At 71.5% G+C, this 42,200-nt stretch carries 32 protein-coding genes, 1 tRNA gene and 1 pseudogene; 22 read left to right on the top strand and 12 right to left on the bottom strand.

Annotation, left to right across the window (positions count from 1 at the left end):
* Positions 1–91: 91 nt before the first annotated feature.
* The 7 genes and pseudogenes from BG452_RS38370 to BG452_RS38340 all read left to right on the top strand — a co-directional run.
* Positions 92–1,528: pseudogene (locus tag BG452_RS38370) on the top strand (ATP-dependent helicase C-terminal domain-containing protein); the annotation flags it as partial.
* A 193-nt stretch (positions 1,529–1,721) separates the two neighbouring features.
* On the top strand, positions 1,722–2,363 hold the full coding sequence (locus tag BG452_RS38365; RefSeq protein WP_188308958.1) for a dihydrofolate reductase family protein: 642 nt from the start codon (positions 1,722–1,724) through the stop codon (positions 2,361–2,363).
* 4 nt (positions 2,364–2,367) lie between these two features.
* Complete coding sequence (locus BG452_RS38360) at positions 2,368–2,682, top strand: alpha/beta fold hydrolase (protein ID WP_223243351.1); 315 nt, start codon at positions 2,368–2,370, stop codon at positions 2,680–2,682.
* A gap of 231 nt (positions 2,683–2,913) precedes the next feature.
* Entirely contained in the window at positions 2,914–3,642 is a 729-nt protein-coding gene (locus BG452_RS38355) for an SDR family oxidoreductase (RefSeq protein ID WP_188308957.1), read from the top strand.
* Positions 3,643–3,647: 5 nt separating this feature from the next.
* Positions 3,648–4,214, top strand: a complete 567-nt coding sequence (locus BG452_RS38350) for a GNAT family N-acetyltransferase (RefSeq protein ID WP_188308956.1) — start codon at positions 3,648–3,650, stop codon at positions 4,212–4,214.
* On the top strand, positions 4,187–4,714 hold the full coding sequence (locus BG452_RS38345; protein WP_188308955.1) for a GNAT family N-acetyltransferase: 528 nt from the start codon (positions 4,187–4,189) through the stop codon (positions 4,712–4,714). Before BG452_RS38350 ends, BG452_RS38345 begins: the two co-directional genes overlap by 28 nt.
* Positions 4,715–4,982: 268 nt before the next feature.
* Positions 4,983–7,457 carry a penicillin acylase family protein gene (locus tag BG452_RS38340; RefSeq protein ID WP_188308954.1) on the top strand — a complete coding sequence of 825 codons (2,475 nt, stop codon included), beginning with the start codon at positions 4,983–4,985 and terminating at the stop codon, positions 7,455–7,457.
* A gap of 161 nt (positions 7,458–7,618) precedes the next feature.
* Here the strand turns inward: BG452_RS38340 and polA are convergent, their stop codons facing one another.
* Entirely contained in the window at positions 7,619–10,318 is a 2,700-nt protein-coding gene (polA, locus tag BG452_RS38335; RefSeq protein ID WP_188308963.1) for a DNA polymerase I, read from the bottom strand.
* 236 nt (positions 10,319–10,554) lie between these two features.
* On the opposite strand from polA, the gene BG452_RS38330 reads away from it, so the two are divergent.
* The 6 genes from BG452_RS38330 (at position 10,555) to BG452_RS38305 (ending at position 17,513) form a co-directional block, all read left to right on the top strand.
* Positions 10,555–11,052: a PaaI family thioesterase gene (locus tag BG452_RS38330; protein ID WP_223243350.1), complete on the top strand. Its 498-nt coding sequence runs from the start codon at positions 10,555–10,557 to the stop codon at positions 11,050–11,052.
* A gap of 580 nt (positions 11,053–11,632) precedes the next feature.
* On the top strand, positions 11,633–12,874 hold the full coding sequence (locus tag BG452_RS38325; RefSeq protein WP_188308953.1) for a branched-chain amino acid ABC transporter substrate-binding protein: 1,242 nt from the start codon (positions 11,633–11,635) through the stop codon (positions 12,872–12,874).
* Positions 12,875–13,106: 232 nt separating this feature from the next.
* Complete coding sequence (locus BG452_RS38320; RefSeq protein WP_188308952.1) at positions 13,107–14,036, top strand: branched-chain amino acid ABC transporter permease; 930 nt, start codon at positions 13,107–13,109, stop codon at positions 14,034–14,036.
* Between the two features lie 5 nt (positions 14,037–14,041).
* Positions 14,042–15,973: a branched-chain amino acid ABC transporter permease gene (locus BG452_RS38315; protein ID WP_223243354.1), complete on the top strand. Its 1,932-nt coding sequence runs from the start codon at positions 14,042–14,044 to the stop codon at positions 15,971–15,973.
* 8 nt (positions 15,974–15,981) lie between these two features.
* Positions 15,982–16,800, top strand: a complete 819-nt coding sequence (locus tag BG452_RS38310) for an ABC transporter ATP-binding protein (protein WP_188308960.1) — start codon at positions 15,982–15,984, stop codon at positions 16,798–16,800.
* Complete coding sequence (locus tag BG452_RS38305; RefSeq protein WP_188308951.1) at positions 16,797–17,513, top strand: ABC transporter ATP-binding protein; 717 nt, start codon at positions 16,797–16,799, stop codon at positions 17,511–17,513. Before BG452_RS38310 ends, BG452_RS38305 begins: the two co-directional genes overlap by 4 nt.
* A 54-nt stretch (positions 17,514–17,567) precedes the next feature.
* On the opposite strand, the gene BG452_RS38300 is transcribed toward BG452_RS38305, so the two are convergent.
* Complete coding sequence (locus BG452_RS38300) at positions 17,568–18,227, bottom strand: ANTAR domain-containing response regulator (RefSeq protein ID WP_188308950.1); 660 nt, start codon at positions 18,225–18,227, stop codon at positions 17,568–17,570.
* 100 nt (positions 18,228–18,327) lie between these two features.
* Here BG452_RS38300 and BG452_RS38295 point away from each other — a divergent pair.
* Positions 18,328–18,400 (top strand) — tRNA-Leu (locus BG452_RS38295).
* A 119-nt stretch (positions 18,401–18,519) separates the two neighbouring features.
* A complete protein-coding gene (locus BG452_RS38290; protein ID WP_188308949.1) occupies positions 18,520–18,939 on the top strand; it encodes a helix-turn-helix domain-containing protein in 420 nt (139 codons plus the stop codon).
* 47 nt (positions 18,940–18,986) lie between these two features.
* Here BG452_RS38290 and pyk read toward each other — a convergent pair whose 3' ends face one another.
* The gene (gene pyk / locus BG452_RS38285; RefSeq protein ID WP_188308948.1) at positions 18,987–20,417 is read right to left on the bottom strand and encodes a pyruvate kinase; all 1,431 of its coding nucleotides are present in this window, start codon (positions 20,415–20,417) and stop codon (positions 18,987–18,989) included.
* Positions 20,418–20,700: 283 nt separating this feature from the next.
* Between pyk and BG452_RS38280 the strand changes: the two genes are divergently transcribed.
* From BG452_RS38280 to BG452_RS38250, 7 genes are all read left to right on the top strand, one after another.
* Positions 20,701–21,795, top strand: a complete 1,095-nt coding sequence (locus BG452_RS38280; RefSeq protein ID WP_188308947.1) for a substrate-binding domain-containing protein — start codon at positions 20,701–20,703, stop codon at positions 21,793–21,795.
* On the top strand, positions 21,792–23,447 hold the full coding sequence (locus BG452_RS38275) for a VWA domain-containing protein (RefSeq protein WP_188308946.1): 1,656 nt from the start codon (positions 21,792–21,794) through the stop codon (positions 23,445–23,447). The genes BG452_RS38280 and BG452_RS38275 overlap by 4 nt, the downstream gene beginning before the upstream one ends.
* On the top strand, positions 23,434–24,009 hold the full coding sequence (locus BG452_RS38270; RefSeq protein WP_188308945.1) for a hypothetical protein: 576 nt from the start codon (positions 23,434–23,436) through the stop codon (positions 24,007–24,009). Before BG452_RS38275 ends, BG452_RS38270 begins: the two co-directional genes overlap by 14 nt.
* 268 nt (positions 24,010–24,277) lie before the next feature.
* On the top strand, positions 24,278–26,113 hold the full coding sequence (locus BG452_RS38265; RefSeq protein ID WP_188308944.1) for a bifunctional metallophosphatase/5'-nucleotidase: 1,836 nt from the start codon (positions 24,278–24,280) through the stop codon (positions 26,111–26,113).
* A 74-nt stretch (positions 26,114–26,187) separates the two neighbouring features.
* On the top strand, positions 26,188–26,520 hold the full coding sequence (locus BG452_RS38260; RefSeq protein WP_188308943.1) for a Uma2 family endonuclease: 333 nt from the start codon (positions 26,188–26,190) through the stop codon (positions 26,518–26,520).
* Between the two features lie 138 nt (positions 26,521–26,658).
* On the top strand, positions 26,659–27,585 hold the full coding sequence (locus BG452_RS38255) for an NADP-dependent oxidoreductase (RefSeq protein WP_188308942.1): 927 nt from the start codon (positions 26,659–26,661) through the stop codon (positions 27,583–27,585).
* A 32-nt stretch (positions 27,586–27,617) separates the two neighbouring features.
* Positions 27,618–28,553, top strand: coding sequence for an AraC family transcriptional regulator (locus BG452_RS38250; RefSeq protein WP_188308941.1), 936 nt, complete (start codon positions 27,618–27,620; stop codon positions 28,551–28,553).
* A gap of 91 nt (positions 28,554–28,644) precedes the next feature.
* On the opposite strand, the gene BG452_RS38245 is transcribed toward BG452_RS38250, so the two are convergent.
* From BG452_RS38245 to BG452_RS38205, 9 genes are all read right to left on the bottom strand, one after another.
* Positions 28,645–30,102, bottom strand: coding sequence for an aldehyde dehydrogenase family protein (locus tag BG452_RS38245; RefSeq protein ID WP_188308940.1), 1,458 nt, complete (start codon positions 30,100–30,102; stop codon positions 28,645–28,647).
* Positions 30,103–30,150: 48 nt separating this feature from the next.
* Positions 30,151–31,017 carry a helix-turn-helix domain-containing protein gene (locus BG452_RS38240; protein WP_188308939.1) on the bottom strand — a complete coding sequence of 289 codons (867 nt, stop codon included), beginning with the start codon at positions 31,015–31,017 and terminating at the stop codon, positions 30,151–30,153.
* A 454-nt stretch (positions 31,018–31,471) separates the two neighbouring features.
* Entirely contained in the window at positions 31,472–32,932 is a 1,461-nt protein-coding gene (locus BG452_RS38235; RefSeq protein WP_188308938.1) for a glutamate synthase subunit beta, read from the bottom strand.
* Complete coding sequence (gene gltB, locus BG452_RS38230; RefSeq protein WP_188308959.1) at positions 32,925–37,511, bottom strand: glutamate synthase large subunit; 4,587 nt, start codon at positions 37,509–37,511, stop codon at positions 32,925–32,927. The genes BG452_RS38235 and gltB overlap by 8 nt, the downstream gene beginning before the upstream one ends.
* Before the next feature lie 434 nt (positions 37,512–37,945).
* On the bottom strand, positions 37,946–38,689 hold the full coding sequence (locus BG452_RS38225) for a VIT1/CCC1 transporter family protein (protein ID WP_188308937.1): 744 nt from the start codon (positions 38,687–38,689) through the stop codon (positions 37,946–37,948).
* Positions 38,690–38,829: 140 nt separating this feature from the next.
* Positions 38,830–39,831 carry a prolipoprotein diacylglyceryl transferase gene (lgt, locus tag BG452_RS38220; RefSeq protein ID WP_188308936.1) on the bottom strand — a complete coding sequence of 334 codons (1,002 nt, stop codon included), beginning with the start codon at positions 39,829–39,831 and terminating at the stop codon, positions 38,830–38,832.
* Between the two features lie 119 nt (positions 39,832–39,950).
* Positions 39,951–40,814: a DsbA family protein gene (locus BG452_RS38215; RefSeq protein ID WP_188308935.1), complete on the bottom strand. Its 864-nt coding sequence runs from the start codon at positions 40,812–40,814 to the stop codon at positions 39,951–39,953.
* A 62-nt stretch (positions 40,815–40,876) separates the two neighbouring features.
* Entirely contained in the window at positions 40,877–41,395 is a 519-nt protein-coding gene (locus BG452_RS38210) for a MauE/DoxX family redox-associated membrane protein (protein WP_188308934.1), read from the bottom strand.
* Between the two features lie 128 nt (positions 41,396–41,523).
* Positions 41,524–41,769: a hypothetical protein gene (locus BG452_RS38205; protein ID WP_188308933.1), complete on the bottom strand. Its 246-nt coding sequence runs from the start codon at positions 41,767–41,769 to the stop codon at positions 41,524–41,526.
* Positions 41,770–42,200 lie beyond the last annotated feature (431 nt).

The following is a 42,200-nucleotide window of genomic DNA, read 5'->3' as shown; positions in this document are numbered from 1 at the left end:
CCCCCCCCCCCCCCCCCCCCCCCCCCCCCCCCCCCCCCCCCCCCCCCCCCCCCCCCCCCCCCCCCCCCCCCCCCCCCCCCCCCCCCCCCCCCCCCCCCCCCCAACCCCCCCCCCCCACCCCACCTCCTTCGCCCTCCAGGCCGCCTGCTGGGGCGACCCGGACGCCACCGGCCTCGCCCTGCCCGACGCACCCCCGGCGGGGGCGATGGCGGCTGCCCGGCAGACCCTTGTGGCCCTGGGCGCCGTCTCCTCCGACGGCCGGGCCACGGCGCGCGGCGTCCGCCTCGCTCGGACGGGGCTGCACCCCCGCCTGGGCCGCGCCCTCGTCGACGGCGCCCCCGCCGTCGGTGCGCGCCGGGCCGCCGAGATCGTCGCGCTGCTCTCCGAGGAACCCCCGCGCGCCCTCGGCGACGACCTCAACGCGGTCTGGCGCAGCGTCCGTTCCGCCGGCGACCCCTACGCCGGACGCTGGCGCGACGAAGTCCGCCGCCTCCTCCGCGCCACCGACTCCGAGCCCGCCACCCAGCTCCCCGACACCACCGCCGCCGGCCTGGTCGTCGCCCTCGCCTTCCCCGAACGCATCGCCCGCGCCCGGGTGGAGCGGCCCGCCCCCGGCGAGCGCAGCCCGTACCTGATGGCCTCCGGGACGGCTGCCGAACTCGCCCCGGACACCCGGCTCGGCGCCCTGCCCTGGCTCGCCGTCGCGGTCGCCGACCGCCCGGCCGGCTCGCACTCCGCCCGCGTCCTGCACGCTGCGGCGCTGGACGAGGACACCGCCCGCCTCGCGGGCGCGGCCCTCCTCACCTCCCGCGAGGAGGTCCACTGGGACACCCGGCGAGGCGAAGTCGTCTCCCGCCGGGTCGACTCCCTCGGCGCCGTCGAACTCGCGGAGAAGCCCCTCCACCGCCCCGACCCCACCCTCGTCCGCGCGGCTCTGGTCGAAGGCCTCACCCGCGAGGGCATCAGCACCGTCCTGACCTGGCCCTCCCCCGGCCTCCGCGAGCGCCTCGCCTTCCTCCGTACCGCCATCGGAGACCCCTGGCCCGACGTCAGCGACGAGGCACTCCTCGACCGCGCCGAAGAGTGGCTGGAACCCGAACTCTCCCGCGCCCGCCGCCGCACCGACCTCGCCCGCATCGACACCACATCGGCCCTGCAACGCCTCCTCCCCTGGGCCACCGGCGAGGCCGGCCGCCTGGACGAGTTGGCCCCCGAGCGCATCACCGTCCCGTCCGGCTCCAAGATCCGCGTCGACTACACCACCGAACGCCCGGTGCTGGCCGTCAAGTTGCAGGAACTCTTCGGCTGGACAGCGGCTCCCGCCCTGGCCGGCGGCCGCATACCGCTCACCATCCACCTGCTCTCCCCCGCCGGCCGCCCCGCCGCCGTCACCGGAGACCTGGCGTCCTTCTGGCGCGACGGCTACCGCGCCGTCCGCGCAGACCTCAGGGGCCGCTACCCCCGCCACCCCTGGCCCGAGGACCCCACGACGGCCGAGCCCACCCGCCGCACCAACAGCCGAAAGTGACGTCGGGAAGAGGTCCGGAGTAGCGGACGCCCCTGTGGCCGCGGACGCGGGCGCGTGCGCGGCGTCGGGCCCGGGTCCGGAAAACCGGGTGACGGCGTGGCGATGAGTTTTCCGGCCCCGGCCGGTCTACATCTCGACCGGAACAACCGGAACGACCGGAACCACCGGACGACCACCTCATCGGGAGACAGCCATGGGCCTCATCCAGATCGAACTGTTCGCAACCCTCGACCTCGTCGGGCAGGCGCCCGGCGGCCCCGACGAGGACCCGGAGGGGTTCCCGTTCGGCGGCTGGCAGGCGCCCCTGCTGAACGAGGCCACCGGGGCGCAGATCCTCGCCGCGTACGAGGGCACCGACGCCCTGCTGCTCGGCCGGCGCACCTACGACCTCTTCGCCTCCTACTGGCCGCACCAGAAGGAGGGCGAGATCGCCGAGCTCTTCAACCGCGTCCCCAAGTACGTGGCCTCCCGAGGCACGGCCGCGCTCCCGTGGGCCGGGTCCACCCAGCTCGGCCCGGACCTGGCCGCCGCGGTGCGCGAGATCCGCGACCGGCACGGGAACGTGAAGGTCGTCGGCAGCCTGAACCTGGTGCAGACCCTGCTGCGGGAGAAGCTGTTCGACCGGCTCGACCTCTGGGTGCACCCGATCGTGCTCGGCGTCGGGAAGAAGGTCTTCGACGGCGGCGCGGTGCCCACGAACCTCACGCTCCTCGAACCGCCGGTGGCCGACCCGCAGGGCACCGTGTACCTGCGCTACGGGCTCGCCGAGGGCACGCCCCGGACGGGAGACATGAGCCTGCCCGACCGCGGCCTCGGGCAGGACGAGTCCCGGTGATCCGATGACCACCCTCCACGCCAACGGGGTCGCCCTGGGCGTCGGGTCGTTCGGCGACGAGGGCGCGCCGCCGGTCCTGCTCGCGGGCGGGCCGACGATGCTCTCCTGGCCCGACGCGCTGTGCCGGCGCCTCGCCGCCGGCGGGCGCCGGGTGGTGCGCCAGGACCTGCGCGACAGCGGGGAGTCGACGACGAAGGACCCGGAGGCGCCCGCCTGCACCCTGCGCGACCTCGCCACCGACGCGGCGGCCGACGAGGTCGCGGAGGCGACGCTCACGCTCGGACAGGGGGGGTTGAGACCGGGGAGGCCCGCACGTTGAGGCACGGCGTACGCACCGGAAGTCGGCCCGTCCGACTTCCGGTGCGGGGCCTCGCACCCCCGCCACGCCGTCACCGAGTCCACGCCGACACCATCACCTCGGCGCCACCCGCGGCCGGATCCCCCTGCACGGGCCGTGATCTCCCCCGGCGAGGGGACGGCCCCGGCCCTCCAGGAAGATGTGACACCGCTTCACCCCGCCACGTCCGAACGCATGACCAGGAGCACTGACATGAGATTCGACGACCACCGGGTGGTCATCACCGCCGCCGGCCGCGACTTCGGGCGCACCCTGGCCATCCGTCTCGCAGACCTCGGCGCCGAGGTCTACCTCTCCGCGCGCTCCCTGACCGCCGCGCAGCGGGTCCGGGACGAGATCCGCGACCGGGGGCACCAGCGCGTCCACGCCTTCGCCTGCGATCTGACGGACCCCGCCTCGATCCGCGACTTCGCCGCCGACGTCGGCCGGCACACCGGCCACATCGACGTGCTGATCAACAACGGCTCCCGCTACCTCGAAGGCCCGGACCTCCTCGCCGCCTCCGACGCCGACGTCATCGACACCATCACCTCCGGCGCCACCGGCACCGTGCTGACCGTGAAGGCCTTCCTCCCCCTGCTGCTCGACTCGGACAAGCCGGACGTGCTGACCATGGTCTCCGCGTGCGGAACGGCCGGGCACCACCGGTCGGACGCGCACGACGCCTTCTACGCGGCCAAGAGCGCCCAGGCGGGATTCGTCGACATCCTCTCCAAGCGCCTGCGGCCGCGGGGAGTCCGGGTGATCTCCCTCTACCCGCCCGACTTCGACAACCCCGACCCGCTCACCGAGGAGTGGGAGACCACACCGCGCGGGGCCCAGGACGCCCTCACCGCGCAGTCACTCGTGGACTGCGTCCTCTTCGCCGTCGCCCAGCCCCGCGACTGCTTCATCAAGGCCTTCCACTTCGAGCAGGTCTGAGCCCCATGCCCTACGCCATACGCCGACTGGCCGCCACGGAGTACCGGGAACTCCGCACGATCAGGCTGGAGGCCCTGCGCGACTCCCCCACCGCCTTCAGCTCCTCCCATGCCGACACCGCCGCCCTCCCCGAGGACGCCTGGCAGCGGCAGGCCGCCGTCGAAGCCACCTCCGAGGAGTCCGCCACCTTCATCGCCCTCGACGCCGCCGGCAACTGGATCGGCATCGCCGGCGTCGGCCCCCTCCCGGACATCCCGGACCACGTTCACATCCACTCGGTCTACGTCTCCCCGCACCACCGCGGACCCGCCGGCCCCGCCGCCGACCTGGTGCGGGCGAGCATCCGCCACGCCCAAGAGCACACCGACGTACGGTGGTTGACCCTGGGCGTGCACGAGGGCAACGGGCGGGCCCTGGCCTTCTACCGGCGACTCGGGTTCCAGCCCACCGGCAAGCTGGTCCCGTACGGCCCCAACCCGTCCGAGCAGCTCCTCATCCTGGGCTACCCGGACTTCCGACCCACTCCCGGACCGAGGACCAACCCATGCCCGACCGCACCGGCATCCGCCTGATCAAGCCGACCGACGCCGCCCCGATCGCCGCGCATCGCGCACGGGACGTCGAGGCCTTCCGGCCGTGGGAACCGGCCCAGCCGGCCGAGTTCTTCACCCCGGAGGGCCAGGCCGAGCGGATCGACAGACTGCTGGCCGGACACCGGGCCGGCACCGTCTGGCCGGGCGTGGTGCTCGCCGGCGACCAGGTCGTCGGGCAGGTCACCGTCGGGGGCATCCTGCCGCAGCCGCACCTGCGCCGCGGCTCCCTCGGCTACTGGATCGCCGGCGCCGCCCAGCAGCAGGGGCACGCCGGGCGGGCCGTCGGGCTCGTCCTCCGGGTGATGGCGGACGAACTCGGACTGCACCGGGCCGAGGCGTCCACCCGACTGGAGAACCTGCCGTCCCACCGGGTGCTGCGCCGCAACGGGTTCAGCCCGTACGGCGTCGCCCACTCCGCGATCCTCCTCGACGGGCACTGGCGGGACGGGCTGCTGTGGGAGCGGATCCTCGGCGAGTAGCCCGGGAACGCCGAGCCCCGGCGCGGGGCGACAGCGGTGACACGGCCGCCTCCGGTCCCGTCACCGCTCTCCGGTCCCGTCACCGCCCTCCGGGCCCGCCACCGCCCTCCGGGCCCACCCGGCGCCGCGGGACCCCACACCCCGGGTTCCGGCGGCTCACCGGCGACCGGACTGGCCCGGGGACGTACGTCCCCGGGCCAATGAGCCGCCGAGGAGGATGCATCGCCGAGCCGATGTCGCGCGGGCGCGGGCGCGACAGGGTGAGCACATGACCACACGTCACCTCCCCTCCCGGCCCAGGAGATTCGCCACCGGCCTGGCCGCGCTCGCGCTGGCCTCGGTCACCGCCGCACTGCTGCCCGGCTCGGCCGTCGCCGCCGCCGCCGACTCCGAACTCGCCGGCCCGGACGGCTACTCGGCACAGATCCGGCGCACCGAGTACGGCATCCCGCACGTCCTCGCGCACGACTTCCGCGGTCTCGGCTACGGGTACGGCTACGCCTTCGCCCAGGACAACCTGTGCCAACTCGCCGACCAGGTCGTGACGCTGCGCGGGGAGCGGTCGCGCTGGTTCGGCCCGGACGCGAAGACCCCGGGCGGCGGGGCGAACCTCGCCAGCGACACCTACCACCAGGGCCTGGCGCGTTCCGGCACCGTCCGGAAGCTGCTCGACCAGGCGGCCCCGATCGGCCCCACCGACGACCTGCGCAGGATCGTCGAGGGCTACGCGGCCGGCTACAACCGCTACCTGCACGACACCGGTGTGAACGACCTGCCCGACGCGAGCTGCCGGGGCCAGAAGTGGGTGGGGGCGATCACCACCGAGGACATCTGGAACCTGATCTACGAGGTCAACGGAAACGCCGGCATCGGTGACGCCCAGGACGCCATCGCCACCGCCGCCCCACCGGGCACCACCCCGGGCACCACCCCGGGCGCCACCCCAGCAAGCCCTGCAAGCCCAGCAAGCCCAGCAAGCCCGGCAAGCCCAGCGCCGGCCGCCGCGCGCACCGTGAAGCTCCCGCCCGACGGTACCGAGAACGGCCGCGACCTCGGCAGCAACGCCTGGGCCCTCGGCCGCGACGCCACCGCCGACGGGCACGGCATGCTGCTGGCCAACCCGCACCTCCCATGGGTCGGCGACCACCGCTTCTACCAGGTGCAGCTCACCATCCCGGGCGTGCTGGACGTCTCCGGCGCCGCGCTCTACGGCACCCCGGTCGTGGAGATCGGCCACACCCGCGACCTGGCCTTCACCGCGACGACGAGCTACGCCGACCACGCGTCCGTCTACCGGCTCACGCTCGCGCCCGGCGACCCGACCAGCTACCTGGTCGACGGCAAGGCCGAGAAGATGGGCCGCCAGGAGGTCCCGGTCACCGTCCGGGGCGCCGACGGGAGCCTGTCCACCGTCACCCGTACGATCCACACCTCCCGCTACGGCCCGGTGCTGGCCGACCAGGAGGCGGGCCTCCCCTGGACGGACACGTACGCCTACGCCTTCCGCGACGCCAACGCCGACAACCTTCGCTCGATGAGCGAGTGGCTGGCGATGGACCGCTCGCAGAGCCTGGCCGAGCTGAAGCGGGCGCAGGACACCTACCAGGGCGTGCCGTGGAGCTACACCTTCGCCTCGGACGTCAGCGGCGGGACGTACTTCACCGACTCCTCCGCCGTCCCCCACCTCACGGACGCGCAGCTCGCGCGGTGCACGGTCGTCCCGGCCCACGACCTGCCGGCGATCCTGGACGGCTCCACCACCTCCTGCGACTGGGGCACCGACCCGGACGCCGTCGTCCCCGGCCTGTTCGGCCCGGCCGCTCACCCGAAGCTCAGCCGGACCGACTACGTCGCCAACTCCAACAACAACCCGCACCTCACCAACACCGCGGCCCCGCTGGCCGGTTACCCGGGCATCTACGGCACGGACCCCCGGCTGGGCTCCCGCGCCCAGCTCGGCCTGCGGATGATCGCCGATCGCCGGGACGGCACGGACGGGCTCGGCACGCCGGGCTTCACCCTGTCCACCCTGCAGGCCACGATGTTCGGCGACCGCGACCAGGACGCCGAGCTCGGCCGGGACGACGCCGTCGCGATGTGCCGGGCCAACCCGGTGCTCACCGCCGGGGACGGCAGCCGGGTGGACGTGAGCCGGGCCTGCGACGTCCTGGCGGCCTGGAACACCCGGACCGACGGCACCGGCCACGGCGCCGTGCTGTGGCAGGCGTTCGACTTCGGCCTGCACGGCCGGAACCCCGTCTGGCGGGTCCCGTTCGACCCGGCCCAGCCGCTCACCACCCCGCGCGGCCTCAACGGTGACAGCCCCGACGTCCGACGGGCCCTGGCGGACGCGGTACGGAAGCTCGGCACGGACGGCACCAGGCTGGACGCCACCATGGGCGACGTCCAGCGCTGGGCGGGCATCCCGCTGCACGGCTGCGACGGCGGCGTCGGCTGCTTCAACGTCGTGACCGCAGGCCCGAATTCGGGCACCACCGGCGGTAGCCTGCCGCAGACCGGCACCGGCGCGCGCGGCTCCAGCTTCATCATGGCCACCGAGCTGACCCCGCAGGGCCCGCGCACCCGGACGGTGCTCACCTACGGCGAGTCCGTCAACCCCGCGTCGCCGCACTACACCGACCAGACCGAGCTGTTCTCGCGCAAGCAGTGGGTGACGGAACGCTTCACCGAGGCCGAGATCAAGGCCTCCCCGGCACTCCGGACCACCCGCCTGCGCGGCTGACACCCGCGGGCGGCCGGACCCTGCCGCTGGTCCGGCCCCCGGCCACGCGTGGGTCCGGGCCCGTCGAGGACGGACCGCCGGATCGTAGCGGCGGGCCCGGACACCCCACGTGCCCGGGCCCGCCGCCGTCAGCAGCCCGTCGTCGTCAGCGGCGCACCGCGTCAGTGCGCGGCGGCCTCCCAGTCGGCCCCGACGCCGACGGAGACGTCCAGCGGGGCGCGCAGCGGGTAGGCGCCGGCCATCTGCTCGCGGACGATCGCCTCGACCGGTTCGCGCTCGCCGGGGGCCAGTTCCAGCACGATTTCGTCGTGCACCTGGAGCAGCATCCGGGAGGCGAGCCCGGCGGCGCGCAGCGCGTCGTCGACCCGCAGCATGGCGATCTTGACGATGTCGGCGGCCGAGCCCTGGATCGGCGCGTTGAGCGCCATCCGCTCGGCCATCTCGCGGCGCTGGCGGTTGTCGCTGTTGAGGTCCGGGAGGTAGCGGCGGCGGCCGAGCAGGGTCTCGGTGTAGCCGGTGGCGCGGGCTTCCTCGACGACCCGGTGCAGGTAGTCGCGGACGCCGCCGAAGCGCTCGAAGTAGGTGTCCATCAGGCCCTGGGCCTCGGCGGGCTTGATGTTGAGCTGCTGCGAGAGCCCGTACGCGGAGAGGCCGTAGGCGAGGCCGTAGGACATCGCCTTGATCTTGCGCCGCATCTCGGCGTCGACGGCGGCGCCGGGGACCTCGAAGACCTGGGAGGCGACGGTGGTGTGGAGGTCCTCGCCGGAGGCGAAGGCCTCGAGCAGGGCCTCGTCCTCGGACAGGTGCGCCATGATCCGCAGTTCGATCTGCGAGTAGTCGGCGGTGAGCAGCGACTCGTAGCCGGCGCCCACGACGAAGGCGCGGCGGATGGCGCGGCCCTCTTCCGTCCGGACCGGGATGTTCTGCAGGTTGGGGTCCTGCGAGGAGAGCCGGCCGGTGGCGGCGACCATCTGGTTGAAGGTGGTGTGGATCCGGCCCTGCGGCGAGACGGTCTTGAGCAGGCCTTCGACGGTGGTGCGCAGCTTGGCCTGGTCGCGGTGGCGCAGCAGGATGACCGGCAGTTCGTTGTCGGTCTGGGTGGCGAGCCAGGTCAGGGCGTCGGCATCCGTCGTGTAACCGGTCTTGATCTTCTTGGTCTTGGGGAGGGCGAGTTCGCCGAAGAGGATCTCCTGGAGCTGCTTGGGCGAGCCGAGGTTGAACTCGCGCCCGGCGGCGGCGTGGGCCTCCTCGACGCAGCGCTGGATCTCGGCGGCGAACTGGGCTTCGAGCCGGGTGAGCCAGTCGCGGTCGGCGGCGATGCCGTAGCGCTCCATCCGGGCGAGCAGGGCGGCGATGGGCAGTTCCATGTCGTGCAGCAGCCCGGCGGCGCCGACTTCGGCGAGGCGGGTGTCGAAGAGCGCGGCGAGGTCGAGCACGGCGCGGGCCTGGAGCATGAGTGCCTGGGCGCGCGCGGCCTCGGCGTCGACGCCGTCCTCCTCGGGGGCGTCGAAGGCGAGTTGGCCGCTCTCGGCGGCCGGGGCGGCGGGGGTGAGGGAGCGGGCCAGGTACTCCTCGGCGAGCACCTCCAGGGTGAAGGTGCGGCGGCCGGGCTTCTCCAGGTAGGCGGCGAGCGCGGTGTCGGCGACGACTCCGGCGATGGTCCAGCCGCGCTCGGCGAAGGCGCGCATGACCTGCTTGGCGATGTGCAGGGCCTTGGGGGCGGCCGGGTCGGCGAGCCAGCCGGCGAAGGCCTGCTCGTCCTGCTCGGCGAGCAGCGCCGGGTCGAACCAGGCGGCCGACTCCCCGGCGGCCAGGGCGACTTCGGTGACCTCACCGGCACCGAGGGCCCACTGGTAGACGGCGGCCAGCGCGACCGGCGCCTTGCCGTCGGCGGCGTGCTCGCGCAGCCAGGCGGCGAGCGTGCCCGGGTCGGTGAGCAGTTCGCCGTCGACCTCGACGCCGGGGGCGAGTTCGGCCTCGGCGGCCTCCGAGTCCGACGGATCGATGCCGAAGACCCGGTCGCGGAAGTTGGCGTTGCGGAACTCCAGCGACTCCATCAGGGTGCCGACGGCCGCCTTGTCGAAGGACTGGCGGGCCAGGTCGGGGACGCCCAGCGGGAGTTCGACGTCGCGGACCAGCTCGGTGAGCACCCGGTTGCGCTTGACCGAGTCGAGGTTGTCGCGCAGCTTCTCGCCGATCTTGCCCTTCACCTCGTCGGCGCGGGCGACGAGTTCGTCGAAGGAGCCGAACTGGTTGACCCACTTGGCGGCGGTCTTCTCGCCGACGCCGGGGATGCCGGGCAGGTTGTCGGACGGGTCGCCGCGCAGGGCCGCGAGGTCGGGGTACTGGCGCGGGGTGACGCCGTACTTCTCGGCGACCTTCTCCGGGGTGAAGCGGGTGAGTTCGGAGACGCCCTTGGTCGGGTAGAGCACGGTGACGTGGTCGGTGACCAGCTGGAGCGAGTCGCGGTCGCCGGTGACGATGTCGACGTCGTAGCCGGCCGCCTCGGCGGCGGTGGCCAGGGTGGCGATGATGTCGTCGGCCTCGAAGCCCTCGACCGTCATCCGGGGGATGTTCATGGCGTCGAGCAGTTCGCCGATCAGGCCGATCTGGCTGCGGAACTCGTCCGGCGTCTTGGCGCGGTTGGCCTTGTAGTCGGGGAACTCGGCGGAGCGGAAGGTCTGCCGGGAGAGGTCGAAGGCGACGGCGAGGTGGGTGGGCTGTTCGTCCCGGACGGTGTTGGCGAGCATCGAGGCGAAGCCGTAGACCGCGTTGGTGGGCTGGCCGGTGGAGGTGTTGAAGTTCTCCACGGGCAGGGCGTAGAAGGCCCGGTAGGCCATCGAGTGCCCGTCGAGCAGCATCAGCCGGGGCCGCGGGCCGGCCCCGCCGCCACCCGTCGCGCCCTTGTCCGTACTCTGCGTAGCCACGTCAACGTCCGTTCCTGCCGATTCCACTACCGGTCCCCGATCCTATGGCCCGGCACCGACAAAAGGGGCGCCGCGCCGGTCCCGCGGGGCCTGCTACCAGCGAGTAGGACGGTCGTACGATCACAGGCAGCACGACGACGTGACACCCCCGAGCGGCAGGAGTTCCCCCGATGACCGACGCGGCCCCCGACACCGCCCCCACCGCCCCCGGCACCGCCCCCGACGAGGCTGCCGTCCTGAAGGTCCCGCAGGACGTGCTGGACCACTTCGCCAAGCTCGGGGTGAACCCGGAGACCTTCTCCGGCGGCCACCTCGGCGAGAAGCTCGGCATCCGGATCGTCGAGGCCTCCGGCGACCGCGTGGTCGGCACCATGCCGGTGGACGGCAACCAGCAGCCGTACGGACTGCTGCACGGCGGCGCGTCGGCGGCGCTGGCCGAGACGCTCGGCTCGATCGGCGCGATGTTGCACGCCGGTCCGGGCCGGTACGCGGTGGGCGTGGACCTCAACGCCACCCACCACCGCTCGGCCACCTCCGGCCTGGTCACCGGGGTGGCGACGGCGGTGTTCAAGGGCCGTACGGCCGCCACGTACGAGATCGCGATCACCGACGACACCGGCAAGCGGGTCACCAGCTGCCGGCTGACCTGCATGCTGCGCGACCTGTAACGGACGCCCCGATAGGGCCAGTTCACCGACAGGAACATCAAGTCCCTTTTCCGCCCCCTTGTTTGACCTTCCGCCCCCCTGGGCAGGCGTTGGTCTGGACAAGGGGGCGTCGACATGCCCGGGTGCGATCGGCACGCCCCTCGCGCCTGTAACGCTGCGTAACAGGCAGGAAATCCACGCAAGCGGCGGTTCCGCGCCCCAGAGCGCCCCGGAGCCCCTTCGCCGCGCCCTCCGCGTCCGAAATGCGGACGTTCACGGTCGAAAGCAGCGCACCGGACGACAGTGTCCGATTATCGACCGTGCCAGCTGCAACCCGCATTTCTGGCCCTTACATCCTCCTACCAGCAAGTAAACGCAGGGGAGTTCAGGATCGGTCGAGCCAGAACTTCCACATGCTGAGACAATTGCTCCGTGTGCTCATAACAAGAGAATCACAGCCTGCTCGCACCACTGCCCGAGCCGCCCAACGGCATCTAGAGTCACGGCCAGTCACCGCGCCATCCGGATTGGGCCAGGCCCTCCGCGCACCCCGGCTCCCGCCACTCAGGCGCGGGCGCCTCCTGAACCGAAGGGGACCCTCGTGCGTCATCGTTCAGCCGTTGTCGTGAGCATTGCCGTGATCGGCGCCCTCAGCCTCACCGCCTGCGGCTCCCGCGGCGGGAAGTCCGGCGACAACGCCGGCAACAACAACAACGCCTCCACCACCGTCGTCATCGGCGTCGACGCCCCGCTCACCGGCGACCTCTCCGCCCTCGGCCTCGGCATCCGCAACTCCGTCGACCTCGCCGTCAAGAACGCCAACGCCAACAACGAGGTCCCCGGCGTCAAGTTCGAGGTCAAGGCCCTCGACGACACCGCCAAGCCCGCCCCCGGCCAGCAGAACGCCACCCAGCTGGTCAGCGACTCCAAGGTGCTCGGCGTCGTCGGCCCGCTCAACTCCAGCGTGGCGCAGTCGATGCAGCAGATCTTCGACGACGCCGCCCTGACCGAGATCTCCCCCGCCAACACCGGCGTCGCCCTCAGCCAGGGCGAGAAGTGGGCCAGCGGCGACAAGAAGCGCCCGTTCCAGTCCTACTTCCGCACCGCCACCACCGACGCCGTCCAGGGCCCCTTCGCCGCCCAGTTCCTCTACAACGACGCCAAGAAGACCAAGGTCTTCCTGATCGACGACCAGAAGACCTACGGCGCCGGCCTCGCCTCCACCTTCAAGGGCGAGTTCACCAAGCTCGGCGGCACCCTGGCCGGCGAGGAGCACGTCAACCCGGACGACCGCGACTTCTCCGCCATCGTCACCAAGGTCAAGGCCTCCGGCGCCGACGCCGTCTACTACGGCGGCGAGTACCCGGCCGCCGGCCCGCTCTCCCTCCAGCTCAAGGACGCCGGCGTCGCCATCCCCCTGATGGGCGGCGACGGCATCCAGAGCGCCGACTTCATCAAGCTCAACCCCAAGAGCCAGGGCGACTTCGCCACCGCCGTCGGCCTGCCCGTCGAGTCCCTCGACACCGCCAAGAAGTACATCGCCGACTACAAGGCCGCCGGCTACAAGGACGCCTACGAGACCTACGGCGGCTACTCCTACGACAGCGCCTGGGCCATCATCCAGGCCGTCAAGAACGTCGCGAAGGACAACAACGGCAAGCTCCCCACCGGCGACGGCCTCCGCAAGACCGTCCGCGACGCCGTCCAGAAGGTCTCCTTCGACGGGGTCACCGGCAAGGTCTCCTTCGACGAGTTCGGCGACACCACCAACAAGCAGCTCACCGTCTACACCGTCAAGGACGGCAAGTGGGCCGTGGAGAAGTCCGGCACCTTCAACGGCTGACCCCTCCGACGGCCGACGCCCTCCACGGCTGACCCCTCCGACGGCTGACGCCCTCCACGGCGGACGCCCTCCAGGACCGGCGAGTTCAGCGGCCGACGCCCTCGACAGCTGATCCCACAGCCGCGGTCCCGACCCACCACAGCACGCGCGCGGGGGCGCCACGAGTGCCCCCGCGCGCCCCCACATCCACCACCCACGCGGACACCCCCGAACGCACTACGGAGGCCCAGCGGTGCACGACCTACCGCAGCAGCTGGCCAACGGCCTGATCCTCGGCGCCCTCTACGGACTCGTCGCGATCGGCTACACGATGGTCTACGGCATCGTCCAGCTCATCAACTTCGCCCACGGCGAGATCGTCATGGTCGGCGGCTTCGGCGCCCTGACCGCCTACCTCGCCCTCCCCGGCGGCACCACCCTGTGGCTGGCCCTACCCCTCATGCTGGTCGCCGGCATCCTGGTCTCCACCCTCACCGCCGTCGCCGCCGAGCGCTTCGCCTACCGGCCGCTGCGCAACGCCCCCCGGCTCGCCCCGCTGATCACCGCGATCGGGCTGTCCATCTTCCTCCAGCAACTCGTCTTCTCCTTCTACCCCGACGCCAAGAAGGCCCGGGTCTTCCCCAAGATCCCCGGCGACCCCTTCAGCCTCGGCTCCGTCACCATCCAGCGCAGCGACATCTTCCTGATCATCGCCGCCCCGCTGTGCATGCTCGCCCTCGGCTGGTTCGTCACCCGCACCCGCTCCGGCCGCGCCATGCAGGCCACCAGCCAGGACCCCGACACCGCCAAGCTGATGGGCATCGACACCGACCGCATCATCGTCCTGGCCTTCGCCATCGGCGCCGCGTTCGCCGCCGTCGCCGCCATCGCCTACGGACTGCGCACCGGCCAGATCGACTTCCGGATGGGCTTCATCCTCGGCCTCAAGGCCTTCACCGCCGCCGTCCTCGGCGGCATCGGCAACATCTACGGCGCCATGCTCGGCGGCCTCGCCCTCGGCCTCGCCGAAACCCTCGCCACCGCGTACATCCAGCACCTGCCCGGCATGCACCTCTTCGGGGGCGGCGCCTGGAAGGACGTCTGGGCCTTCGTACTCCTCATCCTCGTGCTCCTCGTCCGGCCACAGGGCCTGCTCGGCGAGCGCGTCGCGGACAGGGCGTGACCACCATGACCACCACCAGCACCGAGACCACGCCGGTCATCCCGCTGCCCGCCACCGCCGCCACCGCCCTCACCGGCCTCGGCGCCCTCCTCACCGCCGGCTCCGCCGCCATGTCCTGGACCTGGACCAGCGACTTCCCCGGCGACCTCACCTACGCCGGCTCCCCGGCCGGCCTCCAGTGGCTGGCGATCGTCGCCGGCGTCGTCACCCTCGTCCTGCTGCTCGCCGGTCGCGGCGTCCCCGGCCTGCGCTGGGCCGCCCCCAGCCGCAGCGACAACGCCGTCCTGTACGCCGCCACCGGCGCCCTCGCCGTCGCCGCCTACTCCGTCGCCGCCATCTCGGTCGAACTCGGCGGCCTCGCCAACCTCGAACCCGGCGGCTGGGTGCTCGCCGCCGGCGGCCTGCTCGGCGTGCTCGGCGCCCTCGGCCTCCCGCTCGACCGGCGCACCGCCGTCCCGCTGCGGATCCTCGACAAGCGGCTCTTCCTGCTCGTCCCCGCCGCCCCCATCGGCTGGTTCGGCGCCCACGCCATCCCCGGCGACCAGCCCGTCGCCCCGGTGATGACCGCCCTGTCCGGGGCCATCGCCATCGCCGCCGGCGCCGTCCTGCTGCTCCAGCTCGGCCACCTCGCCAACAGCGGGCTGCGGCTCGGGAAGATCGACCGCCCGCTGCCCGCGCCGCGCGAACTCCCGTCCTGGGCCGAGGTCCTGCTCATCGTGCTGGCCTTCGGGCTCGGCCTGTACGCGATCACCTTCGGCATCGACACCGAGTACGGCGAACTCTTCATCGGCTACCTGCTGCTCGCCGGCCCCACCATCGCCGCGTTCGCCAGGTCCGGCCTGCTGGGCCGACTGCGCGCACTGACCGTCAAGTACCGCCCGATCACCACCGGCGCCGCCTTCGCCGCCGCCGCGAGCTTCCCGTTCACCCAGAACGGCGACCAGTACACCTCGGTCGCCACCAACATCCTGATCTTCGCCACCGTCGCCCTCGGCCTCAACATCGTCGTCGGCCTGGCCGGCCTGCTCGACCTCGGGTACGTCGCCTTCCTCGGCGTCGGCGCCTACGCGGCCGCCCTGGTCTCCGGCTCCCCCGCCTCGCCGATCCACGTCCAGTTCCCGTTCTGGGCCGCGATGCTCACCGGCGCCGCCGCCTCCATGGTCTTCGGCGTGCTGATCGGCGCCCCCACCCTGCGGCTGCGCGGCGACTACCTCGCCATCGTCACCCTCGGCTTCGGCGAGATCTTCCGCATCACCATGCAGAGCCTCAACGGCACCACCGGCCCCAACGTCACCAACGGCTCCAACGGCATCCCGCGCATCCCCGACCTGGAGATCCTCGGCTTCAACCTCGGCAAGCCGCACACCATCGGCGGCATCGAACTCGGCCGCTTCTCCAACTACTACCTGCTGATGCTGCTGGTCACCGCCGTGGTCGTGCTGATCTTCGCCCGGGTCGGCAACTCCCGCATCGGCCGCGCCTGGGTCGCCATCCGCGAGGACGAGACCGCCGCCGAGGCCATGGGCATCAACGGCTTCCGGCTCAAGCTGCTCGCCTTCGCCCTCGGCGCCTGCCTGGCCGGCCTGGCCGGCACCGTCCAGGCCCACGTCAGCTACACCGTCACCCCCGACCAGTACACCTTCGCCGAGGCCCTGCCGCCCAACTCCGCCTTCCTGCTCGCCGCCGTCATCCTCGGCGGCATGGGCACCATCAGCGGCCCGCTGGCCGGCGCCACCCTGCTCTTCCTCATCCCGAAGAAGCTCGAATTCCTCTCCGACTACCAGCTCCTCGCCTTCGGCGCCGCCCTCATCGTCCTGATGCGCGTGCGCCCCGAGGGCCTCATCCCCAACCGGCGCCGGCAGCTGGAGTTCCACGAAGCCACCGTCCCCGCCCAGTCCACCGGCGAACCGAGCGCACTCACCAAGGCAGGGGCGTGACCGACCAGATGACCACCGCAACGCCACTGCTCGACGTCACCGGCGTCACCATGCGCTTCGGCGGCCTCACCGCCGTCAACGACGTCTCCCTCACCGTCGGCGAGGGCGAGATCATCGGCCTCATCGGCCCCAACGGCGCCGGCAAGACCACCTTCTTCAACTGCCTCACCGGCCTGTACGTCCCCACCGAGGGCACCGTCCGCTACCGCGGCACCCAACTGCCGCCCAAGCCCCACCTGGTCACCCAGGCCGGCATCGCCCGCACCTTCCAGAACATCCGGCTCTTCGCCAACATGACCGTCCTGGAGAACGTCCTCGTCGGCCGGCACAGCCGCACCAAGGAAGGCATCTTCACCGCCATCCTCCGCGGCCCCCGCTACCACCGCGCCGAGGCCGAGAGCCGCGAGAAGGCCATGGAACTCCTCGCCTTCACCGGCCTCGCCGACAAGGCCGACCACCTCGCCCGCAACCTCCCCTACGGCGAACAGCGCAAGCTGGAGATCGCCCGCGCCCTCGCCTCCGACCCCGGCCTGCTGCTGCTCGACGAACCCACCGCCGGCATGAACCCCCAGGAGACCCGCGCCGCCGAGGAACTCGTCTTCGCCATCCGCGACCAGGGCATCGCCATCCTCGTCATCGAGCACGACATGCGGTTCATCTTCAACCTCTGCGACCGCACCGCCGTCCTCGTCCAGGGCCAGAAGATCGTCGAAGGCGACCGCGAAACCGTCCAGAACGACGAACGCGTCATCACCGCCTACCTCGGCGCCCCGCTCGAAAGCACCACCCCGGCCGCGCCGGAGACCGTTACGGAGACCGACCAGTGACCGCACTACTCGAAGTCGAGGACCTCCGCGTCGCCTACGGCAAGATCGAGGCCGTCAAGGGCATCAGCTTCACCGTCAACCAGGGCGAGGTCACCACCCTCATCGGCACCAACGGCGCCGGCAAGACCACCACCCTGCGCACCCTCTCCGGCCTCCTCAGGCCCACCGCCGGCCGGATCACCTTCGAGGGCCAGGACCTCTCCACCGTCCCCGCCCACAAGATCGTCGCCCTCGGCCTCGCCCACTCCCCAGAAGGCCGGCACATCTTCCCCCGCATGACCATCGAGGAGAACCTCCTCCTCGGCGCCTTCCTGCGCAGCGACACGGCGGGCATCGCCTCGGACGTGGAACGGGCGTACTCGCTGTTCCCCATCCTCGGCGAACGCCGCAAGCAGGCGGCCGGCACCCTCTCCGGCGGCGAACAGCAGATGCTCGCCATGGGGCGGGCACTGATGTCCCAGCCCAAGCTGCTCATGCTGGACGAGCCCTCGATGGGCCTCTCCCCGCTGATGATGCAGAAGATCATGTCCACCATCGTCGAACTCAAGGCCTCCGGCACGACCATCCTCCTGGTCGAGCAGAACGCCCAGGCCGCGCTCTCCCTCTCCGACCACGGCTACGTGATGGAGACCGGCCGCGTCGTCCTCTCCGGCACCGGCGCCGACCTCCTCCACGACGAGTCCGTCCGCAAGGCCTACCTCGGCGAGGACTGACCCGCCCCACGCAGGAAGGGCCCGGCATCCGCCGGGCCCTTCCCCATCGCTTCCCTACTCCGCCTTGTCGGCCTCGTCGGCCTTCTTGCGGTCCTGGGCCTCGCCCTCCTCGATGACCGCCTCGGCCACCGCCGCCATCGTCATCCGACGGTCCATCGAGGTCTTCTGGATCCACCGGAACGCGGCCGGCTCGTTCAGCCCGAACTTGGTCTGCAGCACGCCCTTGGCGCGGTCCACCAGCTTCCGGGTCTCCAGCCGCTGGGTGAGATCCCCGATCTCCTTCTCCAGCTCCCGCATCTCGGTGTACCGCGACACCGCCATCTCGATCGCCGGCACCAGGTCCGACTTGGAGAACGGCTTCACGATGTACGCCATCGCCCCGGCGTCCCGCGCGCGGTCCACCAGCTCCCGCTGCGAGAACGCCGTCAGCATCAGCACCGGCGCCAGGTGCTGCTCGTGGATCTGCTCCGCGGCCGAGAGCCCGTCCAGCACCGGCATCTTCACGTCGAAGATCGCCAGATCCGGCTTCAGCTCCTCCACCAACCGCACCGCCGTCGCCCCGTCCCCCGCTTCCCCGACGACGGTGTACCCCTCCTCCTCGAGCATCTCCTTCAGGTCGAGGCGGATCAGCGCCTCGTCCTCGGCGATCACAATCCGGGTGATCTGGGGCGAATCGGTCTCAAGCGGCTGTGCCTGCTCGTCGGCGGTGCTCACGGGGCTCCTAGTTCCGGCGGGGTACTGCATGCACGAGGGTACCTAGACACGGTATGTTTGAACTCGCAGGGTCGGGGCCACAACCTTCGAAACTGTGGGCGCCCCGGTAGCCCAGCGGAAGAGGCAATGGTCTCAAACACCATACAGCGTGGGTTCGAATCCCACCCGGGGTACTTTTCCTTCGATTCCAAAGTCACTTAGGCCAGCCTGACGCTTGGCGATCTTCATTAGTTCGGGTGAGAACAACCCCGTTCGGCCACGCGTTCGGCGCAAGGTGCCCAAGATCACCCGTATGGCAGTTCGATCCATTCGCGAAGAAGCCGTCCGTCTCCTCCGCCGAGGTGTTGCCAACGCCGAGGTCGCGCGGCGTCTCGGTGTCCCACAAGGCACGGTCGCCTGGTGGAAGCACCGGGACCTCGGCAAGCACAGCAAGCTCCCCGGCCGTAAGCGCTCCACGTGCGCGCAGTGCTTCGGCGACCAGCTGAACCGCCCTGCCTACGCGTATCTCCTGGGCCTCTACCTCGGCGACGGCCACATCCTGATGCCCGATGACACCTCGACCGACATCATCGCCCTATTCACCGCCACCCTCGACGCCGTCGGCGTCCAGTGGAAGGCCTCGATCCCCCGCCCCACCGGCCAGGCCAACATCTCCATCGCCCGCAAGGACTCCGTCGCCCTGATGGACGCCCACATCGGCCCCAAGCACTGACGGCGGCACGGCCCTCCCGTCGGAAGGGCCGCACCGCCCGAAGAGCGTCAGTCGTCCAGGGCCCCCACGTGGTGGACGCGGACGAGGTTGGTGGAGCCGGCCAGGCCGGGGGGTGAGCCGGCGGTGATGACGACGATGTCGCCCTTCTGGCAGCGGCCGAGCGAGAGCAGGGCCGCGTCGACCTGTTCGACCATCTGGTCGGTGGTCGGGGCGAACGGGCCGAGGAAGGTCTCGACGCCCCAGGTGAGGGCGAGTTGGCTGCGCACGGCGGGTTCGTAGGTGAAGGCGAGCACCGGGATGGGTGAGCGGTAGCGGGTGAGCCGGCGGGCGGTGTCGCCGGACTGGGTGAAGGCGACGAGGTACTTGGCGTGCAGGAAGTCGCCGATCTCGGCGGCCGCGCGGGCGACGGCGCCGCCCTGGGTCCGCGGCTTGCTGCCGGTGGTGAGCGGGGGCAGTCCGGCGGCCAGGATGTCGTTCTCGGCGGCTTCGATGATCCGGCCCATGGTCTTGACCGTCTCGACCGGGAACTTGCCGACCGAGGTCTCCCCGGAGAGCATCACCGCGTCCGTCCCGTCGAGCACCGCGTTGGCGACGTCGGAGGCCTCCGCACGCGTGGGCCGGGAGGCGTTGATCATCGAGTCGAGCATCTGGGTCGCCACGATGACCGGTTTGGCGTTGCGCCTGGCCAGTTTGATCGCGCGCTTCTGGACGAGCGGGACCTGTTCGAGGGGCATCTCCACGCCCAGGTCCCCGCGGGCCACCATGATGCCGTCGAAGGCGTCCACGATGGAGTCCAGGTTCTCGACCGCCTGCGGCTTCTCGATCTTGGCGATGACCGGGGCGTACCGTCCTTCCTCGGCCATCACCCGGTGCACGTCCTCGATGTCGCGCCCGGTGCGGACGAAGGAGAGCGCGATCAGGTCGGCCCCGGTGCGCAGCGCCCAGCGCAGGTCGGCGACGTCCTTGTCGCTGAGCGCGGGGACGGAGACGGCGACGCCGGGGAGGTTGAGGCCCTTGTGGTCGGAGACGAGTCCGCCTTCGATGACGAGACATCGCACCCGGGCTCCGTCGACGGAGACGACCTCCAGGGTGACGCGGCCGTCGTCGACGAGGATGCGTTCGCCGCGGCTGACGTCGCCGGCGAGTCCGGCGTAGGTGGTGCCGCAGATGTCCTTGTCCCCCACGACGCCGTTGTCGGTGGAGATGGTGAACTCGTCGCCGCGTTCAAGGAGTACGGGTCCGTGGGCGAAGGTGTCGAGCCGGATCTTCGGGCCTTGAAGGTCGGCGAGGACGCCGACGCTCCGGCCGGTTTCGTCGGCGGCCTTGCGGACGCGACGGTAGCGTTCCTCGTGCTCGGCGTGGGTGCCGTGGCTGAGGTTGAATCGGGCGACGTCCATCCCGGCGTCGACCAGGGTCTTGATCTGGTCGTACGAGTCGGTGGCAGGCCCGAGGGTGCAGACGATTTTTGCTCGGCGCATACTGCTGAGGGTAGGCATTACCGGCGCGTAACCACGACGCGGGTCCGGGCTGCGGGATGACCTTTGTCGTAAGGCGAGTTGAACAATCTGACGCATCCTCGGACCGGTGTGCGAGGGTCGTTCCGGCGGCACGTACGGGATCCCCGGCCGATGCGATTCCGTGAAGCGGTGTTCACCCCTGGTTCACCGTGCCTTCCGTCCGTGCTCCCTCCCCGGCGGGACGCTCGTCACCCCCGGGTGACGCACCCGGGGGTGACGCAGCGACGAGGGGGAGGCGCTCGCGATGAGACGACGCGCTCTGGGGGTACTCGCGGCCCTGGCCCTGCTGGGCGGGGTGACGTACGCGCTGGTCCCGGACGACGAGCCGGACCGGAAGACGGTCACGGTCACCGGGCTGATCGGTTCGGAGAAGCGGGCGTTCTTCGAAAGCCCTGAGGTGAAGGAGGAGTTGGCGAAGCAGGGCCTGGAGGTGCACGCCGACTCCACCGGCTCGTGGACGATGAGCGAGCAGGCGAAGAGTAGTTCCGGCCTGGACTTCGCGTTCCCGGCGAGCACCGCGCCGGCCCGTGAGATCCAGCGCAACTGGGGGCAGCAGGACTCGCCGCTGGTGCCGTTCTACTCGCCGCTGGTGATCGTCACCCACGCGGACGTGGCGAACATCCTCAGGACGAACGACCTGGCCACGAAGGACGGTTCGGACGTCTGGACGTTCAGGATGGACGAGTACGTCAACGCCCTGAAGCAGAACCGCAAATGGCAGGACCTCAAGGACACCCAGGGCCACGGCGAGCTGGCCGGCCCGCTGTTCGTCACCACCACCGACCCGGAGAGCTCCTCCTCGGGCGCCCTGTACGTCGCCCTGCTGTCGTACATCCTGAACAACCACCTGGTGGTCTCGGACGATGCGGGCGTCGACGCCGCCCGGCAGGTGCTGCACCAGGCGACCGCCCTGCAGGGCGGTCAGAAGAGCAGCAGTGACGAGCCGTTCCGGGACTTCCAGGCGGGCGTCGGCAATCCGCTGATCTTCGGCTACGAGTCCCAGGTCGCCTCGATGGCGGTGCAGGGCCAGTCCACCGGGGACATGGTGGTGATGTACCCGGACACCACGGCGTACTCGGACCACACCATCGTCGCCCGCACCGACAACGGCCGGAAGCTCGCCGGCCTGCTCCAGAACGACGAGACGCTGCGCAACCTGGAGGTCAGGTTCGGCTTCCGTCCGCAGGCCCGCAGCGAGGCCTTCGCCGCGCAGGTGAAGGGCATCAGACAGCCGGTCTTCGCCCAGGACCTGAACGCGGCGAAGGTGAAGCAGGCGACCGTGCCGTCGTTGGACAACCTGCTCAAACTGACCGCCGCGGCCAAGGGGGGCCATCAGTGAACGTCCGGACGAAGTACCGCGGCTGGGCGGCGGCCGGGTTGGCGGCCGTGCTCGCGGCGGCCTCCGCCTGCACCTCCTCGTCCGCCCCGGCACCGCGCCCGAACCCGACCGGGGCGATCGCCGACACCCCCACCCCGGGGGTGCTGCGCGTCCTGGCCGGCAGTGAACTCCAGGACCTCCAACCGGTGCTGGACGACGCCCGGAAGGCGACCGGGGTGACGGTGCAGCTCGCCTTCAGCGGCACCCTGGACGGCGCCGACACCGTCTCCACCGGCCGGGCGGACGGCAAGTACGACGCGATCTGGTTCCCGTCCGACCAGTACCTGCGGCTCGACCAGGCCGGCCGGTCCAAGGTGCTGTCGGAGACCCCGGTGATGGTCTCCCCGGTGGCGGTCGGGGTGCGGTCCTCCGTCCTCAACGACCTCGGCTGGGGCGATGGTTCGAAGGTCACCTGGGCGCAGATCGGCGACGCGGCCGCGGCCGGGAAGCTGTCGTACGGGATGTCCGACCCCTCGCGCTCCAACTCGGGCTTCTCCACCCTGGTCGCGGTGGCCTCGGCGTTCTCCGGGGCGGGGGCGGCGCTGACCGAGGCGGACGTGCAGAAGGCGACGCCGCAGCTGAAGCAGTTCTTCACCGGCCAGAAGCTGACCTCCGGCTCCTCCGGCTGGCTGGCGCAGGCGTACACCCGGGCCGAGCCGGGCAAGGTCGGCGCCCTGGTGAACTACGAGTCGGTGCTGCTGTCGCTGAACAGGACCCTGCCGCCGGAGCAGCGGCTGACGGTGGTGCGCCCGGTGGACGGCGTGGTGTCGGCGGACTACCCGCTGTCGTTGCTGTCCTCGGCACGGCCGAGCGAACGCGACTCCTTCCAGCGGCTGGCCGGCTACCTGCTGAAGGAGGACGTGCAGAAACGCATCTCCGAGCTGACGCTGCGCCGCCCGGTGACGGCGGGCGTGGCCCCGGCCGCGGGCCTGCCCACCGACCGCCGGCGCGAGCTGCCGTCCCCGGGGACCAGGGCGGTGGCGGACGGCCTGCTGGCCTCGTACCAGAACGAACTGCGCCGCCCGTCCCGGACGGTGTACGTGCTGGACACCTCGGGCTCGATGGACGGCAGCCGGCTGAACTCGCTGAAGACGGCGCTGGGCCGGCTGACCGGCGCCGACGACACCCGCGGGCTGCGCCGGTTCCGGGACCGCGAGCAGGTCACGCTGATCTCCTTCGCCTCGCAGGTGAAGTGGACGAAGACCCACGTCGTCCCGGCCTCGGGCAGCCAGCCGGGCCCGGAGGCGGAGCTGGCGTCGATCAACTCCGACGTCCAGTCCCTGCGGGCCGAGGGCGGCACGGCGCTGTACGGCTCGCTGGAGCAGGCGTACCGGGTGATCGAGGACCAGCAGAAGGCGGCCGGTGACGACCGCTTCACCTCGATCGTGCTGATGACCGACGGGGAGAGCAACGAGGGCCCGACCGACGCCGACTTCAAGCGCTTCCACGACGGGCTGCCGTCGGCGGAGAAGACGATCCCGGTGTTCCCGATCAAGTTCGGCGAGGCGGCGGTGAGCCAGCTGCAGGGCATCGCGGACGTGAGCGGCGGCAAGCTGTTCGACGGCGGCGGCTCGCTGGACGGCGTGTTCGAGGAGATCCGTGGCTACCAGTGACGGGTACGGCCGGCGGCTGCTGCGCTACCTGGAGTCGACCCGGAACCTGGTCGGCTGCGGGGGCGGCGCCATCGGACTGGGGCTGCACTTCGCCGGGCTGGGCGGGTCCTGGTGGCCGGGAGTGGTGGCGGGGCTGTACGGCGCCGGCGCACTGCTGACGCCGGACCCGCCGCCGGAGCCGGAGCCGGAGCCGAAGCCGGGAACGCGGACGGGAACGGGAGCGGGAACCGGGGCCCCGGGCCAACCCGAACAGCCGAAACCGGAACCGGAACCGAAACCGGAACCGGCTCCGAAGCGCCCCGACCCCGACCTGGCCGCACTCGCCGCCTACCTGGGCACCGTCCCGCTCCCCGCCTCCGCCGGCGTGGACGCCCTGCTGGCGGCGCTGCGCGAGGCCGGCCCCGGCCCGGCCGCCGAGGCGATCGTCCGGCACCGCCTGCCGGTCGCGGTGGACGGCTACCTCCGGGCCCGCACCTGGCTGCCCTGGGCGGGCCCGGACGCACCGGACCCGGCGGCCGAGCTGGGCCGCGAGGTGAAGCAGCTCTCCGCCGAACTCGACTGAACGTCCCACCGAGCACCCGGCGGGACGGCCGGAAATCAACCGTCCCGCCCCCTTACCACCCCTTTCTCCCCCGCCTCGGTCACGAACGAGTCGCCAAGATCTCACCTGTTGGAAACGTCGGAGGGCTATCCAGCGGCCCGGCCCGCACGGCACACTTCTACGCGCGTCCTTCTACGCGCGTCACCGCATCAGCGGACGCGCCACGCACCTCATCTGCACACAAGTTGACGGCCCATCCGCCGTCGTTCCCCACTCGGGAGAGTCGTCCATGCCGCTGAACCGCCGTGACTTCGTCACCCGGTCCGCCGCCACCGCCGCCGGTGCCGCCCTGGCCGGCGGAGCCGTCGTCGCCGCCGCCCCCGCCGCCGTGGCCGCCGAGCCGGACACGGCGGCCGCCAAGGGCGCCAAGCACCAGCCCCGCCGCCAGGCCTTCACCGTCATGGGCACCACCGACCTGCACGGCCGGGTGCTCAACTGGGACTACTTCACCGACGCCGAGTACGTCGACAAGGCCCACAACGCGGTCGGCCTCGCCAAGATCTCCACCCTGGCCAACCAGGTCCGCGAGGACAAGGGCTGGGACCGCTGCCTGCTGATCGACTCCGGCGACATCATCCAGGGCACCCAGCTGACCTACTTCTACGCCCGGATCGAGCCGATCGCCACCGACGGCGACAACGTGCCGGACCACCCGATGGCCGTCGCCATGAACCTCATGGGCTACGACGCCGCCGCGCTCGGCAACCACGAGTTCAACTACGGCATCCCCACCGTGAAGGCCTTCGAGGACCAGCTGGAGTTCCCGCTGCTGGGCGCCAACGCGCTGCACGCGAAGAACGAGAAGCCGGCCTTCACGCCGTACGTGATCAAGGAGGTGTGGCTGGACGAGGACACCCCGATCAAGGTCGGCATCCTCGGCCTCACCAACCCGGGCATCGCGATCTGGGACAAGGCCAACGTCGCCGGCCAGATGGTCTTCCCGGGCATCGTCGAGACCGCCGCCAAGTACGTGCCCCGGATGAAGGCCGCGGGCGCGGACGTCATCGTGGTCTCCGCCCACTCCGGCATCGACGAGGCCACCACCTACGGCGACCAGCTGCCCTGGCCCGAGGACGCCTCCGGCGAGATGGCCGCGACCGTGCCGGACATCGACGCGGTGCTGGTGGGTCACACCCACAAGGAGGTCGCGCAGCGCCTCATCGTCAACAAGAAGACCGGCAAGACGGTCGTGCTCTCCGAGCCGCTGTGCTGGGGCCAGCGCCTGAGCTGCTTCGACTTCGAGGTCGAGTTCGTCGGCGGCCACTGGAAGGTCGCCTCGGTCTCCTCCCGGGTGCTGAACTCCAACACCGTGCCGGAGAACCCGGAGATCAGCGACGCCATCGTCGGCCAGCACAAGAAGGTCGTGGCGTACGTCAACCAGAACATCGGCACCAGCAAGATCGAGCTGTCGATCGCCGACGCCCGGTTCAAGGCCACCCCGATCATCGACCTGATCGGCAAGGTCCAGGCCGACGCCGTGAAGACCGCGCTGGCGGGCGGACAGTACGCCAACCTCCCGGTCCTGGCCCAGGCCGCCCCGTTCAACCGCACCGCGCTGATCCCGGCCGGCCAGGTCAAGCTGCGCGACGCGGCCGGCCTGTACATCTACGAGAACACCCTGGAGGCCCGGATCCTGACGGGCGCCCAGCTCAAGGACTACCTGGAGTTCTCGGTCAAGTACTACAACCAGCTCGCCGTGGGCGCCCCGGTGAACAAGGACACCCTGACCAACGCCGAGGACACCCCGGACTACAACTACGACTCGATCTACGGCCTGAGCTACGACATCGACGTCGCCCAGCCCAAGGGCAGCCGGATCGTCAACCTCAGCTTCCAGGGCAAGCCGATCGACCCGAACGCCCAGTTCGTCCTCGCGGTCAACAACTACCGCGCCAACGGCGGCGGCAACTTCCCGCACGTCGCCAACGCCAAGGCGGTCTGGACGAACTCCGACGAGATCCGCAACACCATGATCGCCTGGGTCAAGGCCAAGGGCACCATCGACCCCGCCGACTTCTTCACCGACTCCTGGCGCCTCGTCCGCGCCGGCCAGCCGCTGTTCTAGCCGCGCCTTTCCACGAAGGCCGTCTGCCCCCGCGCAGACGGCCTTCGTGCCGTTCCCGGCGGAAGACTGGAGCCATGAGCGAGTTCCAGACTCCCGAGCGTCACGCTCGACTGCTCGAGTACGCGCAGAGCCTGACGCCTCCGGCCGGGTGGAAGATCGAGATCTCCGGCGACGGGATCCCGAACCCTGAGAACGACTTGGTCGGCAAGGTCCGCGACTACCCACTGATGGGCATCCCGCTCTACCTCCTGATCGACCCGCGCGAGGGCGACATCACCCTCTACTCGGATCTCTCCGACGGCGGCTACCACCAGCACTGGCACGGCAAGTTCGGCGACCGCGTCCCCATCCCGGCCCCCTTCGACTTCGAGCTCGCCACCGGCGGCCTGGTCCGCTACCCCGCCTGATCCGCTCGCCCCACGAGACGATCGGACATCCGGCGAAGACTTGAGGATATTCATCCGCTCTTCCGATCTCCCTACTGTTGAGCACATCGAGAACGGCCCCACGGGGGGCCGGTGATGAACCGGATGAGGGAGAGTTCGATGCGTGCGATCGTGCAGCAGGAGTTCGGCGGCCCCGAGGTCCTGCGGCCGGCCGAGGTGGAGCGGCCGACGCCGTTGAGCGGCGAGGTGCTGGTGCGGGTGAGGGCGGCCGGAGTGAACCCGGTGGACCTGGCGGTGCGGGCGGGGACGTTCCCGCTGCTGGGCGAGCCGCCGTTCACGGTGGGCTGGGACGTCTCCGGGGTGGTCGAGCAGGTCGGCCCGGGGGCCCGGTACCGGGTGGGCGAGGAGGTGTACGGGATGCCGTTCTTCCCGCGCGCGGCCGGCGCCTACGCCGAGTACGTGGCCGCGCCGTCCCGCCAACTGGCCCGCAAGCCCGCCTCCTTGGACCACACCCAGGCCGCCGCGCTGCCGCTGGCCGCACTGACCGCCTGGCAGGGCCTGGTGGACCTGGCGAAGGTCGGCGAGGGCGACCGGGTGCTGGTCCACCGCGCGGCGGGCGGGGTCGGCCACCTCGCGGTGCAGATCGCCAAGGCCCGTGGCGCGTACGTGATCGCGCTGGCGAGCGAGCCCAAGCACGCCTTCCTCCGGGAGATCGGCGCCGACGAGGTGATCGACTACCGGACCACCGACTACACCGAGGCCGTCAAGGACGTCGACATCGTCTTCGACTCGTCCTCCGAGGGCACCCGCGCCCTGGAGGTGCTCAAGCCGGGCGGCACCCTGGTCAGCATCATGGAGCACTGGAACCAGGAGCTGGCCGCCGGGATCGAGGCCGCCGGCCGGACGTTCGCGGGCGTCTCCGTGGAGCCGGACTACGCCGCGTTGGAGGCGATCGCCGCGCTGGTGGACGAGGGCCGGATCCGCCCGTACGTCGCCGAGGTGTTCCCACTGGCCGAGGCCGGCCGGGCCCACGAGCTGGTCGGCTCGGGTACCGTCCAGGGCAAGGTCGTGCTGACCGTTGAGTGACAAGTGAGCGACGAGGCCGCAGGGGGCGGGCGATGGACATCCTGACCGAGGCGCTGGCCTCGATGCGTACGGCGCGCCCCGCGTCCGTCCGCACCGACGGCCGGGCGCCGTGGGCCCTGCGACTGCCCCCGGTGGCCGGGGCGGGCTTCCACGTGGTGCTGTACGGCACCTGCTGGCTGGTGCCGGTCGACCCGGCGATCGGCGGCGGGCCCGTCCCGCTCAGCCCGGGGGACGTCATCTTCCTGCGGGACGCCCACGGCCACGTCCTGGCCGACAGCCCGGACACCCCGCCGGTGGACGCCTCGGCCTGCCGGGTCGAGGAGAGTACGCCGATCGGCACCCTGTCGATCGGCGGGGGCGGCGCCCGCACCAGTCTGCTGTGCGGCAACTACCACCTGGACCAGGCCCGTCCGCACCCGGTGGTGCGCCAGCTGCCGACCCTGATCCACCTGCCGACCCGACACGGCCGCCACCCCGAACTGGCGGCCGCCGTCCAGCTGTTGGGCGCCGAGCTGGAGAACCCGCGGATCGGCTCGACCGGGATCGTCCCGGCACTGATCGACTCGCTGCTGCTGTACATCCTGCGGGCCTGGTTCGAGGACCAGCCCGCCGCGGCCGGCGCCGGCTGGGCGGCGGCGCTGCGGGACACCGCCGTCGCCCCCGCCCTGAACGCCATCCACGAGGCCCCGGCCACCCCGTGGACGGTGGAGTCCCTGGCGGACCGGGCGGGCCTGTCCCGGGCCGCCTTCGCCCGCCGCTTCACCTCGATGGTGGGCGAGCCGCCGATGGCGTACCTGACGCGCTGGCGGATGACCACCGCCGCCCAACTGCTGCGCGAGTCGGAGGCACCGCTGACGACGGTGGCCGCGCGGACCGGGTACGGCTCGGAGTACGCCTTCGCGAAGGCGTTCAAGCGGGAGTTCGGCCTGGCCCCCGGCGGCTACCGCCGGGAGGCCCGCGCCGCGTGATCCGCGAAGGGCCTGAACGGCAGAGCGCCTGAACGACGAAGAGCCTGACCGACGCAGAGCCTGGACGGCACAGGACCTGGACGGCGAGGTCCTAGAACGGGAACGGCGCCCGCCCGTGCTGCACCGAGATCCACTTCAGCGTGGTGAAGGCGTCCACCGTGGACTCCCCGTTGAGCCGCCCGACCCCGGAGTTCTTCTCCCCGCCGAACGGCACCCCGGGCTCGTCCGCGATGGTCCCGCCGTTGACGTGGATCATGCCGGTCTCGATCCGCTGGGCGACCCGCACCCCGCGCTCGATGTCCGCGGTGTGCACGGCGCCGCTGAGCCCGAAGGGCGTGTGGTTGGCCAGCCGGACGGCCTCCTCCTCACCGTCGAAGGGCACCAACAGGGCGACCGGGCCGAAGAGTTCACGCTGCAGGATGGGCGCGTCCTCGGCCAGGCCGGTGAGGACGGTGGGCGCCATCAGGCTGCCGGACGTGACGCCGCGCAGCAGCACGGTGGCGCCGCCGGCGATCGCCTGGTCGACCTGGGCGTTGATGGCGTCGGCCTGGACGGAGTTGATCAGCGGGCCGATGTGGGTGGCCGGGTCCCTGGGGTCGCCGACGGTCAGCGAGGCGACCTTGGCGACGAACTTCTCGGTGAACTCGGCGAGCACGCTGCGGTCGACCAGCACCCGGTTGGCGGCCATGCAGACCTGGCCCTGGTGGACGAAGCGGCTGAACACGGCCGCGTCCACGGCGTAGTCGAGGTCGGCGTCGTCCAGCACGATCAGCGCGCTGTTGCCGCCGAGTTCCAGCACGGACCGCTTGAAGTGCGCGGCGGCGACGGTGGCGACGTGCCGGCCGATCTGGTCGGAGCCGGTGAAGGAGATCACCTTGGGGACCGGGTGCTCCAGGAAGCTGTCGCCGATCTCCGCGATGTCGGTGATGACGACGTTCAGCAGGCCGGGCGGCAGGCCCGCGTCCTCGAAGAGCCGGGCGATCAGGCTGCCGCCGACGATCGGGGTCTCCTGGTGCGGCTTGAGCACGACGCCGTTGCCGAGGGCGAGCGCCGGGGCGATCGCCTTCAGGGCCAGGAACAGCGGGAAGTTGAACGGGCTGATCACGCCGACCACGCCGACCGGCAGCCGGTGGAGGCGGTTCTCCTTGCCGGGCGCGGTCGAGGGCAGCAGCCGCCCCTCGGTGGCCACCGACAGGTGCAGGCACTCCCGCAGCATGTCCTTGACCAGCGAGAGTTCGAAGCCGGCCTTGAGCGCGGTGCCGCCGAGCTCGGCCATGATGGCCCGGACGATCTCGCCCTCGCGCTCCTCGACCAGCCGCAGCATCCGCTCGAAGACCAGCCGGCGCTGGTACGGGTTGGTGGCGGCCCAGGAGCGCTGGGCGCGCTCGGCGGCGCGGTAGGCCCGGTCGACCTCGGCGACGGTGGCCACGGTGATGGTGGCCAGCTTGTCGCCGGAGTACGGGTCGACGTCGACGATGTCCCAGGAGCCGCTGCCGCTGCACCACTCGCCGTCGATGTACTGCAGCGCCAACTCGGAGAAGTACGACATCTGATCCCTCTCGTGCCCGACCTGATGGGACCTCATCGTACTGACGTGTTACAGCTCTTGGCGTACGGAGTGCAGAAGATCGCGGGTCTGTTCGAGCCCGAGACTCTCGGCGATCAGCCCGTCCATCGCCTGCCGGTACGAGGCGACCTCGGCGGGCTTGTCCACGTAGAGCGCGGTGGTGAACAGCTCCAGGTAGACGACGTCGGCGAGTTCGGCCTCGCTGAAGCCCAGCACGCTGAACGCGCCGCTCTCGGCGCTGAGCGCGGCGCCGCCGAGCGGCCGCACCTGCAGCCGTACGTTGGGCAGTTCGGAGAGTTCGAGGAGCCGGTCGAGCTGGCCGCGCATCAGCTCGGGCCCGCCCCAGGGGCGGCGCAGCGCGGCTTCGTCGATGACGGCGAGCAGCTGGGGCGGGTGGTCGGCGGTGAGCAGGTCCTGGCGCTTGCGCCGTACCTCGACCCGGCGTTCGATCTCGCTGTCCTCGACGACGTGGCCGCCGGCGGTGATCACGGCGCGGGCGTAGTCGGCGGTCTGCAGCAGGCCCTGGACGAACTGGACCTCGTAGCTGCGGATCTCGGCGGCGGCCTCTTCCAGTCCGAGGTAGTTCTGGAACCAGGCGGGCAGCACGTCGCCGTAGTCGTGCCACCAGGAGGTGGCGTTGGCCTCCCGGACGAGCCCGAGGATGTTGGCCCGTTCCTGTTCGGCGTCGACGCCGTACAGGGTGAGCAGGTCGGCGACGTCGCGTTCCTTGAAGCCGACCCGGCCGAGTTCCATCCGGCTGATCTTGGACTCGGAGGCGCGGATCGAGTACCCGGCCTCCTCGCGACTGACGCCTCTGGTCTCGCGGAGCTTGCGCAGCTGGCTGCCGAGCAGCAGGCGCCGTACGGTGGCACCTCCGCCTGCCTGAGTCGTGCCCATCGAAGTCACCCTCCGCACTCGTGCAGCCCCCCGGCCGTCGGCGGCAGTCTGCCACCTGGCACCGACGAACAACAGCCCGTCCCGGGGTGCGTTCCGGTCGGGGGGCGAAGCCTGGGAGAACGCTGTGAGCCGACGCTCGGCGCACGGACGGGAGCGCAGGTGGGAGCGCCGGTAAGAGCCAGGTGAGAGCCCTGCCGGGCGGTGCGGGAGGGGCGGGTGGGGCGGCGGGTGAGAACCGCCTGGGAACACCGTCAGGGCACCCGTCGAGACATCCCGCAGGAACTCGCAGAACCCGCCTGGGAACGCGACGGCGCCCGCCCTCCAACTGGTCGGGGAAGAGGGCAGGCGCCAGGAGACCGCGTTGGCCCGGCGACGCTGGCGGGGGCAGCGGGTTGAGCTCCCGGCGATGCGGCGCCGGGGGTTCGGGGTGGGCCGGTCGGACCGTCGGGACCCGTCAGACCACCAGGGGGCGGTCCGTGGGCCGGATCGGGGCGGGAAGCGGGGTCTTGCCGCCCAGGTACTTGTCCACCGCGGCGGCGGCCGAACGGCCTTCCGCGATGGCCCAGACGATCAGCGACTGGCCTCGGCCGGCGTCTCCGCAGACGTACACGCCATCGACATTGGTGGCGAACCGGCCGTCGCGGGCAATGTTACCGCGCGCGTCGAGGTCCGCTCCCAGCTGCTCGACCAGCCCGTTCTTCACGTCCGTCCCGGTGAAGCCCATGGCCAGGGTGACCAGCTGGGCCGGGAGGGCCCGCTCGCTGCCCGGGACGGGCTCGAACCGGCCGTCCTTGAACTCGACCTCGACCAGGTGCAGTTCCTGGACGTTGCCGTCCTCGTCGCCGGTGAAGTGGGTGGTGTTCACGGAGTAGATCCGCTCGCCGCCCTCCTCGTGCGCGGAGGTGACCTTGTAGGTCATCGGCATGGTGGGCCAGGGCTGGTGTCCGGGCCGCTCCTCGCCGGGGCGCGGCATGATCTCCAGCTGGGTGACGGAGAGGGCGCCCTGGCGGTGGGCGGTGCCGACACAGTCCGCGCCGGTGTCGCCGCCGCCGATGACGACCACGTGCTTGCCCTTGGCGCTGATCGGGGAGTCGACGAGGTCGCCCTCCTGCACCTTGTTGGCCAGCGGCAGGTACTCCATGGCCTGGTGGACGCCCTTGAGCTCGCGCCCGGGCACCGGCAGGTCGCGGGCCGTGGTGGCGCCGGCGGCGACCACGACGGCGTCGAAGCGCTCGCGCAGCTGCTGGCCGGTGATGTCCTCGCCGACGTGCACGCCGGTGCGGAACCGGGTGCCCTCGGCCCGCATCTGCTCGATGCGGCGGTTGATGTGGCGCTTCTCCATCTTGAACTCGGGGATGCCGTAGCGCAGCAGCCCGCCGATGCGGTCGGCGCGCTCGTACACCACCACGGTGTGCCCGGCCCGGGTGAGCTGCTGGGCGGCGGCCAGGCCGGCCGGGCCGGAGCCGACGACGGCGACGGTCTTGCCGGAGAGCCGCTCGGGGACCTGCGGGGTGACCCCGCCGCGGTCCCAGGCCTTGTCGATGATGGTGACCTCGACGTTCTTGATGGTCACCGCGTCCTGGTTGATGCCGAGCACGCAGGCCGACTCGCAGGGCGCCGGGCAGAGCCGCCCGGTGAACTCCGGGAAGTTGTTGGTGGCGTGCAGCCGCTCGATCGCGCCGGTGAAGTCCTCCCGGTAGGCGAGGTCGTTCCACTCGGGGATGAGGTTCCCGAGCGGGCAGCCGTTGTGGCAGAACGGGATGCCGCAGTCCATGCAGCGGCCGGCCTGCTTCGTGATGATCGGCAGCAGGCTGCGCTCGACGTAGACCTCGTTCCAGTCCCGGATCCGGACGTCGACGGGGCGGCGCTCCGCCAGCTGCTTGGGCGTGGTCAGGAAGCCCTTGGGGTCAGCCATTAGCCGCCTCCATCATCTTGCGAGTGGTCTCGGCCTCGGAGAGGCCATCGCGCTCGGCGGCGTCCTTGGCGGCGAGCACTGCCTTGTAGTCGGTCGGCATGATCTTGGAGAAGCGGGAGACCCCGCTGCCCCAGTCGGCCAGGAGTTCGGCGGCCACGGTGGAGCCGGTCTCCTCGTAGTGCTGCTGCACGGTCTCGCGCAGCCAGTCGCGGTCGTCGGCGGTGGGGGCCTCGATGCCCACCATGCCGTCGTTGACGTTCGCGGGGCGCAGGTCCAGGACGTACGCGATGCCACCGGACATGCCGGCCGCGAGGTTGCGTCCGGTCTCGCCGAGGACGACGACCCGGCCGCCGGTCATGTACTCCAGGCCGTGGTCGCCGACGCCCTCGACGACGAGGGTGGCGCCGGAGTTGCGGACGGCGAAGCGCTCACCGGCCTTGCCGCGCAGGTGGATCCGGCCGGAGGTGGCGCCGTAGCCGATGGTGTTGCCGGCGATCACGTGGTTCTGGGCGTCGTTGCCGATGGCCGCGGCGTCGCGGGCCGGGCGGACGACGAGCACGCCGCCGGAAAGGCCCTTGCCCACGTAGTCGTTGGCGTCGCCTTCCAGCCGCAGGGTGATCCCCTTGGGCACGAACGCGCCGAAGGACTGCCCGGCCGAGCCGGTGAAGGTGACGTCGATGGTCCCCTCCGGCAGGCCCTCACCGCGGTACCGCTTGGTCACCTGGTGGCCGAGCATGGTGCCGACCGTGCGGTTGACGTTGCGGATCGGCAGCTGGATCCGGACCGACTCGCCGCGCTCCAGGGCGTCCTCGGCCAGCGTGATCAGCTGGTTGTCGAGGGCCTTGTCCAGCGCGTGGTCCTGGGTGGTGGTGCGGTGCCGGGCGGCGCCCTCGGGCAGCGCCGGCACGTGGAACAGCGGGGCCAGGTCGAGCCCGGCGGCCTTCCAGTGGTCGATCGCGGCCTGGGCGTTGATGTGCTCGGCGTGGCCGACGGCCTCCTCTATCGAGCGGAAGCCCAGCGAGGCCAGGATCTCCCGGACCTCCTCGGCGATGAACTCGAAGAAGTTGACCACGAATTCGGGCTTGCCGGTGAAGCGCTCGCGCAGCACCGGGTTCTGGGTGGCGACGCCGACCGGGCAGGTGTCCAGGTGGCAGACCCGCATCATGATGCAGCCGGAGACCACCAGCGGGGCCGTCGCGAAGCCGAACTCCTCGGCGCCGAGCAGCGCGGCGATGACGACGTCGCGCCCGGTCTTCAGCTGGCCGTCGGTCTGGACGACGATCCGGTCGCGCAGCCCGTTCAGCAGCAGGGTCTGCTGGGTCTCGGCGAGGCCCAGCTCCCAGGGGCCGCCGGCGTGCTTCAGCGAGGTGAGCGGCGAGGCTCCGGTGCCACCGTCGTGGCCGGACACCAGCACCACGTCCGCGTGCGCCTTGGACACGCCCGCCGCGACCGTCCCGACGCCGACCTCGGACACCAGCTTCACGTGGATGCGGGCGGCCGGGTTGGCGTTCTTGAGGTCGTGGATCAGCTGGGCGAGGTCCTCGATCGAGTAGATGTCGTGGTGCGGCGGCGGCGAGATCAGGCCGACGCCGGGGGTGGAGTGCCGGGTCCGGGCGACCCACGGGTAGACCTTGTGGCCGGGCAGCTGGCCGCCCTCGCCGGGCTTGGCGCCCTGGGCCATCTTGATCTGGATGTCGTCGGCGTTGACCAGGTACTCGGAGGTGACGCCGAACCGGCCGGAGGCGACCTGCTTGATCGCCGAGCGGCGCTCGGGGTCGTACAGGCGGTCCGGGTCCTCGCCGCCCTCTCCGGTGTTGGACTTGCCGCCGAGGCGGTTCATCGCGATGGCGAGGGTCTCGTGCGCCTCGCGGGAGATGGAGCCGTAGGACATCGCGCCGGTGGAGAAGCGCTTGACGATCTCGGAGACCGGCTCGACCTCCGCCACCGGGATCGGCTCCCGGCCGAGGCCGTCCAGCTGGAACAGGCCGCGCAGCGTCATCAGGCGCTCGGACTGCTCGTTCACCCGGTCCGTGTACTGCTTGAAGATGTCGTAGCGGCGGTTGCGGGTGGCGTGCTGCAGCCGGAAGACGGTGTCCGGGTCGAACAGGTGGGGCTCGCCCTCGCGGCGCCACTGGTACTCGCCGCCGATCTCCAGCGCGCGGTGCGCGGCCGGGATGCCGGAGGCCGGGTAGGCCTTGGCGTGCCGGGCGGCCGTCTCGCGGGCGATCTCCTCCAGCCCGATCCCGCCGAGCTTGGTGGTGGTCCCGGCGAAGTACGCGTCGACCAGGTCCTGGGAGAGCCCGATCGCCTCGAAGACCTGCGCGCCGCGGTAGGAGGCGACGGTCGAGATGCCCATCTTGGACATCACCTTGAGCACGCCCTTGCCGAGCGCCTTGATCAGGTTCTTGATCGCCTTCTCGGCCTCGACGCCCTGGATGAAGACGTTCTGGGCGACCAGGTCCTCGACCGTCTCCATCGCCAGGTACGGGTTGACGGCCCCCGCGCCGTAGCCGATCAGCAGCGCGACGTGGTGCACCTCGCGCACGTCGCCGGCCTCGACCAGCAGCGACACCTGGGTGCGCTGCTTGGTGCGGATCAGGTGGTGGTGGATGGCGGAGGTGAGCAGCAGCGAGGGGATCGGGGCGTGCTCGGCGTCGGAGTGCCGGTCGGAGAGCACGATGATCCGGGCGCCGTCGGCGATCGCCGCGTCGGCCTCGGCGGCGATCTCCGCCAGCCGGGCGGCCAGGCCCTCGCCACCGGAGGCGACCTTGTACAGGCCGGACAGCGTGACGGCCTTCAGTCCGGGCTGGTCGCCGTCGGCGTTGACGTGGACCAGCTTGGCCAGCTCGTCGTTGTCGATCACCGGGAAGGTGATCCCGACGGAGCGGCAGGAGGCGGACTCGGCGACCAGCAGGTTGCCCTCGGGCCCGAGGTTGGACAGCAGCGAGGTGACGAGCTCCTCGCGGATGGCGTCCAGCGGCGGGTTGGTGACCTGCGCGAAGAGCTGGACGAAGTAGTCGAAGAGCAGGCGCGGCTTCTCGCTCAGCGCGGCGATCGGCGAGTCGGTGCCCATCGAGCCGAGCGCCTCGCCGCCGGTCTTGGCCATCGGCGCCAGGATGACGCGCAGCTCCTCCTCGGTGTAGCCGAAGGTCTGCTGGCGGCGGGTGACGGAGGCGTGGGTGTGGGCGATGTGCTCGCGCTCGGGCAGCTTGGCGAGCTGGATCTGCCCGGCGCCGACCCACTCCTGGTAGGGGTGCTCGGCGGCGAGGGCGGACTTGATCTCCTCGTCCTCGACGATCCGGCCCTCGACGGTGTCCACCAGGAACATCCGGCCGGGCTGCAGGCGGCCCTTCTTGGTGACCTTCTCCTGGTCGATGTCGAGCACGCCGACCTCGGAGGAGAGGACGACCAGGCCGTCCTCGGTGATCCAGTAGCGGGCCGGGCGCAGGCCGTTGCGGTCGAGCACGGCGCCGACCTGGGTGCCGTCGGTGAAGGTGACGCAGGCCGGGCCGTCCCAGGGCTCCATCAGGTTGGAGTGGTACTGGTAGAAGGCGCGGCGGGCCGGTTCCATGGTGGCGTGGTTCTCCCACGCCTCCGGGATCATCATCAGCACCGAGTGCGGCAGCGAGCGGCCGCCGAGGTGGAGCAGTTCCAGGACCTCGTCGAAGGAGGCCGAGTCGGAGTGCTCCGGCGTGCAGATCGGGAAGATCCTGCTCAAGTCGCCGGGGATCAGATCCGTCGCGAGCTGGGACTCCCGGGCGCGCATCCAGTTGCGGTTGCCCTTGACGGTGTTGATCTCACCGTTGTGCGCGACGAAGCGGTACGGGTGGGCGAGCGGCCAGCTCGGGAAGGTGTTGGTGGAGAACCGCGAGTGCACCAGGCCGATGGCGGACGCGTAGCTGCGGTCCGACAGGTCGGGGAAGAAGGGCTCCAGCTGCCCGGTGGTCAGCATGCCCTTGTAGACGATGGTGCGGGCGGACAGCGACGGGAAGTAGGCGCCGGCCTCGCGCTCGGCCCGCTTGCGGACCACGAAGGCGACCCGGTCCAGCTCGATCCCGGCCCGGCCCTCCTTGCTCAGGAAGAGCTGCCGGAACCGCGGCATCACGCTGCGCGCGGTGGAGCCGAGCAGGTCGGGGGTGACCGGCACGTCGCGCCAGCCCAGGACCGTCAGGTCCTCCTCGGCCGCGATCGCCTCGATCTGCGCGACGGCTGCGTCGGCGGCGGCGTCCTCGTCCGGCAGGAAGGCGATGCCGACGGCGTAGGCACCGGCCGCCGGGAGTTCGAAGTCCACCTTGCCGCGCAGGAAGGCGTCCGGGACCTGGGTGAGGATGCCGGCGCCGTCACCGGAGTCCGGCTCGGCGCCGGTGGCGCCGCGGTGCTCCAGGTTGCGCAGGACGTTCAGCGCCTGCTCGACGATGGTGTGGTCGGCGATGCCGGTCAGCGTGGCGACGAAACCGACGCCACAGGCGTCGTGCTCGTTTCGCGGGTCGTACAGGCCCTGAGCAGCAGGTCGCGCATCCGGCACGAGCGCGTACGGCTGGCGGGCGGCGCCGGCCTGAGGCTCGTTGGCGGAGTGCATGGATGCAGACAGCATCGGCTCTCCCGTCGTCGTCTTTCGGCAAGTTGGTGCAAGTAGGGACGACGTTGGCCCTGATGCGATGGTGCGGTGTGTCGTGCAAGTTACATGATGCCCAGGATCCCGAGAAGCGGAATATCCCGTCCACATGGCGGACGGACACGCAGGTCAGGGGGCTGGAAGAGAGGGCGTGCCACAGTGCACGTCCTGACGATTGTGCCCAAGGACCCTCGGCCTGAAACAGGGGCGAAACCGGATCGCCACACAAGCCGATCATGAGCGCCTGGGAATCCATCCCGAGACCCCCACCGCCGGATGCGAATCCGCGGCTCCAAGGCCCGGATGATGAGACGATGCCGGGCAACCCGCGACGTCCATGTGTGAAACGTCACGCATTGCCCGGCATAGTCATGCAGCGCTGTCGCACGGAGCGGGTTCTATCCGACGTGCCCGCCGATCACCCAACCCAGCAGGTACGTCACCCCGGCGGCGGCCCCGCCCAGCACCAGCTGCCGCAGCCCGCTGAACCACCAGCTGCGCTCCGTCACCCGGGCCACCACCGCGCCGCAGGCGAACAGCCCGACCGCCGCCAGCAGCAGCGCGGGCAGCAGCGTGGTCGCCCCCAGCAGGTACGGCAGCAGCGGGAGCAGCGCGCCGAGCGCGAAGCACAGGAAGGACGAGCCGGCCGCGACCAGCGGCGAGGGGAGGTCCGTGGGGTCGATCCCCAGTTCCTCCCGGGCGTGGATCTCCAGGGCCAGCTCCGGATCGCGGGACAGCTGCCGGGCCACCTCGTGGGCCAGCTCCGGCTCCACCCCGCGCGAGACGTACAGCTGCGCCAGCTCGGCCAGCTCGCCCTGCGGGTTGCGGCTCAGCTCCAGCCGCTCGGCCTCGATCTCGGCCTGCACCAGCTCCCGCTGCGAGGCCACCGAGGTGTACTCCCCCGCCGCCATCGAACAGGCCCCGGCCGCCAGGCCGGCCAGCCCGGTCAGGATCACGGTGCCGTTGGACGCCGCGCCGCCGACCACCCCGGTCATCAGCGCGAAGTTGGACACCAGGCCGTCCACCGCACCGAACACCGCGGGCCGCAGCCAGCCGCCGTTGACGTCCCGGTGGTGGTCGGCCGCGGGTATCCGCGGGTGCTGGGCGGGCTCGGCTTCCAGGGTGCTCGCAGTCACGGTCATTCCCCTCAGTCTTCGTTCGTCGCCCCGACCGTAGCCCTCTTGACCTGGGCATTTCCAGCAAAGTAAGGCTGTCCGAACGATGCTGAGGCTGCCCTTCGCAGGTCTCGCGAAGGGCAGCCTCAGTCAGCGAACGTGCCTGCTCAGATCGGGTTCTTGGCGTCCTTGCCGGTCTGCTCCGCCGCCGCGGCGGCCGGCTCCTTGGCCGTCTCCCCGTCCACGATCCGGGACGGCTTCTCCCCGTCCACCGTCTCGCGGGGCCTCTCGGCCGGCTTCTCGCCCTCCGCCCGCTCGGCGTCCCCGTCCGCCTCGACGTGCGCCGCCGGGTCGATGCTCGCCGGGTCCTCACGCCCGGGCCGCTTCTTCCCGACGATCACGAAGTACGCGACGGCGCCGATGAACACCACGATCGACGTCCAGTCATTGAGCCGCAGACCGAAGTAGACGTGCGCCTCGTCGATCCGCAGCCACTCGGTCCAGAACCGGCCCACCGTGTACGCGGCCACGTACAGCGCGAAGGCCCGGCCGTGCCCCAGCTTCCAGCGCCGGTCGGCCCAGATCACCAGCAGCGCGACGGCGATGTCCCAGATCGACTCGTACAGGAAGGTCGGGTGGAAGACGCCGCTCACCACCTCGCCGTCGGGCAGCGTCTTGTGGATCTCCAGGCCCCACGGCAGGGTCGTCGCCCGTCCGTACAGCTCCTGGTTGAAGTAGTTGCCCCAGCGGCCCATCGCCTGCGCGAGCGCGATGCCCGGCGCGATGGCGTCGGCGTACGCGGGCAGCGGCACGCCCCGGCGGCGGCAGCCGATCCAGGCCCCGACCGCGCCCAGCGCGACCGCGCCCCAGATCCCGAGGCCGCCCTCCCAGATCCTGAGGGCGTTCCAGGGGTTCTTCCCCTCACCGAAGTACAGCTGGTGGTCGGTGATCACGTGGTAGAGCCGGCCGCCGACCAGGCCGAAGGGCACGGCCCAGACGGCGATGTCACCGACGGTGTGCTTGGCACCGCCCCGGGCGACCCAGCGCTTGCTGCCGAGCCAGACGGCCGCGACGACCCCGAGGATGATGCAGAAGGCGTAGGCGCGCAGCGGGATCGGTCCGAGGTAGAGGACGCCCCGCGACGGGCTGGGAATGTAGGCGATATCCATGGCGGTTCCGACGCTACAGGGTCCGACGTCCCCATCGGACACCCCCGGGGTCACAGAAACCGAACAACGAACGGCGCCGCCCCCTCCCACCGGAGGGGGCGGCGCCGCGACGGGACGTCTCAGCCGGCCGTCGGCGAAGGGTTGTTGGCCTCCGAAGCGGCCGCGGTGGGCGCCGGGCTCTGCCCGTGCGGGCCGGTCGTCCCCAGCTGCTTGCCCTGGTTCGCGGCGTCGACCCACTTCTCCAGGTTCGCCGGAGTGATCTCCTCGTCGCCGTTCTTCGGGTAGATCGGCTTGCCGTTGAGCAGCACGGTCGGGGTGGACTTGTAGCTGGACTTGTCGAAGTCCTGCTGCACCGCGGACACCCACCCGCCGAACTTGTTGTCATTGACGCAGGCCTGGAACTCCGGCGTGTCCAGCCCGTTCACCTGCTTCGCCAGGTTCAACAGGACGGCCTTGTTGCCGAAGGCGTCATTGGTCTCGTCCGGCTGGTTGCGGTACAGCACGTCGTGGAAGTCCCGGAAGTGCCCGGCGTCCTGGGCGCAGGCCAGGGCGTTGGCACCGTTCTTCGACCCCTTGCCCGGCACCGCCCGGTCGATGAAGGAGACGACATGGGCGTTGGTGTAGATCTTCCCGGCGTCTTCGAGCTGATCGATGGTCGACGAGAACTCCCGCTCGAAGATCCCGCAGGCCGGACACCGGGGGTCCTCGTACACCGTGAGCACCGACGGCGCGTTGCTCGCGCCGACCGGGACCACCAGGTTCTTGTCGCCGATCGTCCCGGCCGGGGCGGCGGTCGGGGTCTCCGGCTTGGAGCGCTGGTTCTGCACCACCACGCCGGTGACCACCGCGGCGGCGATCACCGCGAGCACGGCCCCGCCGACGATCAGCTTCTTCCTGCGCCGCGAGCCGGCCTCCTCGGCCGCCCGCTGCTCCAGCATCCGCTCACGGGCGGTGCGCTTGCCTTCTCGGTTCTTCTCGCTCATTGCCTTGACATCCACGGTCGGGGGGCCTTCGTCGGGTGCGGGGATGGGAATGGCCGGACAGGTCAGCTCGCCAGCCAGCCGTCGGCCGAGAGCCGGGTACGGGGCCGCCACAGCAGGAACCCGGCCAGCAGCAGGAAGCCGGTGTCGCGGAGGATCTCCTGCAGGTACTCGGTCTGCGAGGCGTCGACGTGCCCGCCCCCGCCGAAGCAGCCGCAGTCGATCGAGATGCCGCGCGCCCAGGCCGAGGCGATCCCGGCGATGAAGGCGAGCAGCAGCAGCGCGGAGACCCCGGCGACCAGCCGGACCCCGATGCCGATCACCAGCAGCAGGGCGAGCGCCAGCTCCAGGAAGGGCAGCCCGTAGCCGATCGGCTTGACCAGGCCCTCGGGCAGGATCTCGTACGCCCGGACCGCCTGCGCGGCCTCCGCCGGATCGGCGATCTTCGCCAGCCCGGCCCACCCCCAGACCACCGCCAGGCCGAGCCGTACGGCCGTGCCCGGCCACTCGCTCCAGACCGGCACCGGCCGCCGCGCCGCCGGCGTGGGCGCGGAATCACCGGGCTGCACTGCCGGGCCGGCCATCAGGGAACCCCCCTCGGGAAACTCATTCACTTCCTGACGAACCGTAAGGGATGAACGCCGGTTCCTCCGGATTCACGAATTAAGCCGGACGAGTGACGTTCCGTCCGAATTCCTCGAACACCGCTCCGTCACCGGCACCCCGACATCCACCCCGGATCGAACACCTCCGGCCGCCCCTCGTGCTGCCCCCGGGCAGCCCGCTCCGCCGCATCCCACCGCGCCGCCTCCGCGCAGGCGACCGCCTCCCGCTCCGCCCGCTCAGCCCCCCGCTTGGCCAACGCCTGCCCCACCTCCGTGTGCGCGCCGACCGCCGCCCCCAGGGCCAGCGCGGCAGCCGCCGCCCGCAGCAGCACGGCTCGATGCAGACCCGCCACCGGCTCACCCCTTCGCTAGCTCGGCCACCCCGTACACGTCGTTCGTGCACTCGTCCCTCCACTCAACGCCGGTCAACCCCGCCTGATGCGTGTCGCCGCCGCTGTTCACCCGTTCGGGGCCGCCCCCACGCTGACGCCACCCCCTCCTCCCCTCCCCCACGGGCGCGCAGGCTTTCGCCCTCCCCACCCCCACGGGCGCGCAGAGCGAAAGCCCGCGCGCCCACAACACCCCTCACCCCCCGCACCCACCCACCCCCAGCACCCCCAACCCGCACCCACCCACCCCCAGCACCCCCAACCCGCACCCACCCGCCCACCCACCCCCGCACCCCTCCCCCCACCTCCCCCACCCCCCCACCCACCCACCCCCTCCCCACCAGGCGAGAGGGACGCGCTGCGGAAGGGGGCGGCGCAGGGGGTGGCTGCGGAGA

Origin of the sequence: Streptomyces sp. CBMA123 (genome assembly GCF_014596465.1) — a bacterium.
GTDB lineage: Bacteria > Actinomycetota > Actinomycetes > Streptomycetales > Streptomycetaceae > Kitasatospora.
This window is presented reverse-complemented; position numbering and strand designations above follow the sequence as displayed.

Excerpts from the sequence above, each read along its gene's own strand:
- BG452_RS38340 (WP_188308954.1), top strand. The coding sequence starts at position 4,983 with ATGACCACACGTCACCTCCCCTCCCGGCCCAGGAGATTCGCCACCGGC.
- BG452_RS38215 (WP_188308935.1), bottom strand. The coding sequence starts at position 40,814 with ATGAGCGAGAAGAACCGAGAAGGCAAGCGCACCGCCCGTGAGCGGATG.
- BG452_RS38225 (WP_188308937.1), bottom strand. The coding sequence starts at position 38,689 with ATGACCGTGACTGCGAGCACCCTGGAAGCCGAGCCCGCCCAGCACCCG.
- BG452_RS38255 (WP_188308942.1), top strand. The coding sequence starts at position 26,659 with ATGCGTGCGATCGTGCAGCAGGAGTTCGGCGGCCCCGAGGTCCTGCGG.
- BG452_RS38210 (WP_188308934.1), bottom strand. The coding sequence starts at position 41,395 with ATGGCCGGCCCGGCAGTGCAGCCCGGTGATTCCGCGCCCACGCCGGCG.
- lgt (WP_188308936.1), bottom strand. The coding sequence starts at position 39,831 with ATGGATATCGCCTACATTCCCAGCCCGTCGCGGGGCGTCCTCTACCTC.
- BG452_RS38365 (WP_188308958.1), top strand. The coding sequence starts at position 1,722 with ATGGGCCTCATCCAGATCGAACTGTTCGCAACCCTCGACCTCGTCGGG.
- BG452_RS38360 (WP_223243351.1), top strand. The coding sequence starts at position 2,368 with ATGACCACCCTCCACGCCAACGGGGTCGCCCTGGGCGTCGGGTCGTTC.
- polA (WP_188308963.1), bottom strand. The coding sequence starts at position 10,318 with ATGCTGCTCGACGGGCACTCGATGGCCTACCGGGCCTTCTACGCCCTG.
- BG452_RS38260 (WP_188308943.1), top strand. The coding sequence starts at position 26,188 with ATGAGCGAGTTCCAGACTCCCGAGCGTCACGCTCGACTGCTCGAGTAC.
- BG452_RS38315 (WP_223243354.1), top strand. The coding sequence starts at position 14,042 with ATGACCACCACCAGCACCGAGACCACGCCGGTCATCCCGCTGCCCGCC.
- BG452_RS38245 (WP_188308940.1), bottom strand. The coding sequence starts at position 30,102 with ATGTCGTACTTCTCCGAGTTGGCGCTGCAGTACATCGACGGCGAGTGG.
- BG452_RS38350 (WP_188308956.1), top strand. The coding sequence starts at position 3,648 with ATGCCCTACGCCATACGCCGACTGGCCGCCACGGAGTACCGGGAACTC.
- gltB (WP_188308959.1), bottom strand. The coding sequence starts at position 37,511 with ATGCACTCCGCCAACGAGCCTCAGGCCGGCGCCGCCCGCCAGCCGTAC.
- BG452_RS38265 (WP_188308944.1), top strand. The coding sequence starts at position 24,278 with ATGCCGCTGAACCGCCGTGACTTCGTCACCCGGTCCGCCGCCACCGCC.
- BG452_RS38250 (WP_188308941.1), top strand. The coding sequence starts at position 27,618 with ATGGACATCCTGACCGAGGCGCTGGCCTCGATGCGTACGGCGCGCCCC.
- BG452_RS38290 (WP_188308949.1), top strand. The coding sequence starts at position 18,520 with ATGGCAGTTCGATCCATTCGCGAAGAAGCCGTCCGTCTCCTCCGCCGA.
- BG452_RS38235 (WP_188308938.1), bottom strand. The coding sequence starts at position 32,932 with ATGGCTGACCCCAAGGGCTTCCTGACCACGCCCAAGCAGCTGGCGGAG.
- BG452_RS38310 (WP_188308960.1), top strand. The coding sequence starts at position 15,982 with ATGACCACCGCAACGCCACTGCTCGACGTCACCGGCGTCACCATGCGC.
- BG452_RS38240 (WP_188308939.1), bottom strand. The coding sequence starts at position 31,017 with ATGGGCACGACTCAGGCAGGCGGAGGTGCCACCGTACGGCGCCTGCTG.
- BG452_RS38330 (WP_223243350.1), top strand. The coding sequence starts at position 10,555 with ATGACCGACGCGGCCCCCGACACCGCCCCCACCGCCCCCGGCACCGCC.
- BG452_RS38280 (WP_188308947.1), top strand. The coding sequence starts at position 20,701 with ATGAGACGACGCGCTCTGGGGGTACTCGCGGCCCTGGCCCTGCTGGGC.
- BG452_RS38345 (WP_188308955.1), top strand. The coding sequence starts at position 4,187 with ATGCCCGACCGCACCGGCATCCGCCTGATCAAGCCGACCGACGCCGCC.
- pyk (WP_188308948.1), bottom strand. The coding sequence starts at position 20,417 with ATGCGCCGAGCAAAAATCGTCTGCACCCTCGGGCCTGCCACCGACTCG.
- BG452_RS38355 (WP_188308957.1), top strand. The coding sequence starts at position 2,914 with ATGAGATTCGACGACCACCGGGTGGTCATCACCGCCGCCGGCCGCGAC.